Source organism: Flavobacterium sp. CLA17, from assembly GCF_013112255.2.
GTDB classification, from domain to species: domain Bacteria; phylum Bacteroidota; class Bacteroidia; order Flavobacteriales; family Flavobacteriaceae; genus Flavobacterium; species Flavobacterium circumlabens.
In genome coordinates, this window is sequence record NZ_CP068294.1 from 1,960,828 (window position 1) to 2,018,498 (window position 57,671).

Consider the following 57,671-nt stretch of genomic DNA (forward strand, 5'->3'; position numbering starts at 1 on the left):
TATCTTTTTACTTACTGGACAAAGTTTAGTTACGGCGGAACATAATCTTGTAAGAGTTTTATTCAGTGGACAACTTATTGACGAAGAACAAGATTTAGGTTATGGACCAGCTCATTATTTGACATCAGAACAAGTTGCTGAATTAAATAATGAAATTTCAACAATTACAATTGCTGACCTAAAACAAAAATTCAATCCTGAAAAAATGAATGAATTGGAAGTTTATCCAACAATTTGGGACGAAGGCGATAATGCATTTGATTATGTTGCAGACGGATTTTCGACTTTACAAAATGTTTTTGCAGACGCAGCAAAAAACGGAGAAGCAATAATTACATTTCTAAACTAACCAACAGAAAAATTACTACTAATAAGGTTTTGTGTCAGGCTGGCTGAAGTGCAAAATTCAACGGCAGTTTTTTCAATTGAACTTTAGTAATAATATCGGCTTTTGTGCTTCAATTTCCCGCCCGAACGCAAAGCGCCGAAACGTTAACCGTCAGCTAAAAAAACATCACAAAAGAAAATGAAACTAGAAAATTTAAAACCTTTTGACGGACAACATTGCGAAACGACAGCAACAGGAACTTTGTTGCAGCAAATTGGAATTGAACTTTCGGAGCCCATGCTTTTTGGTTTAGGTGAAGGACTTGGGTTTATTTTTTGGAATATGAAATCAATGAATTTTCCTTTCATTGGCGGACGGGTAAAACCAGATTTATTAACTGAAAATATTGCAAGAAATCTAAATCTTAAACTGACTGTAAAGGAAACGGCATCAACCCAAAAGGCTTGGGAAAACGTAAAAGAACTAATTGACAATGGAAAAGCTGTTGGCTTAAAATTGGACTGTTTTCATTTACAATATTTTTCGAAACCATTTCATTTTGCAGGTCATTATACTGCACTTTATGGTTATGACAACGAAAACGCATTTTTAGTAGATACAAAGCAACAAGGCGGACAAGTGAAAACAACCTTGAAAAGTTTAGCATTAGCAAGAGCGGAAAAAGGGCCAATGTCATCTAAAAATTTGTATTACACGTTGTGTAAAACAAATAAAATTTTTGATTTAAAAACGGCAACAATAACAGCCATTAGAAATAACGCAACTGAACATATAAATCCACCAATTACAAATATTGGTTACAAAGGAATTTTTAAAACAAGTGCTGAAATAATTAAATGGTTTAAAGCAAGTAAAGACATAGAAAATGAGTTCAAAACAAGTGCAATGCTTATGGAAAAAGCAGGAACAGGCGGAGCATTATTCAGAAATTTGTACCGGGATTTTTTAAAAGAAAGTTACGACTTACTACAACTTGACAAACTAAAAACGGGACATGAAGCATTTGTAGAAATCGCAGCGCTTTGGACTTCGGTTTCTCAACTATTTGAAAAAGTAAGCGAAACAAAAGATTTTAAATATATTCAGCAAGCATCAGAAATATTAAAAACAATATCAGTAAAAGAAAAGGAAACAATGGAAATATTGGCGACAATATAGCCGAACCCGCTCTCCTAAGAGTTCTTATTGAAAGCTATGAATGTCTCCTGACTTCGCACCCGCAATCTAAATCAAGTCAACAACAGCTTTGCATCAGTAAAAAGGAAAAATAGCGTTACAGGATCATGGAAACAGTGTATGGTTTTGTAATATCAGGATAAAAGAGTAATGTGAATAAGATATGATCTGTCACTAATTTTTTGTTTTATCGATTTTTTATTTCCTGTTGTGTGAAAACGAAAATTAAATTTCACACAACAATAAACGCTGATAGTCCATAAAACGGAAGTGACGAAAAAAAACATAAGAATAATAAACTTTGCGAACCTTGCGCTTTTCCCCCTGCGTACTTTGCGGTTAAAATTGGAATTGTAAAATCTCGCAAAACCTGTCAAAATACACTTTGTGAAAGTTTTTCTTTTCGCATCCCAATAATTAGGCAGTATCTTCATACTCTTTGGATATTTTGAAAACAATTAGCTCCTTAATTTTTATCCTTTATCAAAAAAAACTTTAATTACAAGTTATCCTTAAGGTTACCCGGTTGCTACTTCTGGTTTTAGAAATTAAACGTAATGGTCTTAATTCGCAATCTATTACGAATCTGTTTAGGTTCTGATGAGTGATATAAATGCAAGAAATTTTTACTCCCAAAAGCAATTTTTTTTATTAGGATAAATTTATTGTTTCGATAAGTAAGCAATTTGTGATGTTTTAACAATTACGCTGCAAGTATTCCAATTAATAGATACGAAGGGTTACTACACTAAATGTGAATGAAATATTTGTGAGGTATTCCTTAAAAAACAAGTAATGTTAATAATGTAAATGTTAAAGAGAATTGTGTAAAATTTAAGTACCATTCAACATCACCTTTACCCCGTCAAATAATTTAAACATTAAACAAAATAAAATAAAATGAAAATTAAAAATTTACTCTTAACCTTTGCAGTAATATGTATCGCACTAGTTACTGGATGCGAAAATGATGATTTCGAAGAAGTGGTTGGAGTATGTCCTGTTATTGAATCGACAACCCCTTTGAGTAATGCACTAAATGTTCCATTGGGACAGGTCATTACCGCAACATTCAACGAAGAAATGGATCCGAGTTCCATTACTTCGACTTCGTTTATTGTGACCGGAACGGCTCCTATTGCAGGAACAATTACATATTCAGGAAAAACAGCCTCTTTCACTCCGCAAGCTTTGCTGGCAGAGAATACAACATATACGGCAAAAATTACAACAAAGGCAAAAGACGTAAATGGTAATTTTTTGCAGCTTGAATATGTATGGGTATTTTCAACGGGCGCAATTTTAAGGCCGGTAGTTACTACTGTAAATCCGATCAATAATGCTATTGCAGTACCGCTAAATCAAACCATTTCGGCAACATTTAATATGGCTATGAATGCGGCTACATTAAATAGTACTACTTTTAAAGTAATGCAGGGAGTTACTACTGTAACGGGAACTATTTCTTACACAGGGTCAACAGTATCTTTTGTTCCTGCGAGTCCTTTATTAACTAATAAAATATATACTGTAACAATAACTACTGGTGCAAAAAATACGCTGGATACCGCAATGGCAGCAGATTATACCTGGAGTTTTACGACAGATAGGATACCTACAGTGACTTCGACAGATCCTATGAATAATGCTATTGATGTTGCCTTAAATCAAACGGTAACTGCTGATTTTAGTGCTATCATGGATGCTGCTACAATTACTGGAACCACTTTTACACTGAAACAAGGTACAACAACAGTTCCGGGTACGGTTTCTTACTCTGGCAGTACGGCATCGTTTAAACCAACAACCTCGCTGGTATTGGGAAAAGTTTATACAGCCACAATTACAAATGGTGCAAAAAGCGCGTCGGGAACTCCATTAGCTAATGATTATGTTTGGAATTTTACCACTATGCTGGTAGCTCCTGCGCCAATAATCGTAAATCTGGGTACTGCCGCTATGTTCGGAGCATTCGGTGGAAACGCCGGAATTACCAACCAAGGTTTAAATACAGTAATTAACAATGGAAGTTTAGGTACAACTGCAGCCTCAACCCTGGTTACAGGATTTCATGATGGTCTTATTGTTTATACCGAGACTCCTCTAAATAAAGGAAATGTTACCGGTGATATATTTACTGCACCGCCAGCTCCGGGAACAGCCACTTCATTAGCAATTGCACAAAAAGGATTGTTAGATGCAAATGCAGCGTATTTGAGTATTTCGCCAGCAGCAAAACCAGGTGGTTCAGATCCGAATGCCGGAGAATTAGGTGGGTTGACATTAGCTCCTGGTGTTTACAAATCAGCAAGTGGTACTTTCAAAATCAGCAATGGTGACCTGACGCTTGATGCGCAGGGTGACCCAAATGCGACCTGGATTTTTCAAACTGCTTCAGGACTAACAGTTGGAATTGCAGGACCTACAGGCGCCAAAAGTGTCATAATGATAAACGGCGGACTACCTGAAAACGTTTTTTGGTATGTAGGAAGTGCTGCAACGATCAACAGTGCCGGAGGCGGAACTATGGTTGGAACTATAATTGCTAAATCGGGTGTTACTTTTTCTACTGCAGGAAATGCAAATCAAACAGTGCTGAACGGAAGAGCGATATCTTTAGTCGCATCTGTAACAATGGTCAATACAACCGTTAATGTCCCATAAATAGCATTTACTAAATAGTATATCCCGTCTTCGGACGGGATTTTTTTTCTCAATAAAAACAATAACTAAATACACGTAAATGAAAACTAACATTAGTTTTAAAACAGATATGGGCATAAGTAAAATTTCAGATAAAACGCTGCTAAACAAATTTTTAATTTTTACTTTGTTCTGCTTAAGTGCACAAACAACGCTTCGGGCACAGGAAGTCTTTTACACAAAACCTACCTGGTTCTTTGGTGTGGCAGGTGCTACCAATTATAATTTTTACCGTGGTTCGACACATCAGCTTAATTCTAATCTGACTCCTCCCGTTACTTTTCATAATGGAGAAGGTGCAGGACTTTATTTGGCACCGCTTGTTGAATTTCATAAACCTGATACAAGATTGGGGTTTATGTTTCAGGCAGGATATGACAGTAGAAAAGGTTCTTTTGATCAAAAAATGACGGCATGTAACTGCCCCGCAGACTTATCTGTAAAATTAAGTTATATTACGGTAGAGCCAAGTATTCGTTTTGCGCCATTTAAATCTAATTTTTATTTGTATGGAGGGCCGCGTCTGGCTTTCAATCTGGATAAATCATTTAAATATTCCTTAGGAGCAAATCCGGCTTATCCGGAACAAGAGACAATGCCTGCTGTAAGAGGTGATTTTGATGCGATGAAAGAAGTCCTTATTTCGATGCAGATTGGAGCAGGTTTTGATATTCCGTTATCTTCACAATATCATAAAACGCAATTTGTTTTGTCTCCTTTTGTAAATTTCCAACCTTATTTTGGACAGCATCCGCGCTCAACAGAAACCTGGAGTGTCACTACGCTTAGAGTAGGTATGGCACTTAAATTCGGACAAGGGAGTGCAATGGAAACTCCTGCAGTAACAACAACAGCGTCTAAAGTGCAGTTTTCTGTAAATGCACCTGAAAATATTCCCGGAGAACGCAACGTACGAGAGGTATTTCCTTTAAGAAATTATGTTTTTTATGATCTTAATTCCAATAAGATACCAAGTCGTTATAAATTATTGAAAAAAGAGGATGTAAAAGATTTCAATGAAGATCAGATCGGAATTACAGCCAGTACAAATGCATCAGGACGTTCTGCACGCCAAATGACGGTTTATTATAATGTAATTAATATTCTTGGAAGCAGAATGGTGAAAAATCCAGCTGCCAATGTTACACTTGTTGGTTCTTCTGAAAAAGGATCTGATGATGGTGTAGCGATGGCTGAATCTATCAAAACCTATTTAGTTAGTGTATTTGAAATAAACGCCACAAGAATAATGACTAAAGGTCAGCTAAAACCTGCTATTCCATCTGAACAGCCCGGCGCTACAAAAGAATTGGTGCTGCTTCGCGAGGGAGATCACAGGGTTTCTATTGAAAGTAATTCACCTGAATTATTGATGGAATTTCAAGTGGGTCCGGATGCGCCATTAAAACCATTAGAACTTGTTACATTACAGGAAGCGCCTATTGACAGCTATATTACTGTTGATGCGACTGGCGCAGGACAAGCATATTCGTCATGGTCTTTAGAAATAACAGATCCGGATGGAAAAGTAAAAGTTTTTGGACCTTACAATAAAGAAAAAGTAAGTATTCCGGGGAAAAGCATTATGGGAACCCGTTCTGAGGGTGATTATAAAGTAAAAATGATTGGTAAAACCAAGAACGGCGGTATTGAAGAAAAAGTAACCACTTCACATATGGTGTTATGGACACCTTCTAAAACAGAAGAAGGTCTTAGATACAGTATTATTTTTGAATTTAATAAATCAAAAGCAATCGCCATGTATCAGAAATATTTGACAGACGTTGTGACACCTAAAATACCTAAAAACTCGGTTGTTATTATTCATGGCCACACTGATATTATTGGTGAGGAATCTTATAATTTGAATTTATCTTTAGAAAGAGCCAATGAAGTGAAGGGTATTATAGAAAAGACATTGTCAAATTCAGGAAGAAAAGATGTAAAATTCGAAGTACACGGTTTTGGGGAAGACGAAAGCATGTCTGCTTTTGAGAATAAACTTCCGGAAGAACGTTTTTACAACCGTACGGTCATAATTGACATTATTCCTACCGCAAAATAAAATTCTGATTTGAAATTAAAAATATACTAAGATTATATGGAAGCATAAATGGAAGATTATGTTTTTATGGACGGCCCGTTTTATACATAGGTATAAAGCGGGTTTTTTTTTGATCCCATCTAAATCGGGCGTCAATCCGGTATTTGCTGTTTTTAGTAAATGAAAAATTAGTCTAATAAGTACCAGCCAAATAGACTCATTTGGGTCTGCTACAAATTTAGTACAGAACATTCATCTTTATCTAATGATTATTCCAAACCTGGTAGTGATAAAAATTGGCGCACTAATCTTTTAACCATAAATTTCTAAACGTTTTATTTTTATCATAATCTGCTGCCTGTTTTTCTGTATTAAAATAACGATTGCCTCTGGGATCATTCCCTACACCGGCTAAATAAGCCCAATTACCCCAGTTGCTGCACACATCATAATCTATAAGCTGCTGCTCGAAGTAAGCCGCACCATAGCGCCAGTCCAGTGCCAGATCGTTGCATAAATAACTTGCTGCATTCTGGCGGCCGCGATTGCTCATAAAACCAGTCAATTTGAGTTCGATCATGTTAGCATCAATAAAATCTACTCCTGTTTTTCCGTCAATCCAGTTTTGGAGTTGCTCAAAGTCGACTGTTTTTGATGTGAAATCTGTATTTTTAATTCCGTTTTTCTGAAAAAAACTGTTGTGATATTTCTTCATCATAAATCTAAAGTAATCGCGCCAAAACAATTCAAATACCAGCCAATAGGTCGATTCATTGGCAGTATAAAGGGATTCATATTTTTTAAGTTCCTGGTAAACAAACCTTGGTGAAATACATCCCAAGGCAAGCCACGGAGAAAACTTGGAAGAATAATCAGGACCTGTCATTCCGTTTCGCGTCTCCTTATACGCTGAAATTGAACGGGATTCAAAAAAATAATGATTCAGTCTCTTTATGGCCTGTGATTCTCCTCCAATGTACTGAATAGCGGCTCTTGGATCCATACTTATTTTCTGTAATCCAAGTTGCTGTAGATTTGGCAGATCAAGTTCGGGAATGTCAGGCGACTTTATATTTGCAGGTTTTTCCAGTGCTAATCTTATTGCTGAATCTTTCTCCACTTTTTTTCTGAAATCAGTAAATACATCGGGTATATTTTTTATTGAAAAAGGCAAATCTTCGGCATGGTATAAAGTACTGGTGCTGAAGGTTAAAATTTCACATTGAAGTTTCCAAAGCTCAGACTTTACCAGATTTTCAGTATACTTTTCTTCATAGGCAACTTCCCGTTTGGCATAAACTTTACCTGCTTTGTATTGCTTTACAATTTTTGGAATTTCGATTTCAGGCCTTCCTTTTAAGACGAGCAGACCTGATCCCAGTGCTCTTAAATTGGTATCCAGATCAATTAAGGATTCTATAAGGAACTGGCCCCTGAAATCACCTGTTTTTTTAAAACCATATCCTGTTGTTGCAAAATGTGAATCGTCGAAACAATAAATCGGAATAACACTTTCATTTTGTAAAGTTGCTTTTAATAATGCTTCATTATCCGTTATTCGTAAATCTGTTTTAAACCAAACTATCGCTGTTTTCATAAGCTCTTTATGTTTTTTTAAATAATAATCGACTTGTTGTATGCCATACTTTAACATCATTCCAATTCTTGGATTACAGGTGATTTTTCATTCATGTTTGCCATAGTGAGTAGTGAAATTTTATCGAAAAAAAATTACTGCTCTGGTTTTTGCTGTCGATGATATTATCTGAAATTTTGCTTTTTGAAGATAGATGTAAAAATGTTATAATCTGCAATTTACCAATCTCCAATGGCAAATTTAAAGTTATATTCGTTCCCTTTTTTATCAATAGGTCAATGCTTGCGATTTTTTGTGTAGGATCACTGAATGTTGTTAGTAGTTTTATTGTACTGTCTTTTATTGTTCTAAAAATTCAATTATATAATTTGCTGTTTCTTCATGATTTTCTGCCAATATAAAATGTCCGCTATCTTGAATTTTTTTAAGCTGCAAATCAGTTGTTGTATTTGGCAAAGTCATTTGTAGCATATCATAACCGCTTCCGCCAACTCCTAATACCGGCATTGTAAGCTTGCTATAGGTTTTGCTATCTTCAATATCCTGTGGGAATGCTTGATACCAAGCATTTGATGCACGTATGGCATCTTTGCTATTATATGCTTGTGTATAAACGGTCTTGTCAAAATTGGTAACACTGTTTTTGTTTTTTAATAATTTTTCAAAAAGCCATTCTATTATAATGTTCATTCTTCCCTCAAGAAGTTGTTCAGGTAAATCTTTTACTTGGTTGAATGCTAGCCACCAGGGATATAAATATTGAGCTCCTAAAATGGGTAGCATAGGCAATTGATACATTCCGGCATCAGGATGTGGAGTATCTAAAATGATAAGCTTGGAAGTTTTTTCAGGATAGTTAGCAGCAAAACTATAAGCTGTGTGTGCACCAATATCATGTCCGCCAATGTTCACTTTCTCATAGCCTAACAATTGTGTTAATTCGTAAATATCTCTTGCCATATTCTTTTTTTCGTAACCATCTATTGGCTTGGAAGAATTACCCATTCCTCTCATTTCAACTATGATGACACGATACTTTGAAGCAAGTAAAGGCATTATTTTATGATAAGCCCACCAAGTTTCAGGATAGCCCGGAATTAAAAGTAACGGTTGACCTTCTCCGCCTGCAACATAATGAATCCTGGTACTATTAACATCTGCATAATGGGTCTCAAAATTAGGCACTAATTTTATGAGTTCTTCGTCTGAATATTGTATTTCCATTGATTATAAATTTAATTTTTTTTATATTTTACAACTTGTGAGATGCAAAGCTAGATACTATATTTGCAACTCACAAGTATACAGTATACTGTATGGTTTATGTTTTATGAATTTTTTAACAAATGAAATTAATCAGTCAAATATCAAAAGAAACAGGAGTGCCAATCGGGACAATCCGTTTTTATGAAAAATTCGGACTTTTTAGTGGCGAAACTAAAAAGGAAATTACGACCAATAACTATATTTATTATCGAGATGATGTCATTGAAAAATTAAACTTTATCCAAATGGCTAAAGTTGTTGGTTTTACATTATCTGAAATTAAAGAAGTTGTTGATGCCTGGTATGAAAAACAAATAAGTAAAAAGGCAAAAATTGAAGTTCTGGATAGAAAATTAATTCAAATAGATGAAAAAATGAAAGAACTGAAAATAATGAAAAAACAAATTTCCATTTGTAAAAATAATATTGAGAATGAGTAATTTAAATGATTGCCTAAATTCCAAAGGAAAAAACGTTGTCTTTTTTTTAAATTAATTATCAAGTATTTTCAATTTTCTTCCTGAGGTTGAAGACAGACCGCCTTAATTTTTGGAACGGAAAGGTAGCAACTCCACAAAATACTTTTCGCATAACTGCTGTGTGAAAATGAAAATTAAAATCAAGTTTCACACAACAAAAAATGCTAATAGGCCATAAATGGGGAGTGATGAAAAAAGAATATAAAATAGTAAACTTTGCGAACTTTGCGCTTTTCCCCAGTATGCCTTGCGGTTAAAATTTAAAATTTAAATTTCTTAATTTATTCTAATGTAGCTTTTAACCGCAAGACAGGCAATTATTCTATATTACCAGAATACCTTTGAACTTAAATTGGTATGCCAAAATCCATCAGGGTATTTCAGACCCGCGCCTATAGCTCTGTCCATAGTGGCATGGGCAAGAAGGATTATGCCGGCAAGCATTAAGTTACGATTTCCTTTTGCAAGTCCATAAAGTCCCAATGCAGCACCAACACCTTTAAAGTGAACAATGTTGTAAGTTATGGAACCTACTGTAGGATTAATGAGATAACCAAGCATACCAAAGTCAGGCAGCATTAATAAAAGTGGAAACCACCACCATTTTAAATTTAAGCGTGAGAATAAATATACACAGCCCAGAAACATTGTTAGTTCCTCAATTTGAATTAGAATTTCCATAAGATTTGTTTTTATAATTAATGTTTGTTTTTTGTTTTTAAATGTTAGTCCGGCAACTGGATTTAAGTGCTGTTCTTAATTCAGGATCTTGATACAATAGTACCCCAGGACTGTTATAGCATCACATAACATTGGAAACCAAGTTTATTTACTATTTTATTAACAGCAATACCTTCCACTCTTAGGACTCTGTCTATGTCTTCCAAGTCAAAGGTTATTTTTAAATCCGAATCTGTTTTTAATATTTCAATTTTAATTCGTTCACTATTTTTTTTATTATGAATACTTGTTATAAATATTTCAATCATTATAATAATTTTAAATTTTGTTGTAATAAGATTTTAAAGCTTGATTGATAGTACTGGCTGACCTAAGCCGAAAAGCATTTTCGGCCTTTTGATTTATAACCGTGTATTATGATAGTACCAAACCGTAAAAGGCTCCATTCAAAATATAATGAACATCTAATAGCAACGTATTTAGTCCGTTTCATTTCTTATTTTGGGTTATGCTTTAATGTACTTCGGGAGTGATTTGTCAGCAGTATTTTTTTTGCCTTTAAATTCCTTCATGATTATTCTCTTCAAGATGTACTGCAAAGAATTTTCTTTAGGTAGCTGTTTAAACTATTCGGATTGGGATGACAGTAAATAATCAAGTGTTTCATTTTTTTTATATTTTAATAAATGGATTGAAACAAATGTACGATGTCCTTATCGGCAAAAATTGGAAGAAAACGAAATCAGGTTATCGGGTTGCAGATGTCCTTCTGGAATTTGAGGTATTTGGCTGGGGTGAGATTTATATAGTGTTTAAAATCATTGATGAGCTGACTCTGATCATAATAGCCGCATGTGGCAACTACTTCAAACCAATCTATTTTTGAAGTAGTTGAAGCAAGTTTTTCTATGATTTCAATGGCGCTTAGAAATCTTTCGTAACGATTGTACTCTTTTGCAGAATAACCAAAGTGTTTTTTATGATTTAGCTGCGTATTGCGCTCCGTCTGGTTATTTTTGCAGGCAATTGATTTTATTGAATTTAAGGATTGGTCTTTAAAATTGGCTAATTGTCCGGCAATTTTGTTTCGGGTCAAAAGGTAAGGCTCACTGAATTTAAATATGTGACTTACTTTAGCGTCAATATTGTTTATTTTGCTGAGTCCGTGCCAAAGTATACTAAAGCAGTCCTGATCTGTCACTTCATCCATATTCGATGGTACATTTTCGGAAACAGAAGTATTACCAAAAAAACGATAAAAGGCATCATTTTTAAAGTTAACCGTCAGAATTTCAGCATTGGGCGGTAAAGTGTAGTCAAATGCTTGTTTTATAGGCCCCAGCATAAGGTATTTATCTACTTCGATGCGTGTATTTTGTTTTGAATGAAGATATGGTTTTTCTCCAAAATTAAATATCAAAATGGTTTGGTAGGAGGGAAGTAAAGTATTGGTTATGATTTCAGCGGTTTTATTTTCTGCGAAATAAAAATGTGAAAAGATTTCTCTAAAAGCTTCCGGTAGAACTATCCTGAAAGTATTATTTTCAGACTTATTTTCGGTCATTTCCTTTAATAACTGACTTTAATTTTTTAAACTTTATTTTGTTCAGGTCAAGTGCGAATTTAGTTTCCTGAAAACATTATTTACAGATCAAAATTATATAATGCATTAAGGTAAAAATATCCGCATATGGTTAATTAATAGTCCTAAATCGTAAATTTTTATTTCGCTTTTCAAATGGATCATTTGTTTGCTAGCAAACTAGTTACGTTATCGTTGTTTCTTTATTAAACCATTTTTTGCAACCGATTAACTTCTGATTTTAAGATCATTTTTTAAAGGCTCATCACCTTAACATTTTTTTCATAGTGAATGAATGGGCTGATTATTTTTCTTTTGATTTTCTATCCATCGTATAATTTTATCTTCGAGTATAGAAAGTGGAATACTTCCTGAATTCAGAATTTGGTCATGAAATTGAGCGATGTTGAATTTTTCTGCAAGCTGCTTTTCAGCCCTGTTGCGTAATTCCATAATTTTAAGCTGTCCTATTTTATAAGATAACGCCTGGCCGGGTCTTGCCATATATCTTTCAATTTCTGCTGCAATTTTTCCCTCAGTTGCCGCTTCATGATCAAGGGAGTATTGTATAGCCCGCTCACGTGTCCATCGCTGAGAATGTATTCCTGTATCGACAACGAGGCGGATAGCACGATGCATTTCTGCTGATAACATGCCAAAATACTGATATGGATCTGAATATATTCCGAGTTCCTGGCCTAATGACTCCGCGTACAATGCCCAGCCTTCTGAGTAGGCACTGTAAAGCAACTGTTTTCTGAAATTGGAAATTGAATCGTTCTCCTGTTGTAAGGAAATCTGAAAATGATGGCCCGGTACAGCTTCGTGCAAAAAAGTGTCCTCATCTGAGAGTATATTGTATTGGGATGCATCAGGAATTGGAACATAAAAGATACCCGGACGTGTACCATCTTCCGAGCCAGGATAATATTGGTGGCTTGCGGTTGATTCCCTGAAACTTTCAACTCTCTTTATTTCAAAGTTTCCTTTAGGTATTTTATCAAATAAAGTTTTGAGATTTGGTTTTATTTTTTCATGTATAGCTTCAAAATTTGCAATAACCTCCTCTGGCAGTGTAAAGGGTGTCAATTCCTTTTTAGTTCGCAGATACTCAAAAAAGGCTTTTAATTCTCCATTAAACCCAAGCTGCATTTTTATCGTTTCCATTTCTTTGGTAATACGATCTACTTCACTCTGACCCATAAGAAAAATTTCATCGGCTGATTTTGTGGTTGTGGTATACGACTTTATCAGATAGGTGTAATATTCCTTACCGCCGGGAATTGCATTAATTCCTGAAGTTGAGCGGCAATTCGGTAAATAATGACTTTGTAAAAAAGCTTTTAATCTTTGATGGGCTGGTATTATTATTTTTTCGATGCAATTTTCATACGTTTTTGTTATTCGGATTCTTTCTCCGGATGAGAACTCAGCAGGAATCTTTTTTACGGGATTAAAAAACAGATGATCATAAACCGGTCCATGATCCAGTGCTGCAATTTGAGTAATGACTTTTTCTGCTAATACAGTTGGAATGGTATAGTTTTTATCAATTCCAATTTTCATATTTACTACCGCATCGTCACACCACTTTGCATACTGTTTTAGCTGCAAAAGCCAATTGTCATAATCTTTAATAGTTTTGAAGGGCTGTTTGCTGCCACCGCCTGATAATTGAGCGATCTCTAAAGGAACAGAACCAAATTGATCCAAAGGCATTAGCTGCTCATTAAAATGTAAGTTCTCTACTGACATTTCACATTCCCAAAGTAAAATATCGTAACTCATTTGGTCATTTTCTGAAAGTTTGTCTCTTTCAATTGATGTAAGCCTGCTTTTATAATTTTTAAAAAAGTTTCCCGCTCGATGTCTGTATTTTGAAGATAGACTATTTTGAATTTTGGGATACAAATTAGAAGATTCTGCCTGATAATCTTTTAGTAGTAAGCTAAATTTATTTTTTGGATTTGTTTTTACAGTAGCAGTAGAAGAGCAGTTTAATAGCAGAACCGACAGGATTATTGTAAGGAGTAATTTTTTTGCCATATAAAAAAAGTTTCAATTCAGGTTTATTGTGCGATTAAAAAAAGAAACCGGGTTAGGAGTTTACTTAATTTTAATTATACGCTCTGTGATTTTTGGAAATTTTGAAAACAATAAATTATCATGTCCGGGAATAATAAATTTAATATCTGAAACTAATGTTTTCATTCTAACCATCGCCTTAACATAAGCTTCTGTATTAAAAGTTGCGTGTGCCGGAGCAGATTTTAAATGTTCCAGATTATAGTAAGTAAAAACATTGTCTGAGGCAATTATTATTTTGTCAGTATTACTTTTTATTAATACATATTGAGAATCAAAAGTATGTTGTGAACCTGTAAAAACCGTAATACCCGGCATAATTTCCTGATTATCGCCATTGATAAGCATTAGTTTACCTGCCAGATTTCGTTCAGTTAATTTGCGTACATCTTCTTTGTTAAAACCCCCATTATGTCCTTCCTGCTGCCATGCATTTCCAACAAAATAATTATAATCTTCCTTTTGAATCCATACTTGTGCGTTAGGAAAAAGAGCAATACCGCCCATATGATCCCAGTGCGGGTGGGTTAGGATAATGTCGGTAATATCTTCTGCTTTTAGATGAAGTCCGGCAAGCATTTTATCAGGCTGAACATATTTCGTAATTCCAAAATCTTTTACCTGTGGTATGTCATTTAAAAATCCTGCATCGATTAATATATTTTTGCCTTTAGGATCTCTTATCAGCCAAAAAATAAAGGCAGGATCTACTGTTTCATTCTCAGGGGCATCTATAACATTTACAGCTAAGGGAAGTAATTTTTCGATTGATGCAAACTTTAAAGCATAGACTTCGTAATTTGGTGTTTGTGAAAAAAGAGTTCCGTAATTTATGATAAAGAGGAAAACTGACAGAAGGGAGATTCGCATGTTTTAATGTATTAAAGGTTTTATTTTTCCTGTTGTGGGAATCCGGTTTATAATCCTATTGGTTTTGAGCTTTATAAGGTTGATTTTTTATGCTTGGATATGACAAATATATTCGCAAAAAGTACCCTGTACTGTTAATAGATTGACAAGTTTGTTAATGAAATGTCAATGCTGTTTTACAGCAAGATATTGATTTTTAGCACCTTATTTGTTTAAAATTATTTCAAAAAGAGTGTCGGGTTTTAAGTAATCCTAATTATAAAATTTTAAAAAAAGACAGGTGTCTAAGGAAATAATTAAAATCTAACGTTATAAAAAAAACTCACGATCTTTTTATTTAAAGATCGTGAGTGGATATCGCTACTGATAACATAGCAGGACTGTGAAATTTCCCTACACTTCATCTTGTTTGATAAAAGCATTAGAATACTTTATGCTGTACCAAATAACGCTGTCGCTGAAAACAGAAACCGGTATAGCGCGGATTTTAAATTATCTTTTAATGTTCAGATTGATTTAAGGCTTCAATCGTAAAAGATACTACTCCCAATATTTCCGTATTAGAAGTTATTTTGTATAGATAAAAGTTTCCTTAGCCTCAGCTCTGCCTGATACAACACTAAGCTGTACTCTGTATGTTTTTCCTTCTTTCAAATTATCAGGAATTTTTACCTCTATTTTGTTTTCTCCTGAACTTTGTATAGTACCAGAAATGGTTCCTAAATTATTTTGAGCATCAACATCTCTAAAAAACACACTAGGATTTATTCCTAATCCGTATATATCTTTGAGATTCGTTCCGGTAATTGTTACTATAGTATATTTACGACCACTAGTTGGAGTAATCGATGTGATGGTTGGAACGATCACTTCAAATAAGCTGGGAGCTGTGGCTGCCATTCCTGCAATAGTAACAGTGATTGGATATTTTCCGGAATCTATTCCTTTTGGAACAGTCATTGTAAGTTCCGAATTTCCAACGTTTGTTATAGGGGCTTCGATATTTACACCATTAAAGGCTATCTGACCAATATGGTATGAATTTCTGAACCCTTTACCTTTTATAAGCACTTTTTGTCCTGAAAAACCTTTGGTATGAGAGATCGAATTGATTACCGGAGCATTTAAATGGAAATCCTCTTTAGATGTGAGAGGAGTTTCCACTCCTGCAGTCCTAAGTCTTATTTTAACGGCTTCCTTGTTAAGATCGTTGGGAACCGCAACTGTTAAGTAAGTGGAGGTAGCGCTTATAATTTCAGTTTCCACACCTTCAAAATCGACGCTAAGAAGTTTGAGGTTTTTATCCAGATTAGCCCCATATAAAGTTATAACATCTCCTAAATATGCATTTTGAGGGGAGAAGCTTGTAAATGTTGCGGCAGGAACAACAACAGGAACAGGAGGTTGTACCACTACTACCGGATCTGGTTTCGCGGGCTCTTTTACTACAGGATCCGGGCTATCATCAGTACCGGAGCACGAGGCGATTAATAAGGAAAGTAAGGTAAGTTTAGCAAGGGCAAATCTTTTTTTCATAATTTAATTTTAAAGTTCTTTTTACGTCTTTTAATTATAAGGAAGGTTTTATCTGTAGATATTCAGAGATATTTATCTTCTTTTATCAATTTTAAGTTGCAAAACTATTCAATGATTTAAGTTAAAAATATCTTTATATGGTTAATTAATAGTCGTAAATCGTAATTCTGTAGTTGTTTTTTTATTATCTGCTATTTTTATAATAAATTAACCGCTTCAAAAACAGCTTAATGGATTTTAATGATATCGAGGAGGGGGCTCTAATCAACCTTCTGGCCAAGTCTATTGGTGTTCCTCTTAAAAACGGAGTATTAAATTTCCCGCCTGAAATAGGTTCGGGTTATATTCGTCGTTTAAAGATTAATCATAAAATGCAGATATTCATACGAAATTTTGAATTGCTGGCAGAGAGAAGGGTGCGGCGTGAGAATATTGAGAATGATAAAAATTTGGTAATAATTGCCTTTCATAATATATTTAAGAGCAATAACGATGGCGTAAATAGTCCCTCCGGACTTTTATCTTCTAAAACAAACCTGCCTTCTGCGTTGATTAGCAGTGTGGGCCTGGATGAAGAAGTGATTATACCGGCGCGCCTCAAAACCAGCTCGATTGTTATTGTAGTTTATTCGGATTATTTGAAAGAACTTCTGGATAACGGAGAGAATAGTAATCTTATACAAACCATTATTTCAGGTGACCAGTCTTTCTTGTTCGAGGAAATTATATCTCCGGAAATTCAGGATTTGGCGGCAGAAATTGTAAATGCCAATATAACAGAGCAGCTACATGGACTTTATTTTCGTGCTAAGGCGGAACAGTTAATCTACCTGTTGCTTGTTGAGCTATTGAAAAGAAACGACGATTCATTGGGTATGATAAATACTTGTGATGTAAAGGTTATATACAGAGTTAGAGACAGAATTCTTGAAAATATTAATGAACCTCCGAGATTGGAAGATTTAGTTTTGTTTTCAGGAATGAGTAAATCTAAGATGCAAAATCTATTTAAACAGGTTTTTGGAAATAGCATTTATAATTATTATCAATCGTTCAGAATGAGACAGGCCGCTGAAATGATACGTGAGGAAAGAATTTCTATATCTGAAGTGGGCTATCACATGGGATTCTCAAACTTAAGCCATTTTACCCGAATGTTTGAGAGACATATAGGAGTCAAGCCAAAAAAATATGCGTCATCTAATGATTTTAGAAAATACAGCTAACGGTAATACTCCAATTATATTTTAAAATAAAAAGCTTCTAGGTAGCTCATATGTAAATCAATAAAAGAAATAATTTTGCTTTATTTTTTACTTTAAAAGGTTCCTTCGTCAGCATTTGTCAAATCGTATAAAATTGTTACAAAATGTTTAAATCTGTTGGTTCTGAAAGGTGCTAAGATATAAGTTCTGTTACAGGCAATAATATCTATACAGTTTAAATTTTAAGCTGAATTTTTTTCAGCCTTATCCTATCCCTAATATTGTATTAAAAGTAATTGACTGTTTTCTTATGTTTAATTATATAATTTCCTCTGCAAAAGATATAAACCGTAACTAAAAAAAGCATCTGATATTTGTGTTTATTAAAGAATAAAAAACATTAAGAAGATCACTTATTGCTTAATAAGATAAATCTTTGTTACAATAGCCTTATAGTTACAGAATTCTTTACTAATTGAAATTAAAAGATAAATAATATTCAATAAATTAAATTCTAATGGATATCAAAAATACTAAAAAACGCATTGCAATTTTAGGAGGAGGCCCAAGCGGACTTTTTATTTATAAGAGACTGGTTGAATCAGGAGCAAATGATTTTGAGGTTGAGATTTTCGAGAGGAAGTCAGAGCTTGGTTCGGGAATGCCATACAGCAGTGAAGGAGCGAATGATGAACATATTACCAATGTATCAGACAATGAAGTGCCGCAAATTGTTACATCAATGGCAGAATGGATACATACCGCACCTGCCGAATTACTACAAAGATTTAATATTAAACCGGATCAGTTTAACGAATATAAGGTAGTTCCAAGATTGCTTTTTGGCCATTATCTTGCAGCGCAATTTGAAATACTGCGCAAAGCAGGATCAAAGGCCGGAATTACGACAACTGTCCATTTTAATAGTACAGTTACAGATATGGGCTACGATTTAGAAAATGAAACAGTAAGGATTGAAACTTTAGATCAAAATAATAAAGAATTTGATTATGCTGTCATCTGCACTGGGCATAACTGGCCAATTCGTTATGAAGGTAAAATACCGGGTTATTATGATGCGCCATATCCGCCTCAAAAACTGGTGCAAAAATTGAATCATCCCATTGCCGTAAAGGGTTCTTCGTTAACAGCTATAGATGCAATAAGAACACTTGCAAGGAATAATGGAATATTTGAAGCAGGAGCAGACGGAAATCTTAATTTTGAATTATTTCCGGATAGTGCTGATTTTAAAATTATGATGCACTCCAGAAGCGGTATGCTGCCTGCGGTCCGTTTTCATTTAGAAGATTCGCATCTGTCTAATGATTCGTTATTGACTCAGGAAGAAATAGAAGAACACAGAAAAAATAACGATGGATTCCTGTCGCTTGATTTTATTTTTGAAAAGGATTTTAAAGAGATTTTCCGGGAAAAAGAACCTGAATTTTATGAGCGTATTAAAGGATTTTCTATTGAAGATTTTGTAGAACACATGATGGACTTGCGGGAACGTCTGGATCCCTTTCAGCTTTTAAAGGCTGAATATGCGCAAGCCGAGAAATCTATTAAAAGAAAAGAGTCAATTTACTGGAAAGAAATGCTGGCTGTTTTGAGTTTTGCGATGAACCATCCGGCTAAATATTTCTCGGCCGAAGATATGCAGCGGCTCCAAAAAGGGCTAATGCCTTTAATTTCAATTGTAATTGCCTTTGTTCCCCAAAAATCATGTGAAGAATTGCTGGCTCTTCATCAGGCTGGTGTACTTGATCTCGTTCCTGTTGGAGCTGACAGTAAAGTTGAACCGCAAAGCGAAGGAGGAATTCTGTATCATTTCAGAGATGAAAATGATGAAAATCAGTCTGTTTATTATCAAACATTTGTTGATTGTGTCGGACAACCACATTTAGCATACAACGATTTTCCCTTCAGGAGTCTGCTGTCACAAAAAGCTGTAAGTCCTGCTCGTTTAAAATTTAAATCACCTAAAGAGGGGAGCGTTGCCTCTATGCAAGGACAGGATTCAGTGGAGAAAAATGAAAATGGCGATTATTTTCTAAATGTTTCCGGAATAGCGATTAATGATAATTTTCAGATTATTGACCAATACGGTGCTTTCAATAAAAACATATACATTATGGCAGTACCTTATATAGGCGGATTCAATCCTGATTATTCGGGTTTGGATTTTTGTGAAGCCGCCTCATTGCGCATAGTGAATGCTATTTTAGAAAAATAAAAATTATTATTCATTAGGAGATTTGAGCTTGTAAAATTCACGATAAGGTTCAAAACAAAAAAGAACTAATTTCTATACATTTGGATGAACGCAGTTTTTCCAGTATTCCATTACTACATTCACTATTGATTTTGTTTTCTGATAGTCATTTTCTTTTTTGAAAAAGCCTTGAATACTAAGGGTAGTATAAGCTTCTTCAATGGCTTGCTGTGATGCTGCTGTAGAATAAAAAATAAAAGGGATACTTTTTTTTCTTAAAACCGGGTCAGCATCTATAAGACGTTTTAATTCCAGTCCATTCATAATCGGCATATTAATATCACAAAAAATAATCAACATTTTTTCATCACTGCTGCACAGGAAGGAAAGTGCTTCTGCTCCGTTAAGCTTCCATACGATTTTGTTTGTATTGCCAAGAGAGACAATCACATCCTCTAAAATCTCTTTGTCATCTTCATCATCTTCCACTATAAGGATAGTACCGTTCTTTATCATTTGATTGGTTTTTAAGTGTTTAAATGTAAAGTTTTTTTTAGTATACTTCTGACTTTGATAGATATATTTTACAAATTTGACAAGAGATATTTGATAGATGCCTCTTTTTAAATAAAAGCACTCCTATTTCATTAGATATCAGCTGTATACTAAAATAGCCGGCCTGTACTATTTAGGAATTGTAAAGTGTTGCTACTGTAATAAAGAATTAATGGCCAATTAATAAACCGGGATAAACGATTGTCTCAATAAAAAAAGCTGACAGAGCCATTTTTTTCTGATAGTTTTGGAAGGTTATTTTTGTTAAAAAAAATACATTAGTACAGGTATTTATGAAGAACAATGAAAATGTGTCTTTTGTACGCTTATTTTTCTGAAATTTTATAAAATTACCTTATAATTGTACTTTCTACAAGAATATAAAAAAAGTTATTTTGAAGTATTTTCGCCTATATCTTATCTTACTTCTATGTTTTTCTGCTTCTGGATATTCACAAGATTATCCAGTTAAATTTCTTGATATATCCGATGGTTTATCGAACAATTCTGTTACCACAATATACCAGGATAATGAAGGCTTTATGTGGTTTGGAACTTATGATGGATTAAACCGCTACGACGGTTATAATTTTAAAGTATTCCGAAACAGGATTAATGATAAAAAGTCATTACAGTTCAATACCATTTACAATATTGAAGGCGACTCTCAAAAAAATATTTGGTTAGGAGGAGCAAACGGAGTTTGTATTTATGACAAAACCGCAACCGCATTTCATTCTGTAGAATATACTTTTGCCAATAAAAAACCGCAGCTATTAAAAGATATCATACATCAAATATGTGCCGTATCGAATAAGCTGGTTCTGGTTGCTTCTCAAAGTCTGGGATTAATTGCTTTTGAAAACGGATCATTTGTCGGAACTCATATTCCCCTGAAAACAGTACGGAACAATAGAAGTGTCAATAATTATGATGCAACCGCAATTCAGGAAAATCAAAAAAAAACAGGGTGTTGGGCTTATGTCCGTAACGTTGGGATTTGTACCTACACTTACAAGTCAAAAAGTTTAGAAGTAGTATTTCCGCTTTCGATGGAAGTAAAAAAAATGAAACTTGCGGAAGATGGCAATCTTTGGTTAGGGACTGATGAAGGACTTTATCTCTTTGATACAAAATCACGTTTGCTTTCAGATAATTATTTTTCGAATAAATGCAGCGTTACCGATATTCTTATTGATAAGAAAAAAGAAATGTGGATTACTACAGATGGCTGTGGTATTTATAAAGTCGTTGGAACAAATAAAAAAGCAATTCCTTATAATGCTGTAAAAGACAATCAATTGGTTAAAAGTAATTCGGTTTGGAGTTTATTCGAAGACAAAACCGGAAATAAATGGATTGGAACTTTGCGCGGTGGCATAAGTATGCTGAGCAATGCGCCTAAATATTTTAAAAGTATTCGATATAATGCAAAAGGAAATGATCCTGCAGAAAACTTTATTTTGTCATTTTGCGAAGACGAAAAAAATAATTTATGGGTAGGAACAGATGGTGCAGGGTTAAAATATTGGAATCGAAAAAACAATTCATATATAAATTATGCCAATAAACTTTCGAGCAGTTTTATTACCAGTATTATAAGAGACAATAATAATGATATTTGGTTGTCTACATGGGCGGGCGGCGTAAACAGGATTAATGCTAAAGATAATACAGTAACTCAATATTCCTGTTACAATCCGTTTACGAAACAAACAGAAAAAAATATTTGGTTTGTTTACAAAGATTCTAAAGCAAATATCTGGGCAAGTTCTACCAACGAAGGTTCTTTTTACCTTTTTGACAGACTCAAAAACAGCTTTACTCTTTTTGACTCATCAATCAATAATTTGCAATGTATTACTGAAACAAGCGACGGAAAACTTTGGGGAGGAAATTATACATCCTTATTTTCTATTGAAAAAAGAACTAAAAAAATCAATAAAATTACAATCGGAAATCCTGTAAGATGTATTCATGAAGATAAGGATAAAAATCTCTGGCTGGGCACACAAGAAGGAGGATTGTTATTATTTGATCGAAAAACAAACACGTTTAAAAGACTTACCACCGACGATGGTTTGCCTTCGAATACTATTTTAAGATTGCTTGAAGATAAAGAAGGAAATTTATGGATGAGTACTTATAACGGTGTTTGCAGATTTGATAAGAAAAGAAAAACATTTAGGAATTTCTCCGTAAATGACGGACTTCAAAGCAATCAGTTCAGTTTTAATGCAGGTTTAAAATTATCGACAGGAGAATTCCTATTCGGAGGAATAAATGGATTTAACATCTTTTTTCCTGAAGCAATTAAAGGTTTTAATCAGGAAAATAATTTATTGCTGAGTGATTTTTATGTCAACAATCAACCGATTGAAGAAAGTAAAACTGATTTAGTTTCAGAATGGAATTCGGGGAAAATCAAAGAAGTAAGTCTGCCTTACGATCAAACTACTTTATCGCTCGAATTTGTCGCATTAGATTATAATAATGCCGACAAAATAAATTATGCTTACTATTTAGAAGGCTGGGACGAGCAATGGAATTTTGTGGGTCAGTCCCGAAAAGCAAATTATTCGAGATTGCCGGAAGGAAAATACACTTTTAAGGTAAAAACAACCAATTTTAAAGGTGGCTGGAATAAAGAAGAAAGTCTGATTACGGTCTTTGTCCTGCCGCCCTGGTACAGAACCTGGTGGGCTTATGCATTATATGTAGCAGCAGGTATCGGAGTTGTTTTTGCTTACATAGCGTACAATAAAAACAAAGAAGAACTGAAATATAAAGTAAAAATTGCAGAATTAGAAAGTAAGAAAGAAAAAGAAGTTGCAGAGAAACAGTCGTCAATGTTTACTTATATCTCGCACGAATTTCGTACGCCGCTTTCGCTTATTATAAATCCGCTAAAAAAAGCAGTTCAAAAAGAAAGCGTTCAGGATGGTTCTTCCGGAAGTGATTTAGCGATTGCACACCGAAATGCCAGAAGACTTTTGAGTTTGGTTGATCAGTTGTTGCTTTTTCGTAAAGCCGAAAATGATGCTGATTCGCTCAGATTGTCTACTATCAATGTAAATAGCCTTTGTAATGAAGTATATCAATGTTTTGTAAATCAGGCAAAAGAGAAAAATGTTTCTTGCAATTTTAATATTCCTGATTATGATATTGAAATGACAGGCGATTATGAGAAAATTGAAATTTCCTTATTCAATTTAATGTCGAATGCTTTTAAGTATACGCCAGTTGGAGGAGAAATCAATCTTAAACTTGCTGAAAATGAGCATGAAGTTGAACTCGAAATTTCTGATAACGGCGACGGAATCGAGAAAAAAGACATTGATGTTATATTCGAAAAATTCAAACAAATCAATTCAAAGGTATCTGTTGGAACTGGTTTCGGAATTGGACTTTATATTGTGAAATATTTTGTAGATAAGCACAAAGGAACTGTAAGTTGTACTAGCGAAATTGGAAAAGGAAGTACATTTAAACTAACCTTTCTAAAAGGAAACGCACATTTTGAAGATGTTGAAATTACAAATGTTGTACCCCAGCGAAGTCAATTGTTTGATGAGCTGATTCCGGATGAAATAGAAGAGCATAATATAGCTCCGTCAATCTCAGAAAGTGATTTTCAGAAAATGATGCTTACAGATAAAAGAACGGTTTTAATTATTGATGATAATGTAGAAATAAAAGCCTATCTCGTTAAATTGTTTTCAGAAAATCACATTGTATACAGTGCTGAAAACGGAGAAGAAGGTTTAAAACTCACCAGGAAACATATGCCCGATTTGGTAATAAGCGATATTACAATGGAGGAAATGGATGGATTGGAATTATGCCGAAAAATTAAAGAAGATAATGCTTTATCGCATATTCCGGTAATCTTATTAACAGCATCAAAAAATCCGGAAACCCATCTGCAGGGAATTAGTGAAGGGGCCGACGATTATATCACAAAACCATTTGATGATGATATACTCGTGGCGCGGGTAGAGTCTTTATTAAAGAATAGAAGTAATTTGCGTAAATACTTCCTGGACAGTATTACCCTAAAGGAAAACACCCAGAAAGTTCCGCTTGAATATCAGGAAATCTTAATAAAATGTATTGATATCGTAGAAGCGAATATTCATAAAAGAGATTTTACAATTAAAAACTTTGCCCTCGAAATGGGGATGAGCCATAGAACGTTATACACTAAAATTAAAATCATTTCGGGACAAACGTTAAATTCTTTTATTCGCTCGGTTAGGATTCGAAGAGCCGCAATGCTGATGCTAACGGAAGATATGAATATTACTCAGGCAAGTGCTGAGGTTGGTTTTGAAGATCCAAAATATTTCAGACAGCAATTTGTTAAGCTTTTTGGAATGACTCCATCAGAATATATTAAAAAATATAAGAGTTCTTTTAACTCCGATTTGAATGTTATAAAATAAGTTTTCTGGCACTTTGGCGAATTATTTAAAACATTTTATTTAAGTTCAAACGTGTCATTTCCCGTTCCTCAAAATGACAAAGCAGCAATATTTATCTTTATTAAGTATTCTTTTAAAAAAACTTTCAATCGTTGTAGCTGAAAAATGCCGGCTAAATTCATAATTGCGTATTGTTTAAAAATAGGCTGTTATTTTTTCGTACTCATTAATTTTTAGTCTAAAATAATGGTTAATTGCAATTTTGACCTCCTTTTTTTTCCATTTTACCCCTCATTGAAAATTTGAATTAAACATTTCTTTGCACTTATAGTAATGGTTAAGTTTACATTACTGTGGAAAATTATAAGTTTTTATTTTTTGGTAAGTTTTTGTCTGCTTAAAGAATTGAGCCTTCTTTAAGATAAGATGTAAAAGTTGGTTTTATGTATTATTTACCATGCCCGCAGATTAAAAGGCTGCGGGTTTAAAACCAAAAACAGATTCGATATCGAAACACAAAAGAATAAGAGAGAAAAGTATAAAAAGGACTAACAATTAACCAAACCTGAATAATTATGAGAAAAACCGAAAAATTAATTTTTACCAGCCATGATTTTTTGCCCAAAAAAGAATAGCTGTCGACATTGCCCCTAAGAAGGAACCTGCAGAATTAATGACAAGCTTTCACTTTTAGAATAAAAAACTAACTAACCAACCTTAAAATTAAAGAAATGAAAAAAAATATATTTTTATTTTTTCTTGCCCTTTTTGCTGTCCTTTTTACAGGATGTCAAAATAACGAAGCTGGATTTCCCAGTTCAGAAAAACCAACGGTTGTTGTTGCTACAAAAGAAATTTATGGAGAACCAACCAGAAAATTTGAAATTAAAGCCACTTTGGCAGATGATTTAGGATTAAAGAGTGTACAAATTCAAATTCCTGAATTATCCCTTGATAAAGTAATCACGTTTGCTACAGATCCGTTACTTAAATCGTACGATTTGAGTTATTTTTTCGAAATCCCTGCAAATAGAGGAACTTCGGAAGTTTTTAAAATCAAATTGACAATAACAGACGTTTCAGGAAATTCAATTGATGAAGATATTAATCTGCGTTTAGACGGAGAATTCGCCGCCCCGGCAATTAGCATGGTTTCGCCTAAAGAAGGTGCCGTTATCCTATTGTCTACGAGTAAAGAAATGCCGGTAAATTTTGTTGTTAATGATGATTCAGGTATCGATTATGTTCAGGTAAAATGTGCTGAATTAGGTATCGATGAGATGATTCAATTATCAAATAGCCCTCAGTCGTATACTTTTAATAAAACCTATACATTGCCGGTAACTGCTGCTAATTATGTTTTAACAATTACGGCAAAAGATAAATTTGCAATTCCTAACACAGGAACTTTAAATGTAAATATTGTGGCTACAAATGAGTATCCGGCGATTTATTTATGTGACCAGCCAAAAGGTACTAATCTTACAACTGATGCTGTTGGTGTTCCAATGTACTTCCATGAGAAAAACGGACAAGACTTCGAATTTAAATATTATGCTGATAAAGACAATAAAGAAGTTTATTTCTTAGGACAGGAATCTGATTTTGCCCCGCATTGTTTTGGTCTGAATGAGTCAGGAAGCTTAACAGATGATGTTGCTTCAGCTCCAATTGTCTTACCTGCAAAAGGGTATTACAGCATAAAAGTAAATCCAAATACATTAGTGTATACCGTTACTAAATATACACCATCGAGCAAAGTCTGGGCAGATGTTGCCAACGGATTATGGCACGATGTAGAAGCGCAAAGAAGACCTTTCGTGAGTGTTTGTGGTGCAGGAATTAAAGGTGCTGACTGGGACACATGGACTGCCTGGGTTCAAACCGGATTGCATTTGGCAAATAACCCGAATAACCCTTACCAATTAGTTGGAGAATATACGTTGACAGGAACTATGGAAGCGACTTTTACAGGTCAGTGGTGGAGTCCGTCCTGGAGATTAATCAAAAATGGTATTGCTACAATGTCGCCGGGAGAAAATGGAAATGCAAAATATCCTGCAGCTCCGGGGATCTACAAAGTTGTACTTGATACAGAGTTAGAAAGAGTGTTTATCACAAAAAAATAAGTTGTTATACGTTTAGATATAACATTTAATTAAAAAAAATCTTACTATGAAATATAGATTTATAGGGTTATTTATTGCCATGTTGTGCAGTATGGCAACATTTGGGCAAATAACAATAAAAGGGACTGTTAAGGATAAGGGTGCTATACCAATTCCCGGAGTTAACCTGATTGTGAAGGGAACAGGAACATCTGCTGCAACAGATTTTGATGGGAATTTCTCTATCTCAGTTCCTAATAAAAATGCTCAGATCGAATTCTCATTTGTTGGTTTTACCAATAAAGTTGTACCGGTGGGAGATAAAACGGTTTTAGATATTGTTCTGGAAGAATCGAGCCAGGCTTTAGATGAAATTGTGGTGGTAGGTTATGCCTCTGTTAAAAAGAGCGATGTAACAAGTTCAATTTCTTCAATAAAAGGAAAAGAGCTTCAAACCATGACAGTGGGTAATGTAGCAGAATCATTACAAGGTAAAGTTGCCGGTGTTCAGATTACGGGGCAAGGTGGTCCCGGAGCACAACCCAGGGTTTTAATTCGAGGTATTTCGACCGTAAACCTGAGTACAGACCCACTTTATGTGGTTGATGGTATTCCAATGGGAACAAGTATCAATTTCCTGAGTAATAACGAGATTGAATCGATGGAGGTTTTAAAAGATGCATCAGCAAGTGCCATTTATGGTTCCCGTGCCTCTAATGGCGTTATTCTGATTACAACTAAAAAAGGTAAAGCAGGAAAAACCAGATTCAATTTTGATATGAGTTCCGGAATGCAACTTATGAGTAATCCCTATAATATGGCAAATGCGGAGAGTTATGCTTCGATTATGAACAAAGCATATAATAATTCGGGTTATGCTGATTATTTGTCTAATCCGTCTCAATACAGAGGAAAAACTACAGATTGGTGGAAAGCAGGGATTAAAAGTGGTTCTCCCGTAACAAATGCTTCTTTGAGTGTTTCCGGAGGGTCAGAAACACATACTTATGCGGTAAGTCTGAATTATTATGATTCGGAGTCTATTTACGAAGTAGGAGGATGGGAGAGAGTAACCATGAGAATTGCTAATGATTTTAAATTTTCAGATAAATTTTCAGCGGGAATTACTTTAAATCCTCGTTATGAAAAATGGGGAGGGCCAAATAACTGGGCAGATTTTGATAAAATTGATCCAATTACGCCAATTTACAAACCGGCTGATCAATTAACAGGATTAGAGAATGAGTATAGTATTTACGCACGTTCTCCTTCCTATGTATGGAATCCGATTGCAGCCGTAAAAAGATACGATGATTATACCAATCAGTATAATTTAAATACAAACGGTTATTTGCAATACCAGCCTATTAAAGGTTTGGTTATTCGTACACAGGGGTCTATTGAGGTTGGAGATAAAACACAGAGTATTTTTAGACCGGATTTTGTAATTGATGCAGCACACGAAAAAGCAGAAATTAATAGTGTTGAACGAAAAAATACGACAAATGCCGACTGGACCTGGCAAAATACAGTAACCTATACAAAAACATTTGCTGGGAAACACAATGCTTCTTTGATGATTGGTAATACCATGGAAGAATACAATAGCAATGATGTTTGGGGTTACGGAGAAGGTATTCCTAACAATTCAGATTCTATGAGAGAATTAAAAGCAGCAACCAAAAACCGTAGAAGTGATGGTAACAGCTGGTCCAGTTCTTTGATGTCTTATATTTCTCGTTTTTCCTATAATTACGATGCGAAATATTATTTCACCGGTACTTTTAGACGTGACGGCTCTTCTAAATTCATGGACAACAATAAATGGGCTAATTTCCCATCGGCTTCTGTTTCATGGAGAATTTTAAATGAAGGATTTATGGAACCTGCAAAAAGCGTTCTTAGCGATTTAAGATTCAGAGCCGGTTGGGGAAAAGTAGGGAATCAAAATTTACCGGCTGCAGTTTATCAGTCAAATATCAAGCAGGGTTTTTATCCTATTGGTGGTAATGTTGTAGATACATCGTTTCCGGATACTATGGCTAACAAAGATATCAAATGGGAAACAGTTGAAGATATCAGTTTTGGAATTGATTTTGGATTGTGGAAAAACAAACTTTCGGGTTCGTTAGAATACTATCAAAAGAAAACGGAAGATATGTTGTTTAAGAAACAATTTCCAACCTATAGCGGTTTTCCCGGATATTCAACCATTTGGACAAACGTAGGTTCAATGCAATCTAAAGGGATCGATTTGTTAATTTCCTATAAAGATAAAAAAGGAGATTTCACTTATGGAGTTGATGTCACTTTTACAACTGTAAATGTTGATATGTTGTCTTTATCAGCTGATGGAGAAAGACTTTACGGAGCCGGAAACCGAACTTTGACGGTTAAAGGTGAAGAACCGGGATATTTTTATGGATATGTGGCTGATGGATTATTCCAAAATCAAACACAAATAAATGCACATACTGACGAACACGGAACCAAATTGCAGCCTTATGCACAATTAGGAGATATTCGTTTTAAAGATGTTAACGGTGATGGAAAATTAGACGATAAAGACAGAACAAAAATTGGTTCTCCCTGGGCTGATTATAATGTTGGATTGAATTTAAATTTCGGTTACAAACAATTTGATTTGGTAGCTAATTTCTACTCAAGTATTGGAAATGATATCGTAAATGAAAATATTAAGGATTTATATAACGGTGCAAGTTTAACCAATAAAGTAAGCGGATTAGAGCAAATGGCCTGGCACGGAGAAGGAACTTCTAATTATGTTCCTCGTTTATCTAAAGATGACAACAATGAAAACTACACTAAGTTCTCTTCTTTCTATGTGGAAGACGGTTCTTATGTACGTATGAAGAATTTACAGCTTGGATTTTCTTTCTACAATAAATTTGGTCTGGATAAATTGAGAATTTCATTATCAGGTCAAAATTTATGGACATGGACAAAATATACAGGTGTTGATCCTGAAGTTGCAGGCGGAGATCCGGACAAAGACGACAGAGTTAAAGGATCAGGTTTTGGAGCATGGAATTATCCGGTTCAGCCAACAATTCTGATGGGACTTAATGTAGCATTTTAATAATAAAAAGATATGAAAAAAATAATTTTATCCCTAATAGCTTTTTCTGCATTTGCAGTTTCATGTAGCGATTTTATTGAAAAAGACGAAAGAGGAATTCAAACTTTAGAAAACTATTTTCAAACAGCACAGGAATGCGAGAATTATGTTAACGAATTAACAAAACGCCTGTTGTTACCTAATGATTGGTATACATTGGTTGCGCCAAGGGTTACTAACGAAATGGCTACCGATGACGCGTGGATGGGAAATACAGGCCAGGATAATTCAGCACACAGACCTTGTTCGCAATATATTATTACGCCTGATAACATGGGAGATATGAATAGTGTTTATACTGCTCACTATTATACAATTCAATCGGTTAATTTAGGTTTAGAGAAAATGGCAGCATCGCCTATTACTGATGCTCAAAGAAATCAATATGCAGGGGAATCTTTATTCATTCGTGCATATTGCTATTATGAGTTGGTAAATAATTTCGGATCCGTTCCATTATATACTAAATCTCTTGGAACTGCTGATTTGAAATTACAACGTAGCCCTGTTGCTGATATTTATGCACAAATTGAGTCTGATCTTAAAGAATCTGCTGTAAAATTAGAAAATGTTCCGGTGGCAAGAAACGGAAGAGTTAACAAATGGGCAGCGTATGCTTTATTGGCTCGTGTATCTTTATTTCAGGAAAAATGGGCTCAGGCAAAACAATATTCAAACAAAGTAATTACGGAAGGCCCTTTTGCACTGGAGTCTGATTTCCTGAATATCTGGAACGTAAACAATCATAACGGAGTTGAATCAATTCTTGAAGCACAATCATCATCCGTACAGGATAAAGATTTAGGATCTGCTTTACCAACTTTAGCCGGAGCAAGAGGAGAGGATAAGAAAAACTTTCCGAGTAATGATGCGCAGGATGTTCTTGATGGTTGGGGATGGTGTATGCCAACGAGCGATTTAGAGAATGCTTATCTTTCTGAAAATGACGTTGTTCGTCGTAGAAGTACGATCACCAAATGGGGAGAAGCAGCGTATGGAGATGAGGTTTTAAACCCGACCCATAAATTCAGTTTAAACGATAATAAATCCGGGCGTATTTGCCGTAAATATTATATTCCGATAGCTATGCGCCGTGCATTAGATAAAAAAGACGGACACTTACCCTTAAATATTCCTTTGATTCGTCTGGCCGAAATGTATTTGACAAGAGCAGAAGCGAATTACCATACAGGAGGAGATGCTTTGGCAGATATCAATATTATTAGAGCGCGTGTAAAATTAGATCCTAAAACAGGTTTATCCGGACCAACGCTTTTAAAACAAATTTACAAGGAGCGTCGTTTAGAATTGGCTTTTGAAGGATTACGTTTGTTTGATATTCGTCGTGAAAAAGACCCAACTACCGGAAGACCGGTTATCGAAAGTTTGATGGGGCCAAACGGAACTTTTGTTCAATACAATTTGAATTCTACAGATCCGTATGAAACTGCCAATTTAAGAGAATCACAAGATAAAGGGATCAATTTTAATCCTGGTAAAAATTTATTGTGGCCCATACCGCAAATAGAAATTGATTTAAGTGGTGGATTAATTACTCAAAATGCTGGCTATTAATATGAAGTTTATCAATAACAATAAAGTAAGTTTGCTGTGTGCAGGTTTACTTTTCGCTAACTCTTTTTTAATTAGTTGTGATTCTGAAAATGCTGATAATTCAAATGGCGGTGTTTCAACTACCGCCGAATTGAATGTGAATCTGGATATGAATCTTCAAACGATGGAAAGCTTTGGCGCTTCTGATGCCTGGCAATGTAATTTTATAGGAAAAAATTGGCCCTCGGATAAAAGAAATAAAATGGCCGATTTATTATTCAGCAAAGAATTTGATGCCGATGGAAATCCAAAAGGAATCGGATTATCATTATGGCGTTTTAACCTTGGTTCGGGAAGTACTGAGCAAGGAGATGCAAGTGATATTACAGATGAATGGCGACGTACCGAATGTTTTACAACAGATGGAGTTACCTATAACATGAACAAGCAAGCCGGTCAGGTTTGGTTTATGAAAGCAGCAAAAGAACGTGGTTTAGAGAAATTACTGGCTTTCGCCAATAGTGCTCCGGTATACTTAACACAAAACGGAAAAGCGCATGCAAGCATCAAAGAATTTTATAATATAAAAGATAGTAAATGGTCAGAATTAGCTGATTTCTGGACAACATCTTTAGATAAATTAAAAACGGAACACGGTTTAACAATCGATTATGTGAGTCCGTTTAACGAACCACAATACGAGTGGGACGGTTCAGGACAAGAAGGTTCACCGGCTACAAACGCTAATATCTACAGTTTTGTAAATATTCTGTCTCCAAAATTACAATCAAAAGGAATTGATGCTAAGATTGTTGTTGGAGAAGGAGGATCTTATGAACCTTTATATAAAACAATTTCGGGAAAAGAAAACAGATCAAACCAAATCGATTATTTCTTTGTGGTTAATTCTGCTAAAAATATTGCAGGATTAAGTAACGTAAAAAAGACTATTTCAGCGCACAGTTATTGGCAGGCATGGCCTTTGACAGAGTTGGTTTATTCAAGACAATCTGCTGCGGCAAGAACGCAGTCAGTTGCAGGATTAAGTCTTTGGTCCTCTGAATATTGTGTTTTAGAAAGTCCGGGAACATCTGAACTTCCTGGTGGAGGAGGCCCTGGAAGAGATTTAGGAATTCAGTTAGCACTCTGGACAGCCCGTATCATCAGTACAGATATTGCACTTGGAGGTGTTACGTCATGGCAATGGTGGACAGCGATTAGTCGTGGAGATTATAAAGACGGATTGATTCACGTTGATGATGGTTCAGGCAACGGAGCCGGAAATGCAGATTATTGCAAAAATGACGGTTATATAAGGGATTCAAAAACGCTTTGGGCTTTAGGAAATTTTTCGTTCTTTGTAAAACCGGGAATGGTAAGAGTTCAGATTCCTAGCGTAGATAATGCCACTTCCGTGAATGATATAATGGTAACGGCATACAAAGATGCTACAACTAAAAAACTGGTTGTGGTAGCGGTAAATATCAGCAAATCGGCTAAAGCCTACAAACTGAATCTTGCAGGCGGAGCTTTAACAGATAATAAACTAACACCTTATACCACTTCTGAAGCCTTGAGTCTGAAAAAAGGAACTGCTGTTGACGCTTCTGGTTTTGAAATTCCGGCGAAGTCTATTGTGACTTATGTAGGAACTTATAAGTAAGAGGTTCTAAGGGGTTAAGTTGCTAAGGGCCTAAGGTTTTTGTTATATGCCTAAAAAGTCATTGTGATTAATAAAGACCTTTGTCAAAATTTTAAACTTTGACAAAGGTTGTAACCGCAGTAATAACCACAATATTGTCATCCTGATTGCGATTATAACCGCACAGCATTGTCATCCTGAGCGAAGTCGAAGGAAACAAGTAGCTCGACAAAGTTTGTCATTTCGACCGAAGGGAGAAATCACATCCAATATTCGACAATGATTAACGAATTCTTTTGTAGAGTTCCTAGTGTGATTTCTCCTCCGTCGAAATGACAAAATTGCGATTATAACCGCAAAGCATTGTCATCCTGAGCGAAGTCGAAGGACACGTAAGTAACTCTACAATCAAGGACGACAATCTTTGTCGAGCTACTTGCGAAGATTTCTCCTCTGTCGAAATGACAAGATTACGGAATGATTATTTAAATACAAAAGAATAATAAAATAATGAGAATAGTATATATATCACTTTTACTGGTCATGAGCTCGCTGTCGTTTGCACAGCGGGCCGTTACCATTAGCACCGATAATGTTGTACAAACCATGGACGGTTTTGGAGGTTCTGATGCCTGGAGATGTCAGTTTGTTGGAAAGAATTGGCCAGAACAAAAAAAGAATGCTATTGCAGACTTACTTTTTAGTAAAGAAATTGATACACAGGGAAATCCAAAAGGAATCGGGCTTTCGATCTGGAGGTTTAATCTTGGTGCAGGAAGTACAGAACAAGGTGAAAAAAGTAAAGTTTCAGACGAATGGAGAAGAAGTGAATCTTTTCTGCAAGCTGACGGAACCTACGATTTTTCGAAACAGGAAGGGCAAAGATGGTTCCTGCAGGCGGCTAAAAAACGTGGAGTTGAAAAATTTCTGATTTTCACCAACAGTCCGCCAGTTTATATGACAATTAACGGATTGTCTTTTGCCTCTCAAAAGAATAAACTGAATCTAAAAGATGGTGCAATTCCAAAATTTGCCGATTTTCTAGTTCAAAGTATTCAGGGGCTGGAAAAGAAAGAAGGAATTAAATTCGATTATGTAAGTCCGATCAACGAACCGCAATGGGAGTGGATGCCAAAACACGGCGACACCAACAGTCAGGAAGGAACACCGGCGACCAATCAGGAAATTTATGATTTAACGAAATCACTTTCTGAAAAACTCAAAGCTCAAAAAATGAGTACAGAAATTGTGATCGCAGAGGCTGCGCAAATTGATTATTTATATGGAAATGTAAATGCAGAAAATCGCGACAATCAGATGGAATATTTCTTCGGAAAAACAAAAACTAATATTTCAAAATTCCCCAATGTAAAAAAGGTCATTTTAGGTCATAGTTATTTTACAACATGGCCAATTGAAAGACAAGTTTTAAGCCGAAAATTAATCGCAGCCAATATCAAACAAAACCCGGGGTTGAAATACTGGCAATCGGAGTATTGCATTTTAGAAAATCCGGGAGAAGCTGAAATCCCAAGTGGTTCAGGCGGAGGACGAGATTTAGGAATGCAGACCGCTTTATTTGTTGCGCGTTTAATTCATAATGATATTGCTGTTGCAAATGCCGCTTCATGGCAATGGTGGACATCTATCACTCGTGTTGATTATAAAGATGGTTTGATTTATCTCGATGACGGAAAAAGTAATGGAGGAACAGCCCCGGATTATGTTAGAAACGATGGAGAATTTCATGATTCAAAATTGCTTTGGGCATTAGGAAACTACTCTTTATTTGTGCGTCCGGGAATGCTTAGAGTTGATGTTCCGAATCAAAACGAATTGGAGGCAGCAAACGATGTGATGTTGACGGCTTATAAAGATGTCGAAAGCAAAAAGCTAATTGTTGTGGCTGTAAACTGTGGAAAGTCTGCTCAGAAATACAAGTTCAATTTATCGAAAGGAACAGTAAAAAATAATGATTTTACACCTTATGTAACCTCAGATACGACAAATTTAAAAAGAGCAGAAACTCAAAAAATTGATAATCTTGAAATTCCGGCAAAATCAATCGTGACGTTTGTAGGGGAGTTAGCGTATTAGTATTCAGTCTCAGTTTACAGTTTCAGTTTGGAAACCGAAAACTGCGACTAAAAGCTTGAAAACTCAAATAAAAAAATAACAAATTAAAACAACAAAAAGCTTAGAAACTCAGATTCTTAGCGACTTAGCAACTAAAAAAAATGTTTACAAAAAGGATCTTATTACCCGTATTTTTCTTCTCTTGTTTGTCTGCATTCAGTCAGATATCATTTGGAGATTCAAAAAAAATCAATGACAATTGGAAATTCAATCTTCAGGATACTCCGGACGCTCAAAAAACAACTTACGATGATACTAAATGGCAATCAGTAGATGTTCCTCACGATTGGAGTGTAAAAGGACAATTAAGCCCAACTTTAGCGAGCTGTACGGGTTATCTGCCGGGTGGAATTGGCTGGTACCGAAAATCAATCAACATTCCTCAAAGTAAAACAGGGGAGAAAGTCTATTTGTATTTTGAAGGCGTTTACAACAGAAGCGAAGTTTTTATCAACGGTAATTCTTTAGGAAAACGTCCAAACGGATATATTTCTTTTGCTTATGATGCAACTCCGTTTATAAAATACGGAGCAGAAAATACGATTTCAGTTCGTGTCGATCATAGCCAAAGTGCCGATTCAAGATGGTACACAGGTTCAGGAATCTATAGAAATGTATGGTTAGTTTATGCAAATCCGGTTCATATTGCACAATGGGGCGTTTACGCGTATCCTGAAGTGAAAAAAGGAACAGGAACGTTAAATATTGAAGTTGAGGTTGAAAATAGTTCAGCAGCAAAATCAAGTCTTACTGTTGTAAATGAATTAATCTCAAAAGACGGAAAATCTGTTGGAAAATCTTCTTCAAAAGTTGAAGTTGCTTCAAATAAAAACGGAAAAATAGCCACTAAAATAAATGTAAAAAATCCTCAATTATGGGATTTAGAGAATCCAAATTTATATCAGCTTAAAACAACCGTTTTTAAAGACGGAAAACAAATTGATGAAACGGTAACCAAAACCGGTTTCAGAGATTTCAAATTTGATCCCAACAATGGTTTTGCGTTAAATGGAAAATGGATGAAAATGAAAGGAGTCTGTTTACATCATGATGCCGGAGTTTTAGGTTCAGCTGTTCCTCGTGAGGTTTGGGAAACCAGATTAAAAACACTTAAAGAGATTGGAGTAAATGCAATACGCACAAGTCATAATCCGCAAGCACCGGTTTTTTACGAGCTTTGTGATGAATTAGGATTGTTGGTTTTAAATGAAGCCTATGACGAATGGGAATTTCCAAAACGTAAGTGGCTCGAAGGCTGGAATTACGGAACTCCTGGATTCGAAGGTACATTTGACATTTTTGCAGATTATGCAGAGAAAGATTTGGAAGATTTTGTACGTCGTGACAGAAACCATTTATCAGTTTTTGCATGGAGTATTGGTAATGAAGTAGATTATCCTAATGATCCTTATTCTCATCCGGTTTTGGATAAAGGAAAAGATGGTTTTGGACAAGCAGCTTACGGAGGTTACAAAAAAGAGGCGCCAGATGCGATGCGTCTTGGAGCTATTGCAAAACGTTTGGTAGCAGCAGTAAAAAAATACGACAAATCACGTCCTACCACAGCTGGTTTAGCAGGAGTTGCGATGTCTAACGAAACAGAATATCCCGGAGCTTTGGATATTACAGGATACAATTATACAGAAAGTAAATACCAATCGGATCACGAAAAATATCCAAAAAGGGTAATTTTTGGAAGTGAAAATGTTCATGATATGGAACCCTGGCTGGCTGTAAAAAATAACAAATATATTTTCGGACAATTTTTATGGACAGGAATTGATTATTTAGGAGAATCCGGAAGATGGCCTTCAAGAGGATTTTACTCAGGATTAGTTGATTTTGCAGGAGTTATTAAGCCAAGAGGATATTTCCGCCAGTCTTTATGGTCAGATAAACCAATGGTTTACATTGGAACTTATCCGTTGAAAAACGAAAAAGACATTTCTAAAGATGCCTGGGCAATTTGGAATTACAAAGAAGGAGAAAAGATTCGTGTGGTTTGTTACACCAATGCAGTAAAAGCACGCTTAGAATTAAACGGAAAAGTAGTAGGAGAAACAAAAGCTTACGACGGAAAAACCGGAATTATGTATTGGGATATTCCTTTTACTTCCGGGAAATTAGAAGCAATTGGTTTAAGCAATGACGACAAAGAGGTGAGCAGAGATGTTATTAATTCTACACAGCAAGCTTTTGAATTAACAACTGCAGATACCAATATCACGATTAGTAAAGATAAAGGAGTTGCCAAAATAATGGTTCAGGCTAAAGATCAAAATGGTTTTCCAGTGATGCTTTCAGACAATGAAGTGACTTGCACAATTACCGGCCCCGGAAGTTTATTAGGACTTGAGGCTGGAAACAACAGCGATATGACTGATTATACAGATAATGTACAAAGAGTTTTCCACGGACATATTGCAGCATACATTCAGGCAACCGGAGAAGCTCAGCCTATAAAAGTGACGTTTACAAGTCAATGGTTAAAACCGGTTGAAATTACGATTAATGTGAAATAATCAGTTTTCAACGAAGACCTAACAGGTTTTTAAAACCTGTTAGGTCTAACAATGCAATGTTATAAATACTTAACCTGTCAGTCTTTTTGTGAAGCTGGCAGGTTAATCGCATATAGTATCCAAAAGTTTATTATATTTAAAGTGTAAAATTTACACATATTTCATTAAAATGAAAATAAAAAATACAATTGCGCTGGCAATAGGCGTTGTTTTAGCATCTGTTTCATCGAATGCTCAAACTACAACATTCAAAAAAGAAGAATTCAAACAATGGGCACAAACGCCTCCAATGGGATGGAACAGTTGGGATTGCTACGGTTCTACAGTCGAAGAACACGAGGTAAAAGCCAACGCCGATTATATGGTAAAAAACCTGAAAAAATTCGGTTGGGAATATATAGTTGTTGATATCAGATGGTTTGTCGAAAATGACAAAGCAGGAGGATATAATCAGACAGATCCACGTTATGTAATCGATCAATATGGAAGATATCAACCCGCCTTAAATCGTTTTCCATCTGCGAAAGACGGACAAGGTTTTAAACCTTTAGCAGATTATATTCATAAAAAAGGATTGAAATTCGGAATTCACATCATGCGAGGAATCCCTAAAAAAGCAGTTGAAGATAAATTGCCAATTAAAGGAACAAACGGAATTACGGCAGATCAGATTTTTACTACGGCATTGCAATGCGAATGGTTAAAAGACAATTATACGATTGTGGCTGATAAACCGGGAGCACAGGAATATTACGATTCCCTTTTTGAGCTTTATGCACAATGGGGCGTTGACTTTATTAAAATCGATGATTTATCGAGACCGTATCACGAAGGAGAAATCAACCTGATCAGAAACGCAATCGACAAATGCGGACGTAAAATTGTATTGAGCACCTCACCGGGAGAAACTCCTATTGATGCCGCGCCACACGTCACCACTCACGCCAATATGTGGAGAATGGTAGATGACGTTTGGGATACATGGCCACACATTACGCATCTGATGAGTGTAGCTCAAAAATGGTATCCATACATTGCACCGGGAACATGGCCGGACTGCGATATGATTCCGTTAGGGCGTATTTCGTTAAGAGGAGAACGTGGCGAAGACAGAATGTCGCGATTGACAAAAGACGAACAATATACTTTGATTACTTTCTTTAATATTTTTAAATCGCCTTTGTTTTTTGGTGGAGATTTGCCAAGTAATGACGCTTTTACTTTATCATTATTAACCAATAAAGAGGTGGTAAAAATGCATAAAGAAAGCACCGATGTAAAACAGCTTTTTCAGAAAGACGGAAAAATAGCCGTGACCTCAAAAAATCCAAAAGACGGAAGTGTTTATCTGGCGTTGTTCAATATTTCGGATACTGCTACAGAAACGATTTCGGTAAATGTATCAGATCTCGGAATTTCGGGAAATGTTACCGTTTTAAATCTTTGGACAGGTGAGAAATCAAAAGTTTCTTCTGCAGCAATTTCAGCAGAATTAAAACCTCACAGTTCAGTGCTTTTTCAATTAAAAGCTAAAAGATAATGAAGAAGTTTTTACTGTCTTATCGAATTCTGATCGTACTTTTTGCCGTTTTTATTTCATTTGCATTTGGTTTAAAATCAGAAGAGGACAAACCGGACAAGGTGTACCTTTTCGCGTACTCAACATTAAAAAATAATGGAAAAAACGGGCTTCATTTTGCGTGGAGTACAGATCAGAAAAACTGGTTTGGTGTAGGTCCTGAACATCCTTTTTTAAAATCAGATTATGGAAGTTGGGAACTAACAGGTAAATCAATGTCAGAAGCTTTTTTAATTAAAGATGATAACGGAATTTTTCATTGTTTTTGGGGAGTTCAGGATGATGTTTTTGCAGCTGCTTCAAGTAAAGATTTGATGAATTGGACAAGGCAAAGTTACATTCAGGCAATGAAAAATGTGACGAAAAAAGAATCCGGAAAATCAATTATTCAAAATATAAAAGTAAGTAAAAAAGGAGGGGATTATACCATTCACTGGAAGGCGGATAACGCAAATTATGCCAGTGTTACCAAAGATTTTAAAACATATTCTAAAGCAATAACTGATGAGAATAAAGTTCCTCAATTTAGTGAAATTACATTACAGGGAGAAACTCAAAAAGGCACCATTACTGAGGTCGATTGGACTTTAATTGATTCGTTGGTTAAAAGCATGGAATCATTAAAGTTTAGAGACAAACAAGACAATGTTTCACCTAAAAGTGATAGTTTGCTGTTTGTTGGCCTGAAACCTGTAACGGCTCAAATTAGCATTGACGGAAAAAATTCTAAAAAAATAAGCAATATGCTTACGGGAATGTTTTTTGAAGATATTAATTACGCTGCAGATGGAGGTTTATATGCTGAATTGATTCAAAATCGTGATTTTGAATATTCGCTGCACGATAAAAAAGGCAGCGATAAAAACTGGAATGAAACAATGGCCTGGAGTGGAAATTTTAAAGTGGAAAAGGCCAATCCAATTCATCCTAATAATTCACATTATGCTTTACTCACAAAGAGTAAAATCAGCAATTCAGGTTTTGACGGAATTCCGCTTAAAGCGAATGAAAAATACAATTTTAGTGTTTTTGCAAAAGGAGCAAAATTTACGGTAAAACTAATTGGGTCTAACGGAGAAACTTTGGCGGAAGTCACACTAAAACCAAATACTTCATGGAAAAAAATCACGGTAGTGCTAAAAGTAGCAAAAACGGTAAGCGATGCTCATTTAGAAATTAGTTCTGATGGAGAAGTTGCCGTTGATATGGTATCTCTTTTTCCTCAAAAAACGTTCAAAAACCATAAAAACGGACTTCGTGCTGATTTGGCTGAAACTATTGCAGATATGCATCCAAAGTTTGTGCGTTTTCCTGGTGGTTGTGTGGCTCACGGCGATGGAATAGGAAATATTTACCGTTGGAAAAACACTATTGGACCTTTAGAAAGCCGAACTCCAATGCGTAATATTTGGGGATATCATCAATCTCTTGGATTAGGATATTTTGAATATTTTCAGTTTTGTGAAGATTTAGGTGCGCTTCCTGTTCCGGTTTTGGCGGCAGGAGTTCCGTGTCAAAATTCATCTGATGGAGGTGCCGGACAACAATTTGGTATTCCGATGGAAGACATGGATGAATACGTGCAGGATGTTCTGGATTTAATTGAATATGCCAACGGACCCGTGACAAGTGTTTGGGGTAAAAAACGTGCTGAAGCAGGGCATGCTAAACCTTTTAATTTAAAATATGTTGGTATTGGTAATGAAGATTTGATCAGCGATGTTTTTGAAGAACGTTATAGAATGATTGTGAAAGCCGTGCAGGAAAAATATCCGGAAATTACCATTATTGGTACTGTGGGACCCTTTTTTGAAGGCACAGATTATAACGAAGGATGGGCAATTGCCAATGATTTAAAATTACCAATTGTAGACGAACATTATTATCAAAGTCCGGGTTGGTTTATTAATAACCAGGATTTTTATGACAGCTACGACCGTTCTAAATCAAAAGTGTATTTGGGAGAATATGCATCTCGTGGTAATAAATTTTACAATGCTTTAGCCGAGGCACTATACCTTACGGCTATTGAACGAAATGGAGATGTAGTTACAATGGCTTCTTATGCGCCTTTATTAGCTCGTGAGAAACACACGCAATGGAATCCGGATTTGATTTATTTTACAGGAAATGAAGTAAAACCCACAGTAAATTATTTTGTACAGAAATTGTACGGTCAAAATCCGGGCGATATTTATTTGCAGCGTAAAATAAAATTATCAGATACTAATAATGAAGTTCATAAGCGAATTGGTGTGTCAGTGGTTCAGGATAATGCTTCAGGAGATTTGATTGTAAAGTTGGTCAATATGCTTCCGGTTGCGGTAATTCCATCAATAGATTTATCGAATTTAACGACAACTGAAAATGCAGGTTATACTACATTTTCAGGAAGTCCCGAGAGCACAACTGCCAGACCAATATCTCAAACTATAACGGTTAAGGCAGCATTTTCAAAAGAATTACCTGCTTATTCATTTACTGTGATTCGTATGAAAACTAAATAATTTTTCAACTATTTAAAGTTATATTTTGAAAGATGAAAACCATAATAAACAGAATAGATAATGAAAAAAACACATTTTAGTCTTGTATTATTTTTAATGATTTTTAATTTCTTACAAGCACAGAATACTACAAAAGGAACTCCGCGTGTTATTGCGGAGAAAGATTTAACGGCTTATTTGTTTGTGTATTTCACCGGAAATTCGGTTGAAGAAGAAGCAGTAAGATACGCTGTAAGTGCCGATGGTTATCATTATTATCATTTAAATAATAATAAACCGGTTATCGACAGTAAAACGATCAGTTCAACCGGAGGCGTTCGTGATCCGCATATTTTACGTGGAGAAGATGGCAAAACATTTTATATGGTTTTGACCGATATGATTTCATCAAAAGGCTGGGACAGTAATCGTGCGATGATTTTGCTTACAAGCACAGATCTTGTAAAATGGAAGAGTAGCGTCGTTAATATTCAGACTGCTTTTCCTGAAAATGAAAACCTGAAACGGGTTTGGGCGCCACAAACTATTTACGATGCGAAAGCAGGAAAATATCTGGTTTATTTCAGTTTGCAATATGCCGGCGGACCCGATAAAATTTATTATGCTTATGCCAATAAAGATTTCACCGCTTTAGAAAGTGCTCCAAAATTGTTATTTGTTCCAAAATCTGAAAGAGCTTGTATTGATGGAGATATTATTGAGAAAGATGGCGTTTATCATCTTTTTTATAAAACCGAAACGGAGAAAGCAGGAATAAAAGTGGCCACAACAACAGATCTAACTTCAGGAAAATGGACAGAAAACGACAATTATCTACAACAAACCAATGATGGGGTTGAAGGTTCAAGCGTTTTTAAACTCAATAACTCTGATGATTATATCCTAATGTACGATGTGTATACCAAAGGAAAATATCAGTTTACGAAAACTAAAGACCTGGAGCATTTCACAGTTATTGATAACGAGATTTCAATGGATTTTAATCCGCGTCACGGAACTATCTTACCGATAACGCGTTCTGAATTGAAAAGGCTTATTGTGAAATGGGGAATGCCGGAGAAATTGCCAAAAATAAATAATAATCCAGTTTTGGAAGGTTATTACGCTGATCCTGAAATTTTATATTCAAATAAAACCAAGAAATATTACATCTATCCAACAAGCGATGGGTTTGATGGTTGGTCAGGAAACTATTTTAAAACCTTTTCATCAGATAATTTAACCGACTGGAAAGACGAAGGAATTATTGTAGATCTTAGAAAAGATGTAAGCTGGGCCAATAGAAATGCCTGGGCGCCTTGTATTGTCGAGAAAAAAATAAAAGGAAAGTACAAGTATTTTTATTATTTTACAGCGGCTCAAAAAGTAGGAGTAGCATCATCTGATAATCCTACAGGACCTTTTAAAGACAGCGGAAAAGCTTTGGTAAACACAAGACCTGATGGCATAAAAGGCGGTCAGGAAATCGATCCGGATGTTTTTACAGATCCTAAAACCGGTAAAAGTTATTTGTATTGGGGCAATGGTTATATGGCTGTAGCCGAATTAAATGCCGATATGATTTCACTTAAAGAAGGAACGACAAAAGTCATTAAGGTAGATAATACATATAGAGAAGGAACGTATGTTATCTATAGAAACGGACAGTATTATTTCTTGTGGAGTGAAGACGATACCAGAAGCCCAAATTATAAAGTAAGATACGGAATTTCGAAATCGCCTTTAGGGCCAATAGAAATTCCTGAAAACAATATTGTTATACAAGGAATTCCAAATGAAGGAATTTATGCAACCGGACATAATTCGGTTTTGCAAATTCCAAATAAAGACGAATGGTACATTGTTTATCATCGATTTTCATATCCAACAGGAATAAAAATGGGAGATGCCGGCGGATTTCATCGTGAAGTCTGTATCGATAAATTAGAATTTAACCCAGAGGGAACAATAAAACAAGTAATTCCTACTCATGAAGGAGTTGGAAGTTTAAAGTAAATTTTTTGTCTTATAGACTAGTCGCGATTAATCAATACGTTTGATAAGCAAAAATACAGTTTTATATTTTTTTAAAAATAGCTTCGTCTTTTATAAACTAACAATATGTTTTTATTTATTCAGCAAAATTTGATTTTAAGTGAATTTAATTCATCTAAAAAGCAAAATCAGTGAATTAAATTTAGTAAAATTGTGAATTTTATTTTGTTGAATCATTTTTTTTTATATTTTTGATGAAATAAAAGCTACTGATTTGATTTCTAGGAAAATAAATAAAATTTTAAAAACTAAATCTCTTACTTTAAGAGGTCTTCAGCCTATCTTCAATTGTTGATGAAAATTGGTACGAAACGTTGCTTTTCTAAAAGCTTCCCATTTACCATTTAGTTATTTTATTTTTAATTTTCTCAACCCTGATAAATGAGCTCTAATAACTTAATACTCCTTGATATTGATTGCAAATCACTTTATTTAAAAGGATTGCAGCCAATATTCAATTGCTGAAAATAGCTTTCTTCATAGATTACAGATTTCAATATTTAATTTCTGCTTTAGAAATGGTATTGAAGTAATATTCCATTTTATTAAATTTTAAAAGATTGAAATATAATTTTCAATAGCATTTAAAATTGTGCGATGACTATTGTAATATGGTTTAAGCATTTTTACAAAAGTTTGATTTGCGATTTTAGGACTATTGTTAGTGTATAAATTTTAACATTAAACAAAAAACATATTATGAAAAACATTTACAATATCAATATAAATCGTTTGACAATTTTATTGTTCCTATTAGCAATAAATTTTACATATTCACAAACTTACACAAGCTGGATAACCGGAAGCACTTCGGATGTTAATGCCACTACAACAGGCGGTACATGTTTAATGGGAGGCGGCACAGATAATGATGATGCAATAAAATGGATGATACAAAAATCAGGTGGTGGAGATTTTGTTGTTATCAGATCTACTGGCACAGCAGGTTACAATGATTATATCTATGGATTGGGAACGGTAAACTCTGTAGAAACAATTCTAATAGATAGCAGGTCAAAGGCTGGTATTGCAGAAATTGCAACAAAAATTAGAAATGCTGAAGCTTTATTTATTGCAGGCGGGGATCAGGCCACTTATGTCTCCTATTGGAAAGATACTCCGGTAGAAGACGCTATAAATTATCTTATAAATACAAAGAAGGTACCTGTTGGAGGAACTAGCGCCGGATGCGCTATTCAGGGTAAATATTATTATAGCGCTGCAAATTCAAGTGTAACCTCAGCACAGTCCCTGGCCAATCCATATAATTCAGACATGACCATCGGAGTAAATGATTTTCTAAACAATCCAATATTAGCTAATGTAATCACTGATACACATTATAATAATCCGGATCGGAGAGGAAGGCAAACCGCTTTTATTGCCAGAATGTGGAAAGATTTAGGTGCCGGATTGAATGCTAAGGGAATTGGAGTTTACGAAAAAACGGCAGTTTGTATTGACCAGAATGGTATGGCTAAGGTTTTTGCTCCTGCAAGCGCAAACTATGCTTATTTTTATCAGTTTGATACCAGTTCCACACCAGAAACGGTAACTTCAGGCTCTGCTTTAACCTGGAACAATAGCGGAAAAGGGGTAAAAATCATCAAAATTGAAGGAGATAATACAGGGTCAACTACACTAAATTTAAACGACTGGACGACAGTTTCAGGTTCTAAAGCAAGTTATGGTGTGATTAAAGTAATTAATGGAACTTTGACAGAAACATTAGGTACTGCACCATCTGGCTGTCCTGCACCTGCAAACTTAACGGCTGGCAGCATAACAACTAATTCTGCAATCCTTAATTGGGCCGGTTCAGCAACAAATTATACTGTAAAATATAAAGCAAACAGTTCCTCGACCTGGACAACACTTAGCGCGACAACAACGACTTCTGTTAATCTGACAAGTTTAAATGCTAATACTGGTTATAATGTTGAAGTTTATGGTAATTGTACTAGTGGTTCTTCTACTGCGGCATCGCTAAATTTTACCACAACTTCTGGTGGGGGCGGTACAGTGACCTATTGTTTTTCTAAAGGCAGTGATGCCAGTAGGGAATGGATCAAAAAAGTGGACATTGGCAGTATTAGTAATTTAAGTAATTCAAATGGAGGCTATGCTGATTTTTCTTCACAAGTTGCTAATATCTCTAAAGGAACAGCGACGACTTTGACATTAACGCCTGGATTTAGCGCAACGAGAAAATTATATTGGAAAGTATTTATAGATTTAAATAATAATGGTCTTTTTACAGATTCAGGAGAAGAGGTATATGCTGTTTTTAGCAGCCAGACTCTCACACCTCAGATCACTATACCATCATCAGCGGCTGTTGGTAGTATAAGAATGCGAATCATAATAAGTTATAACTCGATTACATCTTCTTGCGGCACATATAATTATGGAGAAACAGAAGATTATACATTGAATGTTTCAGGCGGAACTGCAAAATTTATGGAAAGTAAAAATAGGGAAGAGACTAATACTGCAATTGTTGTTTACCCAAATCCGGCCGTAGATATCTTTAAAATTGATTTTGCATTGGCAGAAAAAGAGGATATTCAGGTTTCTATTTATGATATGAATGCTTCGCTTGTAAAAACAATCATTGCAAACCTGGGGCAAAATAGCGTAGAGGTAAACGTTTCAGATTTAAAGGCGGGTCAATACCTGCTTTATATCCGAAGGGGGCAAGAAGTCATAAAACGCTCTAAATTTATCATATCAAAATAATTTTTTAAAGTATTTGCAGGTAATGGGATCAATAGATTTCGTCCTTTTTATTTGTGCCAGAAATAGCTATGTTTATATTAGGAGGCTATTTTTCAGATGAATATGCTTCCTAATATTACCTATTTACTGATTTCTCTGCATTTGTGTTAATTCCGGGAATCAATTTTGATTACCGTTGTTAGCGCAAGGCTTGAAAAATCTAAAGCACTCAAAAAAGAAATCACCTTATTTTGTACATTTTGATCCTTTACCATATAAAAAAAATCAGTTTCGCCATAATTTTTTTCTTTGTTTTTTCCATATATAGTTGAAGGTTGTAATTTATTAAAGATTTTTACCACATGTGCATCTGGTAGGAGCGAAGCGATTTTTTCAGCAGAAGATTTCTCTATTATAATGGGTAGAGAAGAAGTTGAACATTCAAAATTAAAAATAGGATTATTAGTATGTAATATCAGTTTTTTTGACATATCAGGTAAATGGGATATTGATGATTCCAAATCTTCCCAATCGACAGATAATAGAATAATTTCTGCTATCGCCGCGTCGTATATATCAACTAATTTTACATTAGCGCCCATATTTTCAATTACTTCTTTCCAACAGTTCGTTTCCTTTGTATGGCTGATTAATACTTCGTAGCCTAATTTCGCAGCTCTATGGGCGTATTCCATATTTATAATTCCAATACCAATAATTCCTATTTTCATTTTTTTAATATCTGTTTAATTTTAGACAGTTAAATTACCATTCAAACAATAATAGTGGTGGCAGCAGCAAAAGCATAGATGTGATTACCAAAAAAAGCAATAAATTCCGGCACCACTTAAACCATGTATTATAGGGTATTTTAGCTATAGTAAGGGCGCCCATTGTTACACCACTAGTAGGGAGAATAATATTGGTTAAGCCATCTCCGAGTTGAAATGCCAAAACTGTAATCTGTCTGCTGATTCCTAAAATATCACTTATTGGAATTAAGATTGGCATTGTCAATGCAGCTTGTCCTGAACCTGATGGAATGAAAAAGTTTAGTAAAGATTGAAAAAACATCATAAATTCCACAGAAATAACTTTAGGAGTACCCTCCGTTATTGCCACAATAGAGTTTAAAATGGTGTCAATAATCTTACCTTCCTGGGTAATAATCAAAAGTCCTTTGGCTAAGCCAATAACCAATGCAGCAGGCATCATTTCTTTGGCACCTTCGGTAAAATCATCGATAGCTTTGGAAATAGGTAATTGATAAATTATCGCAGCCGTTAAGCCAAGGGCAAAGAATAATCCACAAATTTCAGTAATATACCAGAAATAAGCACTTACTCCATAAATCAAAATGATTATAGAGAAAAAAAGCGACAACAAGATGAGCTTTCTTCGAATGGTTAATTCCATATGATCCATTTTTACCATTGAATTGGTATCCTCTGATAGGGTTCCATATAACAAGCTTTTTTCCGGATTTTTTTCAATTTTAACAGCGTACCGGGTAATCACAAAACACGCTATCGCAGTTAGCGTAAACCATACAAATAATCTGTATTCCATGCCGCTAAAAATAGGTATTTGTGCAATTCCCTGAGCCACTCCAATGGTAAAAGGATTACTGAACGCACCTCCGAATCCTACTCCTGTGCCTACTATTGGAATTGCTGTTCCTACTATAGCATCATAGCCCATTGCTTTGGCCATTGGAACAGTAATTAAAATAAAAATTAATATTTCCTCACTCATCCCGAATGTGGCACCGGCAAATGAGAATAAAGTAATAATAGCAGGAACAATAAAAACTTTATATTTAGGATGATTTTCGCTGAATTTGATGATATTAAAAAGTCCGGCATTAATAGCTCCGGTACCATTTATTATTCCAAATGCGCCCCCCACTAAAAATACAAATGCGATGATTAAAGAGGCTGAAACAAATCCCTTTATAGGAGCGGATAAAAATGCTTGTATGCCTTGTGGCTGCTGTGCAACACTTTTGTAAGATCCCGCAATTATTTTTTCAGTGTTATTGACAGTTTCTCTTTCAAATTGACCAGCGGGAATAATCCAGGTTAGTGCAATAAAAATCACTGTGATAACCAAAATTATGGTCAGTGTATCCGGAAATTTTTTGAATAGTTTCATTTTTTTAAAGTTTAAATTTATCTCCCGGAAGAAGAATATTTACATTAATGTTTTTACCACCAAGAAGTCCATTTCTTGTTTTAATACTTTCTTTATTCAGATTTTCTAAAAGAATAACTTGTGACAGACCGGTTACCATTGCAGAATCACCCTGAACAATTATAGCAGTTGATTCATCAATACCAATGGCTTTTTTATCCGGATTTTCGAGCGCAACAGCCAATAATCTATTCATTCTCATACGATAGATGAAATGTTGGTCTATAATTGCAGACGGGAGTAATCCAAGGCCCTCTTTGATCTCAAAATTTCCAGCTTCAATAGTCTTGAATTCTCCCGTATACCTGGGGTGTTTATGCTCAATTCCGGTTATCATTTTATGGCTCATTACGGCTGCGCCCGCACTTGTTCCGGCAATTGTAGCTCCGTTTTTATACGCTTCATGTATCGCATTATAAGCTGAAGTATGCAGAACCTTATCCATAAATAAATTTTGATCACCTCCGGTAATGTAAATTAATGTTGCTTTTTTTAAAGAGTCAATTTGAGGTTTACTTTGTAATTCTTTTTTAAAATTAAATGATTTTATTTTGTCAGGATTTATGCCAATTGCAACGAATTCTTTTTTAGCGTAATATGCGGCAGAATCGGGCTCTTCGCTCGCCATGGGCAGTAGTGCGATAAAATTATCTTCTTTTAATCCACTAACATTTATTAGTTCCTGTAATAGCAATTTAGATTTTTTTCCACCCCCAATTATAAATAATTTTCCTTTGGAAGTATTTCTTATGTTTTTTTCTTTTTTGAAATTGTTTTGGGTCGCATAACTTTTCTGAGCTGATTTGCATGAAAGACCAATCAGAGTGAGCAGGACCAATAAGAATTTTGCAGTTTTCATTTTTTTAAAGATTAAATTCTTCTTCCTGATCCCAAATAAAAACTTTCTTCTCCTTATTTTTCTGACTCACATAACCTCTGTACATTCCTTGAGAATTATATGAAAAGTTAATATTACCCTCTTTATCGATTGCTATGAGTCCGCCATCTCCTCCAAGACCTGTCAGATGCTCTTTTATGGTAAAAGTAGCAGCTTCGTCCAAAGTCATGTTTCCGAATTCCATCATATTAGAGACCCTTGAAGCCACAGTTCCTCTAATAAAAAATTCTCCTACACCGGTACAGGAAATACCGCAAGTTTGATTTTTTGCATAGGTTCCACTTCCAATTATAGCGGAATCGCCTATACGACCGTCTAGTTTATTGGTCATTCCTCCTGTAGAAGTTGCAGCAGCAATATTACCATACTGATCTATGGCTACAGCACCAACGGTGCCCATCTTTAAATTGGTATGGTCTAAGAATGTTGAGGTTTCAGATATTTTTTTTGCTTCTTCAAGTTGTTCTTTTCTGAAAACAGTATCAAAATAATTATTTTCGACCATTTCATGTCCTGTTTCCCGGGCTAATTGGTCGGCTGCTGCTCCGGAGATCATTACAATGTCTTTGTTAAGCAGTAATGTTTTGGCAAATAATACAGGGTTTTTAATTTTTGAACTATTGGCTACAGCTCCTGCTTGGAGCGTCTGGCCGTCCATTATAGATGCTTCTAATAAATGTTTTCCAGATCTGGAATAAACAGCTCCTTTCCCGGCATTAAAGTGAATGCTATTTTCCAGGGCTACAACAGCAGCACAAACTGCTTCAATCGCAGTTCCTCCTTTTTTAAGAACAGCTTCTCCCTGGTCAATGCTATTTTTTAAGTCATTTAGAATTAACTTTTTTTCTGATTCGGACAAGTTTTCTTTTGTTATTACTCCTGCACCTCCATGTATACAAAGGGCGTATGGTGTTTGTTTTGTCATTTTTATATTTTAAAATAGTAAGATAAAATAGAGACTACCGATTTAAGTATTGTGAATAATAGAGGTCAGATCGGTAGCCTCAGTTTTGTGTATTTTAATATCCGGGATTTTGTTCTATCATTCCCTTCGATACCGTTATTTCGTTTTGGGGTATAGGATAAACATTTCTAAACGTATCAATACCTAAAATGGTTTGCGCTTTGTTTAGTCGTACAACATCAAACCAGCGATGCCCTTCAAAACCTAATTCTCTCGCTCTTTCGCTTAAAAGAATAGTAACAAACGAATCAAAATCAGGAACGTCAGTCAGAAGGATAGGTTTTGCCGGTAACGCTCTGGCTCTAACTACATTTAAATCAATTAAAGCAGTCGTCAGATCTGTCTGATTTTTTCTTGCCAGTGCTTCGGCTCTGATAAGATATATTTCAGAAAGTTTGATAATAATGGCATTGGCATCAATTTCGCTATCGCGCGATCCGTATTTTTCAACAAAAACTACTTTGCCGGAATTATAATAAAGATTAGCTCTTGGGTCATTATCCATACTCATAGGCTTGAAATAACTGTTAAAATTTGCAGAAACTTCTGGTGGTGATATCGATAAAAATTCAGTTAAACTGTTACCGTCAATTCCTAGAAATTGCAATTCAAAAATAGCTTCACCTGACCCTTCTGTATCATAAATATCATTGTATCTGGTATTTAATTGATAGCTGCTATTAGAAATTACTTTTGTCGCATACAGAATAGCATTGTCATAATCTCCTTTGTACAGATATACTCTTGCCAGCAAAGCCTCAACAGCTGTTTTGGAAACTAAAAATCTATTGGCATTATTTTTTAATAAAGTTTGTGCCAGCGTAAGATCGTTAATAATTTGCTGATACGAAGCTGCAACGGATGATCGCGGCAGTAACAATGCGGTTTTAGCATCAAGAAATTGCGTGGAAACCGGAATGCCAAATTTTGAATTGGGTTTTGTAAATTCTCCAAATTGCCTCAAGGCATCAAAATGTCCTAAAGCTCTGAAAAATAAAGCGTTTCCTTTTGAATCATTATCCACAAGATTTAGTTCTTCCATCTTGTTCAGAATCAAATTACTTGCATTTACCAAGGCATAAACATCTACCCAATTATTTTGAATATAGGTATTAGAAGTAGGTACAATTGCTTTGTCTAATTGGGAAAAACGTTCCTGAAAACCTGTGGCATCGGCAATACCTCCGGTTAATTCCTGGGCCAGAATAAATTCGCCGCCATAATAAGTACCGCTTTGCATCTTGTCATAGAGGCCAACTACTGCAGATTTTAGAGAAATTAAATCTGTTATGGCTTGTTCGGAGCGAATTTCATCATCTAGTTTGGTTTCAAGTACATCATCACAACTTGTTGCAGAAATGAGGAGTAAACCACATAGCAAAAATGGAATATATATTTTTTTCATGATTTAGATTTTAAAATGTTGTGTTTAATCCTATTGTGAAAGTACGGGCCTGGCCAAGGGTTCCAAAATCTTCACCTTGTAAAATATTAAGGTCTTCCTGGCTTGCCGTATTGGTAGAAATTTCCGGATCAAATCCTAAATAATCTGTAATTGTAAATAAATTTTGAGCCTGTACGTACAATGATAAATTGTTTAGACCAATTGTTTTTATAAAGGTAGCAGGCAATTTGTAAGCAAGACTTAAGGTTTTCAGACGAACATAATCGCCATCTTCCAGGAATTGAGTACTAAATCGCTGCATTTGCGTCGATCCTGTCGATGGTCTTGGTACATCTGTAATTTGTCCCGGCTCTCTCCAGTAATTGTCATATACTCTTTGGCTGATATTGGCATATGGAATATCGCTTTTGGTTAAACCAAAATTTTCATACACGTGTCTGCTTTGGTTAAAAATTTTGTTGCCGCCGGAAAACTGAAAATTAGCAGTCAAAGTAAAATTTTTATAGGTAACATTATTTGTCCATCCACCGAAATAAGTTGGTACGGCTCCTCCAACAATTTGTCTGTCATCAAAGTTGATGATTCCGTCTTTGTTTATGTCATCAAATATGGCATCACCGTTTTGAGGATTAACACCTAAAAATTTAATTAAATACAAAGTGCTTGTTGCTTGACCTTCTTTTAAAATATGATTACGCCCCATAATTTCTCCATCATTTAACAGACTTGTAATTTTATTATCCAGTAGTGAAAGATTGAATCCGCTGTTCCATTTAAAATTCTCGCCATTAATAATGCTTGCATTTAAACTAAATTCAAAACCTTTGTTCTCTATGGCACCAATGTTTTGAAATACGTTTCCAAATCCTGTAAGTCCCGATACTTTAGATTGTAACAAGAGATCATCTGTTTGCTTATTAAAATAATCAACGGTCAGATTAATTCGGTTTTTAAATAAGCCCAAATCCAGACCTATATTAAATTGTTTTGTTTTTTCCCAGCCTAAATCAGGGTTTTCTAAACGATTTGGTGCGATTCCCGGTGTACCATTATAATTAGCATTCAAAGTATAAGTACCTGTCCGGTTTGAACTTATTTCCTGATTGCCTGTAACTCCGTAGCTAGTTCTGATTTTGAAGTCGGATATTGCATTAATTTTAAAGAAACCTTCCTTGTTTACTCTCCATGCCAATGATCCGGAAGGGAAGTAACCATACTGATTATTTTCTCCAAAACGGGATGATCCGTCTGCTCTTAAAGTAAAAGATGCAATATATTTGTCATTGTAAACATAGTTTGCACGTCCAAAAAAGGATTGCAGACCATATTGGTTTTTTCCTGATGAACTTGCAATTATCGTACTTGCAGCAGAAATACTGGAAGAATTGTTAGTGGCGAAACCAACCCCGGACTGATCAGAATATTTAGCTTTTGTTTCTTGTAATGTCCAGCCAAGAATGGCTCCAAAATCATGTTTTTCTCCAAATTTTTTAGTGTAATTTAAGGTGTTTTCCATCTGCCAGCTGGTTTCTTCATAGGTTGCATAGATAGCTTCACCGGTTTTAGATTTATTGGTTCCCGGCGGCACAAAAGAGTCTTCTACAAAATTGGAATATTCTAGTGATAGGGCTGTTTTAAATTTTAAATCCGGAATTATTTTCCACTCCACAAAATTAGAACCTTGCAAACGTGTAGATTGAGAGGTATTTTTATATTCGTTGGCAATTAATGCAGGATTCTCAAGCGGCCACCAGGTATTATATTTGAAGGGATTGGTGTAATCTCCATTTTCCTGATATATTGGTGCAGTAGGATCCCAGCCTTGGGCATTGATTACGACACCATATTCGTCATTCTCTCCAATTGTTCTCTGATGATTACTGCGATTGACAAAAAACGTGGTTCCGATCTTGAAAGCATCGTTGATTTCGTGATCAAGATTTACCCGGGTACTAAGCCTTTTGAATCCTTGTCCAATTTGAATTCCTTCCTGGTTATAATAATTTCCGCTTACAAAAAATTTAGTTTTTTCAGAACCGCCTTTTAAGCTAATATCAAGATTTTGCGTGATGCCCACTCTGAAAATTTCTTCAAAAATATTTGTATTTATGCCTTTTGAAGTATCAATCCAGTCAAAGTAGTCTTTTCCAAGACCATCAAATTCTGCGGCCGTATTAAAGAAGCTTTTAAAATTCTCACTACTTGCCATTTTAGGATAGTTTGTAATTTCAGAGAGTGCCGTATAATAATTTACGTCAAAGGTACTTTTTCCTAATTTCCCTCTTTTTGTAGTAATTAATATGACACCATTTGCTCCTCTTGATCCGTATATGGCTGCCGCAGCCGCATCTTTCAAAATAGTTAAAGACTCAATATCGCTTGGGTTAATATCTGCCAGTGGATTTACCGGTTGAATATTTGCGTTCAGTGAAGAATTATTTCTGGAAACCAGTGGAACTCCATCAATAATAAACAAGGGCTGACTACTCGCAGAAATAGAGGAGATTCCTCGAATGTTGATATTTATAGCACTACCGGGTGTGGCTGATGAAGAACTGATATTTACGCCGGGTGTTTGACCTTGCAGGGCATTTTCAAAACTCGAGGATGTTGATTGAGGTAAATCTTTTGTTTTTATAGTTTGAATACTGGAACTTACATCTTTTTTAGCTTGTGTTCCATACCCAATAATTACTACTTCATCCAGGTCCTGCCCCTGTTTTAGGTAGACTGTATAATTGCTATTGTTTGTTAAAGGAATTTTTACGGTTTTAAGACCTACATAGGAGGCCTCAATTGTTGTGCTGTTGGCCGGGATTTCTAATTTAAATTTCCCGTCAAAATCAGTTACGGTGCTATTATTAGAATTGGTTGCAATTATATTTACCCCAACCATCGGTTGATTAGATTCTTTTTCTAAAACAGTTCCGGTAATGGTTTTTTGGGCGTATGTCGATATACAACAAAAGAGTACTAAAAACAATGTTATACTGCTATTGAATTTCATTTTATAAAGGTTTAAATTTTTATACAAGAGATAAATAAGTATACTTTACTAACCCAAATGAAATAGGGGAAGTATTGATACTAATGAAATTTATTAACGATTATAAATGTAGTTTAACAATTAAAAATTGGTTGCAGACCTTTTAGATAAAAAGATTTACAATCAATTATGTACAGCGATAGATTGGTTAGGTTCATAGTTTTTTTGGTAAGAAATAAAATAATACGAATTCGATTCTGTAACTAAAAACTCAAAGTAGTGAGTTTCTGTTTAGAATTTTATCTTCAGCAATTAAAGATTGGCTGAAGGCCTCTTAAGGAAAGAGATTTTGTCGCTATTATTTTGTTTTTTCTTTTCAAAACCAGAAAGGATATTATTAGATCATAAAAGTATAAAAAAAAGTGAAACAGCAAAAAAATATATGTTATTTTTTTAAATAATTTTCACTTATTTGATTAATTGTCTGATTTATATTGATTAGTTTGTGTTTTTTGATAAGATATATTTAATCATGTGATTTGTATTCAGGCGTTTGATGACTGCCATTCTGTATCAGCTCTTAAGGAAATTAAAAAGCTTGAAAATTCTGTGCAGACTATAATTGAAGAATATAACTCTGCATTTTTTAATTATTATGAAAAGCTTATTATCAACAACTATTTTATACATTTTATTCTCTTATTGATTTATTGTTTTGTCTTCATTTTTTATTCTTTTACCCCCCCCTTATTTAATTATGATCTTCTTTTATTTTTTTACAAGTAACTGAAATTTAGTCAGGTGTGAAAATTGTAAAAAAAAGTTAAAATTTTATTTTGTTTAATTTTTTTGAAATTTAGTTAAACAAAATTAATTAACTTAGCGATATAAATTATAAAAAATATCTTATGAAAACAATCAAAATTAAATTACTTATTTTTTTAGCTTTAATTGCTTTAGTTAGTATTTCATGTAACAATGATGATGATACCCCATCACAACAACCTCAAACAATCGCATCAATTGCTAAAGCAAATCCTAATCTTAGCTCTTTGGTTGCTGCTTTGGAAAAAGCAGGTCTCACTGCCACATTAAATTCCTCCGGTTCTTATACCGTTTTTGCTCCTACTAATACGGCTTTTAGTGCTTTTTTGTCTGCTAAAGGTTATGCTAATCTTGATGCAGTTCCTGTAGCGGCTTTAAAGGAAATATTACTCAATCATGTTTTAAGTACAAAAGTCAAATCAACTGAAATTACAACTGGTTATGTTAAAACTTTAGCCAAGGGAGGCGCATCCGCGACAAATACAATCAGTATGTATATTGAAAAAGGTACAGTTGTTGATATTAATGGTGGAAAAACAAATGGGGGCGGTACAGTAACAACTGCAGACATTGAAGCCTCGAACGGAGTCATTCATATTGTTGACGGCGTTATTGGACTTCCTACTATTGTGAATCATGCCATTGCCAATAAGAATTTTACAACTCTGGTAGCGGCCCTGACCTATAATCCTGCATCGGGTTTTGCAGGCATATTATCGGGAACAGCCAGCTCACCTTTTACTGTTTTTGCTCCTACAAATGCGGCTTTTACCAGTTTTTTAACTGAGACTGGATTTTCAGGACTTGCTGCTATTCCGGCAAATGTTCTGGAAACAACTTTAAAATACCATGTTGTTGCCGGGGCAAATGTGCAATCATCAGCTTTAACAAACGGGCAGGTTGTAAGTACTTTTGCAGCACAAAACTTTACCATTGGCCTGACTGGCGGCGCAAAAATTACAGATGCAAGCGGCAGAGTTAGTAATATTGTTGCTACAGATGTGCAATGTTCAAATGGAATAATTCATGTAATTGACAAAGTTTTATTGCCTAAATTTTAATTACAGTAAAACTGTATTTCAAGCGGGTATCAAAAAATAAAATTTGAATCTTTTTTAATAAAGCGATTAAGTTAAAGTTTATTTTTCTTAATCGCTTTTTAGCATCAATTGGGATGAAAAAAGGGAGAAATCATTTTTGGAGGTTCAATGGTTCTGTCGCATTTGGGAATAACTTTATCTTTATAATTTTAAACCCATCGAGTCATTGTTATCCAAAGTCTATTATTCTGCAGGCAGTATATTTTAAGCTTATGTTTACTTTAAGTTATCGAGATGTTGAAGAAATAAGGAAGATAAGGGGAGTGATTGTGGATCATGCTACGATCCAACGCTGAGTTTATAAATTTACATCTTTCATTGAATCAGAGATGAAGAAGAAAAAGGTCAAAGTGGGGGCAAGCAGGAGATTGGATGAAACCTATATAAAAGTAAAATGTATTTGGTGTTATTTATATAGGGCAGTTGATAAATTAGGCAATACGGTTGACTTTCTTTTGACCAGAAAAAGACAGAGAATGAGCGTTCAGTGTTTTCTAATTAAAGCAATTAGTAATAACCACAAACCACGAGTAATAAACATTGATAAAAGCGGTTCTAATACAGCAGCGATCAAAGTATATAACAAGCGTT

35 protein-coding genes (2 of these 35 only partly in view) are annotated in these 57,671 nt (G+C 35.0%); 20 read left to right on the top strand and 15 right to left on the bottom strand.

Annotated elements, in window-relative coordinates:
- The 4 genes from HAV12_RS08555 to HAV12_RS08570 form a co-directional block, all read left to right on the top strand.
- A protein-coding gene (locus HAV12_RS08555; protein WP_197984778.1) for a YfbM family protein crosses the window boundary here: on the top strand, positions 1 to 349 show its 3' portion. Its footprint begins 146 nt before the window's first position; the window shows 349 of its 495 coding nt (coding positions 147–495); the start codon falls outside the window, past its left edge; it ends in the stop codon at positions 347 to 349.
- A gap of 177 nt (positions 350 to 526) precedes the next feature.
- Entirely contained in the window at positions 527 to 1,507 is a 981-nt protein-coding gene (locus HAV12_RS08560) for a BtrH N-terminal domain-containing protein (RefSeq protein WP_171569273.1), read from the top strand.
- Between the two features lie 918 nt (positions 1,508 to 2,425).
- Positions 2,426 to 4,189: an Ig-like domain-containing protein gene (locus HAV12_RS08565; RefSeq protein WP_171569274.1), complete on the top strand. Its 1,764-nt coding sequence runs from the start codon at positions 2,426 to 2,428 to the stop codon at positions 4,187 to 4,189.
- Positions 4,190 to 4,268: 79 nt separating this feature from the next.
- Positions 4,269 to 6,293 (top strand): OmpA family protein, encoded by a 2,025-nt coding sequence (locus HAV12_RS08570; protein ID WP_171569275.1) that lies wholly within the window; start codon positions 4,269 to 4,271, stop codon positions 6,291 to 6,293.
- Positions 6,294 to 6,576: 283 nt separating this feature from the next.
- Here the strand turns inward: HAV12_RS08570 and HAV12_RS08575 are convergent, their stop codons facing one another.
- Together HAV12_RS08575 and HAV12_RS08580 are read right to left on the bottom strand one after the other, a co-directional pair.
- Complete coding sequence (locus HAV12_RS08575) at positions 6,577 to 7,869, bottom strand: DASH family cryptochrome (protein WP_171569276.1); 1,293 nt, start codon at positions 7,867 to 7,869, stop codon at positions 6,577 to 6,579.
- A gap of 339 nt (positions 7,870 to 8,208) precedes the next feature.
- The gene (locus HAV12_RS08580) at positions 8,209 to 9,093 is read right to left on the bottom strand and encodes an alpha/beta fold hydrolase (protein WP_171569277.1); all 885 of its coding nucleotides are present in this window, start codon (positions 9,091 to 9,093) and stop codon (positions 8,209 to 8,211) included.
- A 122-nt stretch (positions 9,094 to 9,215) separates the two neighbouring features.
- On the opposite strand from HAV12_RS08580, the gene HAV12_RS08585 reads away from it, so the two are divergent.
- Positions 9,216 to 9,575: a MerR family transcriptional regulator gene (locus HAV12_RS08585; protein ID WP_171569278.1), complete on the top strand. Its 360-nt coding sequence runs from the start codon at positions 9,216 to 9,218 to the stop codon at positions 9,573 to 9,575.
- Between the two features lie 366 nt (positions 9,576 to 9,941).
- On the opposite strand, the gene HAV12_RS08590 is transcribed toward HAV12_RS08585, so the two are convergent.
- From HAV12_RS08590 to HAV12_RS08615, 6 genes are all read right to left on the bottom strand, one after another.
- On the bottom strand, positions 9,942 to 10,295 hold the full coding sequence (locus HAV12_RS08590) for a DUF4260 domain-containing protein (protein WP_171569279.1): 354 nt from the start codon (positions 10,293 to 10,295) through the stop codon (positions 9,942 to 9,944).
- Positions 10,296 to 10,408: 113 nt separating this feature from the next.
- Positions 10,409 to 10,603 (bottom strand): hypothetical protein, encoded by a 195-nt coding sequence (locus HAV12_RS08595; protein WP_171569280.1) that lies wholly within the window; start codon positions 10,601 to 10,603, stop codon positions 10,409 to 10,411.
- Positions 10,604 to 11,037: 434 nt separating this feature from the next.
- On the bottom strand, positions 11,038 to 11,859 hold the full coding sequence (locus tag HAV12_RS08600) for a helix-turn-helix domain-containing protein (protein WP_171569281.1): 822 nt from the start codon (positions 11,857 to 11,859) through the stop codon (positions 11,038 to 11,040).
- Between the two features lie 300 nt (positions 11,860 to 12,159).
- Positions 12,160 to 13,923: a DUF885 family protein gene (locus tag HAV12_RS08605; RefSeq protein WP_171569282.1), complete on the bottom strand. Its 1,764-nt coding sequence runs from the start codon at positions 13,921 to 13,923 to the stop codon at positions 12,160 to 12,162.
- A gap of 60 nt (positions 13,924 to 13,983) precedes the next feature.
- A complete protein-coding gene (locus HAV12_RS08610; protein ID WP_171569283.1) occupies positions 13,984 to 14,832 on the bottom strand; it encodes an N-acyl homoserine lactonase family protein in 849 nt (282 codons plus the stop codon).
- A 567-nt stretch (positions 14,833 to 15,399) separates the two neighbouring features.
- On the bottom strand, positions 15,400 to 16,368 hold the full coding sequence (locus tag HAV12_RS08615; RefSeq protein WP_171569284.1) for an IPT/TIG domain-containing protein: 969 nt from the start codon (positions 16,366 to 16,368) through the stop codon (positions 15,400 to 15,402).
- Positions 16,369 to 16,598: 230 nt separating this feature from the next.
- On the opposite strand from HAV12_RS08615, the gene HAV12_RS08620 reads away from it, so the two are divergent.
- Positions 16,599 to 17,594, top strand: coding sequence for a helix-turn-helix transcriptional regulator (locus HAV12_RS08620; RefSeq protein WP_171569285.1), 996 nt, complete (start codon positions 16,599 to 16,601; stop codon positions 17,592 to 17,594).
- A 496-nt stretch (positions 17,595 to 18,090) separates the two neighbouring features.
- A complete protein-coding gene (locus HAV12_RS08625) occupies positions 18,091 to 19,812 on the top strand; it encodes an FAD/NAD(P)-binding protein (protein ID WP_171569286.1) in 1,722 nt (573 codons plus the stop codon).
- A gap of 72 nt (positions 19,813 to 19,884) precedes the next feature.
- Here the strand turns inward: HAV12_RS08625 and HAV12_RS08630 are convergent, their stop codons facing one another.
- Entirely contained in the window at positions 19,885 to 20,307 is a 423-nt protein-coding gene (locus HAV12_RS08630) for a response regulator (RefSeq protein WP_171569287.1), read from the bottom strand.
- A gap of 434 nt (positions 20,308 to 20,741) precedes the next feature.
- Here HAV12_RS08630 and HAV12_RS08635 point away from each other — a divergent pair, with 434 nt between their 5' ends.
- The 11 genes from HAV12_RS08635 to HAV12_RS08685 all read left to right on the top strand — a co-directional run bounded on the left by HAV12_RS08635 (position 20,742) and on the right by HAV12_RS08685 (position 46,730).
- A complete protein-coding gene (locus tag HAV12_RS08635) occupies positions 20,742 to 24,791 on the top strand; it encodes a two-component regulator propeller domain-containing protein (RefSeq protein WP_171569288.1) in 4,050 nt (1,349 codons plus the stop codon).
- Between the two features lie 710 nt (positions 24,792 to 25,501).
- Positions 25,502 to 26,899 carry a hypothetical protein gene (locus HAV12_RS08640; protein ID WP_171569289.1) on the top strand — a complete coding sequence of 466 codons (1,398 nt, stop codon included), beginning with the start codon at positions 25,502 to 25,504 and terminating at the stop codon, positions 26,897 to 26,899.
- A gap of 46 nt (positions 26,900 to 26,945) precedes the next feature.
- Complete coding sequence (locus tag HAV12_RS08645) at positions 26,946 to 29,978, top strand: TonB-dependent receptor (protein ID WP_171569290.1); 3,033 nt, start codon at positions 26,946 to 26,948, stop codon at positions 29,976 to 29,978.
- A gap of 12 nt (positions 29,979 to 29,990) precedes the next feature.
- A complete protein-coding gene (locus tag HAV12_RS08650) occupies positions 29,991 to 31,592 on the top strand; it encodes a RagB/SusD family nutrient uptake outer membrane protein (RefSeq protein ID WP_171569291.1) in 1,602 nt (533 codons plus the stop codon).
- 1 nt (position 31,593) lies between these two features.
- Positions 31,594 to 33,234, top strand: coding sequence for a glycoside hydrolase (locus HAV12_RS08655; RefSeq protein WP_171571651.1), 1,641 nt, complete (start codon positions 31,594 to 31,596; stop codon positions 33,232 to 33,234).
- Between the two features lie 489 nt (positions 33,235 to 33,723).
- Positions 33,724 to 35,310, top strand: coding sequence for a glycoside hydrolase (locus HAV12_RS08660; RefSeq protein WP_171569292.1), 1,587 nt, complete (start codon positions 33,724 to 33,726; stop codon positions 35,308 to 35,310).
- A gap of 140 nt (positions 35,311 to 35,450) precedes the next feature.
- Positions 35,451 to 37,871 (top strand): sugar-binding domain-containing protein, encoded by a 2,421-nt coding sequence (locus tag HAV12_RS08665; RefSeq protein ID WP_171569293.1) that lies wholly within the window; start codon positions 35,451 to 35,453, stop codon positions 37,869 to 37,871.
- A 169-nt stretch (positions 37,872 to 38,040) separates the two neighbouring features.
- The gene (locus HAV12_RS08670) at positions 38,041 to 39,411 is read left to right on the top strand and encodes a glycoside hydrolase family 27 protein (protein WP_171569294.1); all 1,371 of its coding nucleotides are present in this window, start codon (positions 38,041 to 38,043) and stop codon (positions 39,409 to 39,411) included.
- Positions 39,411 to 41,957: an alpha-L-arabinofuranosidase C-terminal domain-containing protein gene (locus tag HAV12_RS08675; RefSeq protein ID WP_171569295.1), complete on the top strand. Its 2,547-nt coding sequence runs from the start codon at positions 39,411 to 39,413 to the stop codon at positions 41,955 to 41,957. The genes HAV12_RS08670 and HAV12_RS08675 overlap by 1 nt, the downstream gene beginning before the upstream one ends.
- A gap of 60 nt (positions 41,958 to 42,017) precedes the next feature.
- Positions 42,018 to 43,952 (top strand): family 43 glycosylhydrolase, encoded by a 1,935-nt coding sequence (locus tag HAV12_RS08680; protein WP_171569296.1) that lies wholly within the window; start codon positions 42,018 to 42,020, stop codon positions 43,950 to 43,952.
- A gap of 738 nt (positions 43,953 to 44,690) precedes the next feature.
- Complete coding sequence (locus tag HAV12_RS08685; protein ID WP_171569297.1) at positions 44,691 to 46,730, top strand: GEVED domain-containing protein; 2,040 nt, start codon at positions 44,691 to 44,693, stop codon at positions 46,728 to 46,730.
- A 146-nt stretch (positions 46,731 to 46,876) separates the two neighbouring features.
- On the opposite strand, the gene HAV12_RS08690 is transcribed toward HAV12_RS08685, so the two are convergent.
- The 6 genes from HAV12_RS08690 to HAV12_RS08715 all read right to left on the bottom strand — a co-directional run bounded on the left by HAV12_RS08690 (position 46,877) and on the right by HAV12_RS08715 (position 55,176).
- Positions 46,877 to 47,440 carry an NAD(P)-binding domain-containing protein gene (locus tag HAV12_RS08690; protein WP_171569298.1) on the bottom strand — a complete coding sequence of 188 codons (564 nt, stop codon included), beginning with the start codon at positions 47,438 to 47,440 and terminating at the stop codon, positions 46,877 to 46,879.
- A 34-nt stretch (positions 47,441 to 47,474) separates the two neighbouring features.
- Positions 47,475 to 48,863: a YfcC family protein gene (locus tag HAV12_RS08695; RefSeq protein WP_171569299.1), complete on the bottom strand. Its 1,389-nt coding sequence runs from the start codon at positions 48,861 to 48,863 to the stop codon at positions 47,475 to 47,477.
- 4 nt (positions 48,864 to 48,867) lie between these two features.
- A complete protein-coding gene (locus HAV12_RS08700) occupies positions 48,868 to 49,761 on the bottom strand; it encodes a cyanophycinase (protein WP_171569300.1) in 894 nt (297 codons plus the stop codon).
- A gap of 4 nt (positions 49,762 to 49,765) precedes the next feature.
- Entirely contained in the window at positions 49,766 to 50,725 is a 960-nt protein-coding gene (locus HAV12_RS08705) for an isoaspartyl peptidase/L-asparaginase family protein (protein WP_171569301.1), read from the bottom strand.
- 94 nt (positions 50,726 to 50,819) lie between these two features.
- On the bottom strand, positions 50,820 to 52,169 hold the full coding sequence (locus HAV12_RS08710) for a RagB/SusD family nutrient uptake outer membrane protein (RefSeq protein ID WP_171569302.1): 1,350 nt from the start codon (positions 52,167 to 52,169) through the stop codon (positions 50,820 to 50,822).
- Between the two features lie 10 nt (positions 52,170 to 52,179).
- Positions 52,180 to 55,176 (bottom strand): TonB-dependent receptor, encoded by a 2,997-nt coding sequence (locus HAV12_RS08715; RefSeq protein WP_171569303.1) that lies wholly within the window; start codon positions 55,174 to 55,176, stop codon positions 52,180 to 52,182.
- Between the two features lie 887 nt (positions 55,177 to 56,063).
- Between HAV12_RS08715 and HAV12_RS08720 the strand changes: the two genes are divergently transcribed.
- Both HAV12_RS08720 and HAV12_RS23055 read left to right on the top strand, forming a co-directional pair.
- Positions 56,064 to 57,041 (top strand): fasciclin domain-containing protein, encoded by a 978-nt coding sequence (locus HAV12_RS08720; RefSeq protein ID WP_171569304.1) that lies wholly within the window; start codon positions 56,064 to 56,066, stop codon positions 57,039 to 57,041.
- A gap of 368 nt (positions 57,042 to 57,409) precedes the next feature.
- Positions 57,410 to 57,671 carry the 5' portion of a DDE-type integrase/transposase/recombinase gene (locus HAV12_RS23055; RefSeq protein ID WP_197984779.1) on the top strand. 101 nt of this gene lie beyond the right edge of the window, so 262 of the gene's 363 nt are visible here — the first part of the coding sequence; it begins with the start codon at positions 57,410 to 57,412; the stop codon falls past the right edge of the window.

What these genes read in the sequence shown, in the direction of transcription:
- HAV12_RS08705 (WP_171569301.1), bottom strand. Translation starts at nt 50,725, where the DNA reads ATGACAAAACAAACACCATACGCCCTTTGTATACATGGAGGTGCAGGA.
- HAV12_RS08585 (WP_171569278.1), top strand. Translation starts at nt 9,216, where the DNA reads ATGAAATTAATCAGTCAAATATCAAAAGAAACAGGAGTGCCAATCGGG.
- HAV12_RS08680 (WP_171569296.1), top strand. Translation starts at nt 42,018, where the DNA reads ATGAAAAAAACACATTTTAGTCTTGTATTATTTTTAATGATTTTTAAT.
- HAV12_RS08685 (WP_171569297.1), top strand. Translation starts at nt 44,691, where the DNA reads ATGAAAAACATTTACAATATCAATATAAATCGTTTGACAATTTTATTG.
- HAV12_RS08610 (WP_171569283.1), bottom strand. Translation starts at nt 14,832, where the DNA reads ATGCGAATCTCCCTTCTGTCAGTTTTCCTCTTTATCATAAATTACGGA.
- HAV12_RS08560 (WP_171569273.1), top strand. Translation starts at nt 527, where the DNA reads ATGAAACTAGAAAATTTAAAACCTTTTGACGGACAACATTGCGAAACG.
- HAV12_RS08715 (WP_171569303.1), bottom strand. Translation starts at nt 55,176, where the DNA reads ATGAAATTCAATAGCAGTATAACATTGTTTTTAGTACTCTTTTGTTGT.
- HAV12_RS08675 (WP_171569295.1), top strand. Translation starts at nt 39,411, where the DNA reads ATGAAGAAGTTTTTACTGTCTTATCGAATTCTGATCGTACTTTTTGCC.
- HAV12_RS08645 (WP_171569290.1), top strand. Translation starts at nt 26,946, where the DNA reads ATGAAATATAGATTTATAGGGTTATTTATTGCCATGTTGTGCAGTATG.
- HAV12_RS08695 (WP_171569299.1), bottom strand. Translation starts at nt 48,863, where the DNA reads ATGAAACTATTCAAAAAATTTCCGGATACACTGACCATAATTTTGGTT.
- HAV12_RS08630 (WP_171569287.1), bottom strand. Translation starts at nt 20,307, where the DNA reads ATGATAAAGAACGGTACTATCCTTATAGTGGAAGATGATGAAGATGAC.
- HAV12_RS08590 (WP_171569279.1), bottom strand. Translation starts at nt 10,295, where the DNA reads ATGGAAATTCTAATTCAAATTGAGGAACTAACAATGTTTCTGGGCTGT.
- HAV12_RS08670 (WP_171569294.1), top strand. Translation starts at nt 38,041, where the DNA reads ATGAAAATAAAAAATACAATTGCGCTGGCAATAGGCGTTGTTTTAGCA.
- HAV12_RS08665 (WP_171569293.1), top strand. Translation starts at nt 35,451, where the DNA reads ATGTTTACAAAAAGGATCTTATTACCCGTATTTTTCTTCTCTTGTTTG.
- HAV12_RS08640 (WP_171569289.1), top strand. Translation starts at nt 25,502, where the DNA reads ATGAAAAAAAATATATTTTTATTTTTTCTTGCCCTTTTTGCTGTCCTT.
- HAV12_RS08570 (WP_171569275.1), top strand. Translation starts at nt 4,269, where the DNA reads ATGAAAACTAACATTAGTTTTAAAACAGATATGGGCATAAGTAAAATT.
- HAV12_RS08575 (WP_171569276.1), bottom strand. Translation starts at nt 7,869, where the DNA reads ATGAAAACAGCGATAGTTTGGTTTAAAACAGATTTACGAATAACGGAT.
- HAV12_RS08720 (WP_171569304.1), top strand. Translation starts at nt 56,064, where the DNA reads ATGAAAACAATCAAAATTAAATTACTTATTTTTTTAGCTTTAATTGCT.
- HAV12_RS08600 (WP_171569281.1), bottom strand. Translation starts at nt 11,859, where the DNA reads ATGACCGAAAATAAGTCTGAAAATAATACTTTCAGGATAGTTCTACCG.
- HAV12_RS08690 (WP_171569298.1), bottom strand. Translation starts at nt 47,440, where the DNA reads ATGAAAATAGGAATTATTGGTATTGGAATTATAAATATGGAATACGCC.
- HAV12_RS08650 (WP_171569291.1), top strand. Translation starts at nt 29,991, where the DNA reads ATGAAAAAAATAATTTTATCCCTAATAGCTTTTTCTGCATTTGCAGTT.
- HAV12_RS08655 (WP_171571651.1), top strand. Translation starts at nt 31,594, where the DNA reads ATGAAGTTTATCAATAACAATAAAGTAAGTTTGCTGTGTGCAGGTTTA.
- HAV12_RS08595 (WP_171569280.1), bottom strand. Translation starts at nt 10,603, where the DNA reads ATGATTGAAATATTTATAACAAGTATTCATAATAAAAAAAATAGTGAA.
- HAV12_RS08605 (WP_171569282.1), bottom strand. Translation starts at nt 13,923, where the DNA reads ATGGCAAAAAAATTACTCCTTACAATAATCCTGTCGGTTCTGCTATTA.
- HAV12_RS08580 (WP_171569277.1), bottom strand. Translation starts at nt 9,093, where the DNA reads ATGGAAATACAATATTCAGACGAAGAACTCATAAAATTAGTGCCTAAT.
- HAV12_RS08700 (WP_171569300.1), bottom strand. Translation starts at nt 49,761, where the DNA reads ATGAAAACTGCAAAATTCTTATTGGTCCTGCTCACTCTGATTGGTCTT.
- HAV12_RS08565 (WP_171569274.1), top strand. Translation starts at nt 2,426, where the DNA reads ATGAAAATTAAAAATTTACTCTTAACCTTTGCAGTAATATGTATCGCA.
- HAV12_RS08615 (WP_171569284.1), bottom strand. Translation starts at nt 16,368, where the DNA reads ATGAAAAAAAGATTTGCCCTTGCTAAACTTACCTTACTTTCCTTATTA.
- HAV12_RS08660 (WP_171569292.1), top strand. Translation starts at nt 33,724, where the DNA reads ATGAGAATAGTATATATATCACTTTTACTGGTCATGAGCTCGCTGTCG.
- HAV12_RS08620 (WP_171569285.1), top strand. Translation starts at nt 16,599, where the DNA reads ATGGATTTTAATGATATCGAGGAGGGGGCTCTAATCAACCTTCTGGCC.
- HAV12_RS08625 (WP_171569286.1), top strand. Translation starts at nt 18,091, where the DNA reads ATGGATATCAAAAATACTAAAAAACGCATTGCAATTTTAGGAGGAGGC.
- HAV12_RS08710 (WP_171569302.1), bottom strand. Translation starts at nt 52,169, where the DNA reads ATGAAAAAAATATATATTCCATTTTTGCTATGTGGTTTACTCCTCATT.